This window comes from Streptomyces sp. NPDC021115, from assembly GCF_044333065.1.
GTDB lineage: Bacteria > Actinomycetota > Actinomycetes > Streptomycetales > Streptomycetaceae > Streptomyces.
In genome coordinates, this window is record NZ_JBIRQF010000026.1 from 1 (window position 1) to 55,489 (window position 55,489).

56 protein-coding genes and 1 pseudogene (1 of these 57 cut by a window edge) are annotated in these 55,489 nt (G+C 70.0%); 34 read left to right on the forward strand and 23 right to left on the reverse strand.

Annotated features, from left to right (window positions below; all coding sequences use genetic code 11):
* Window positions 1-255: 255 nt before the first annotated feature.
* Window positions 256-546, forward strand: a complete 291-nt coding sequence (locus ACH4TL_RS41625) for a heavy-metal-associated domain-containing protein (protein WP_398329225.1) — start codon at window positions 256-258, stop codon at window positions 544-546.
* A gap of 67 nt (window positions 547-613) precedes the next feature.
* Window positions 614-2,866 carry a heavy metal translocating P-type ATPase gene (locus ACH4TL_RS41630; RefSeq protein ID WP_398329228.1) on the forward strand — a complete coding sequence of 751 codons (2,253 nt, stop codon included), beginning with the start codon at window positions 614-616 and terminating at the stop codon, window positions 2,864-2,866.
* Window positions 2,867-3,336: 470 nt separating this feature from the next.
* On the opposite strand, the gene ACH4TL_RS41635 is transcribed toward ACH4TL_RS41630, so the two are convergent.
* Both ACH4TL_RS41635 and ACH4TL_RS41640 read right to left on the reverse strand, forming a co-directional pair.
* Window positions 3,337-3,774 carry a VOC family protein gene (locus ACH4TL_RS41635; RefSeq protein WP_398329231.1) on the reverse strand — a complete coding sequence of 146 codons (438 nt, stop codon included), beginning with the start codon at window positions 3,772-3,774 and terminating at the stop codon, window positions 3,337-3,339.
* A 110-nt stretch (window positions 3,775-3,884) separates the two neighbouring features.
* A complete protein-coding gene (locus tag ACH4TL_RS41640) occupies window positions 3,885-4,520 on the reverse strand; it encodes an RraA family protein (RefSeq protein ID WP_398329233.1) in 636 nt (211 codons plus the stop codon).
* Between the two features lie 469 nt (window positions 4,521-4,989).
* Between ACH4TL_RS41640 and ACH4TL_RS41645 the strand changes: the two genes are divergently transcribed.
* The 12 genes from ACH4TL_RS41645 to ACH4TL_RS41700 all read left to right on the forward strand — a co-directional run bounded on the left by ACH4TL_RS41645 (window position 4,990) and on the right by ACH4TL_RS41700 (window position 18,363).
* Window positions 4,990-6,366, forward strand: a complete 1,377-nt coding sequence (locus ACH4TL_RS41645; RefSeq protein WP_398329236.1) for an MFS transporter — start codon at window positions 4,990-4,992, stop codon at window positions 6,364-6,366.
* Window positions 6,367-6,392: 26 nt separating this feature from the next.
* Entirely contained in the window at window positions 6,393-7,199 is an 807-nt protein-coding gene (locus ACH4TL_RS41650; protein WP_398329239.1) for a LamB/YcsF family protein, read from the forward strand.
* A 19-nt stretch (window positions 7,200-7,218) separates the two neighbouring features.
* Entirely contained in the window at window positions 7,219-7,956 is a 738-nt protein-coding gene (locus ACH4TL_RS41655; RefSeq protein ID WP_398329242.1) for an allophanate hydrolase subunit 1, read from the forward strand.
* A complete protein-coding gene (locus tag ACH4TL_RS41660) occupies window positions 7,953-8,957 on the forward strand; it encodes a biotin-dependent carboxyltransferase family protein (protein ID WP_398329244.1) in 1,005 nt (334 codons plus the stop codon). The genes ACH4TL_RS41655 and ACH4TL_RS41660 overlap by 4 nt, the downstream gene beginning before the upstream one ends.
* A 67-nt stretch (window positions 8,958-9,024) precedes the next feature.
* Window positions 9,025-9,822, forward strand: a complete 798-nt coding sequence (locus tag ACH4TL_RS41665) for an SDR family oxidoreductase (RefSeq protein WP_398329247.1) — start codon at window positions 9,025-9,027, stop codon at window positions 9,820-9,822.
* Between the two features lie 24 nt (window positions 9,823-9,846).
* A complete protein-coding gene (locus tag ACH4TL_RS41670; RefSeq protein ID WP_398329250.1) occupies window positions 9,847-11,016 on the forward strand; it encodes a pyridoxal phosphate-dependent aminotransferase in 1,170 nt (389 codons plus the stop codon).
* A 32-nt stretch (window positions 11,017-11,048) separates the two neighbouring features.
* A complete protein-coding gene (locus tag ACH4TL_RS41675; RefSeq protein ID WP_398329253.1) occupies window positions 11,049-11,636 on the forward strand; it encodes a TetR/AcrR family transcriptional regulator in 588 nt (195 codons plus the stop codon).
* Window positions 11,637-11,800: 164 nt separating this feature from the next.
* Window positions 11,801-12,862: a LacI family DNA-binding transcriptional regulator gene (locus ACH4TL_RS41680; protein WP_398329256.1), complete on the forward strand. Its 1,062-nt coding sequence runs from the start codon at window positions 11,801-11,803 to the stop codon at window positions 12,860-12,862.
* A 215-nt stretch (window positions 12,863-13,077) separates the two neighbouring features.
* Entirely contained in the window at window positions 13,078-14,385 is a 1,308-nt protein-coding gene (locus tag ACH4TL_RS41685) for an ABC transporter substrate-binding protein (protein ID WP_398329260.1), read from the forward strand.
* A 9-nt stretch (window positions 14,386-14,394) separates the two neighbouring features.
* Window positions 14,395-15,342 (forward strand): carbohydrate ABC transporter permease, encoded by a 948-nt coding sequence (locus ACH4TL_RS41690; protein ID WP_398329264.1) that lies wholly within the window; start codon window positions 14,395-14,397, stop codon window positions 15,340-15,342.
* Window positions 15,339-16,193 carry a carbohydrate ABC transporter permease gene (locus ACH4TL_RS41695; protein WP_398329268.1) on the forward strand — a complete coding sequence of 285 codons (855 nt, stop codon included), beginning with the start codon at window positions 15,339-15,341 and terminating at the stop codon, window positions 16,191-16,193. Before ACH4TL_RS41690 ends, ACH4TL_RS41695 begins: the two co-directional genes overlap by 4 nt.
* Before the next feature lie 79 nt (window positions 16,194-16,272).
* Complete coding sequence (locus ACH4TL_RS41700; RefSeq protein ID WP_398329271.1) at window positions 16,273-18,363, forward strand: beta-galactosidase; 2,091 nt, start codon at window positions 16,273-16,275, stop codon at window positions 18,361-18,363.
* 119 nt (window positions 18,364-18,482) lie between these two features.
* Here ACH4TL_RS41700 and ACH4TL_RS41705 read toward each other — a convergent pair whose 3' ends face one another.
* The gene (locus ACH4TL_RS41705) at window positions 18,483-19,505 is read right to left on the reverse strand and encodes an alcohol dehydrogenase (RefSeq protein ID WP_398329274.1); all 1,023 of its coding nucleotides are present in this window, start codon (window positions 19,503-19,505) and stop codon (window positions 18,483-18,485) included.
* A gap of 167 nt (window positions 19,506-19,672) precedes the next feature.
* The gene (locus tag ACH4TL_RS41710) at window positions 19,673-20,071 is read right to left on the reverse strand and encodes a VOC family protein (protein WP_398329277.1); all 399 of its coding nucleotides are present in this window, start codon (window positions 20,069-20,071) and stop codon (window positions 19,673-19,675) included.
* Between the two features lie 92 nt (window positions 20,072-20,163).
* Between ACH4TL_RS41710 and ACH4TL_RS41715 the strand changes: the two genes are divergently transcribed.
* Window positions 20,164-21,153: a helix-turn-helix transcriptional regulator gene (locus ACH4TL_RS41715; RefSeq protein ID WP_398329280.1), complete on the forward strand. Its 990-nt coding sequence runs from the start codon at window positions 20,164-20,166 to the stop codon at window positions 21,151-21,153.
* A 3-nt stretch (window positions 21,154-21,156) separates the two neighbouring features.
* On the opposite strand, the gene ACH4TL_RS41720 is transcribed toward ACH4TL_RS41715, so the two are convergent.
* Complete coding sequence (locus tag ACH4TL_RS41720; protein ID WP_398329283.1) at window positions 21,157-22,605, reverse strand: MFS transporter; 1,449 nt, start codon at window positions 22,603-22,605, stop codon at window positions 21,157-21,159.
* Between the two features lie 179 nt (window positions 22,606-22,784).
* On the opposite strand from ACH4TL_RS41720, the gene ACH4TL_RS41725 reads away from it, so the two are divergent.
* The 3 genes from ACH4TL_RS41725 (at window position 22,785) to ACH4TL_RS41735 (ending at window position 25,360) form a co-directional block, all read left to right on the forward strand.
* Window positions 22,785-23,399 (forward strand): TetR/AcrR family transcriptional regulator, encoded by a 615-nt coding sequence (locus tag ACH4TL_RS41725; RefSeq protein WP_398329285.1) that lies wholly within the window; start codon window positions 22,785-22,787, stop codon window positions 23,397-23,399.
* Between the two features lie 282 nt (window positions 23,400-23,681).
* On the forward strand, window positions 23,682-24,773 hold the full coding sequence (locus tag ACH4TL_RS41730) for a cytochrome P450 (protein ID WP_398329288.1): 1,092 nt from the start codon (window positions 23,682-23,684) through the stop codon (window positions 24,771-24,773).
* Window positions 24,770-25,360, forward strand: a complete 591-nt coding sequence (locus tag ACH4TL_RS41735) for a TetR/AcrR family transcriptional regulator (protein ID WP_398329291.1) — start codon at window positions 24,770-24,772, stop codon at window positions 25,358-25,360. The genes ACH4TL_RS41730 and ACH4TL_RS41735 overlap by 4 nt, the downstream gene beginning before the upstream one ends.
* Window positions 25,361-25,401: 41 nt before the next feature.
* Here ACH4TL_RS41735 and ACH4TL_RS41740 read toward each other — a convergent pair whose 3' ends face one another.
* The 3 genes from ACH4TL_RS41740 to ACH4TL_RS41750 form a co-directional block, all read right to left on the reverse strand.
* Window positions 25,402-26,301 (reverse strand): LysR family transcriptional regulator, encoded by a 900-nt coding sequence (locus tag ACH4TL_RS41740; RefSeq protein ID WP_398329294.1) that lies wholly within the window; start codon window positions 26,299-26,301, stop codon window positions 25,402-25,404.
* A gap of 81 nt (window positions 26,302-26,382) precedes the next feature.
* Window positions 26,383-27,390, reverse strand: coding sequence for a threonine/serine dehydratase (locus ACH4TL_RS41745; RefSeq protein WP_398329297.1), 1,008 nt, complete (start codon window positions 27,388-27,390; stop codon window positions 26,383-26,385).
* Window positions 27,387-27,524 (reverse strand): hypothetical protein, encoded by a 138-nt coding sequence (locus ACH4TL_RS41750; RefSeq protein WP_398329300.1) that lies wholly within the window; start codon window positions 27,522-27,524, stop codon window positions 27,387-27,389. Before ACH4TL_RS41750 ends, ACH4TL_RS41745 begins: the two co-directional genes overlap by 4 nt.
* A 308-nt stretch (window positions 27,525-27,832) precedes the next feature.
* On the opposite strand from ACH4TL_RS41750, the gene ACH4TL_RS41755 reads away from it, so the two are divergent.
* Window positions 27,833-28,405 (forward strand): hypothetical protein, encoded by a 573-nt coding sequence (locus tag ACH4TL_RS41755; protein WP_398329303.1) that lies wholly within the window; start codon window positions 27,833-27,835, stop codon window positions 28,403-28,405.
* 32 nt (window positions 28,406-28,437) lie between these two features.
* On the opposite strand, the gene ACH4TL_RS41760 is transcribed toward ACH4TL_RS41755, so the two are convergent.
* From ACH4TL_RS41760 to ACH4TL_RS41770, 3 genes are all read right to left on the reverse strand, one after another.
* Window positions 28,438-28,698 (reverse strand): hypothetical protein, encoded by a 261-nt coding sequence (locus tag ACH4TL_RS41760; protein WP_398329306.1) that lies wholly within the window; start codon window positions 28,696-28,698, stop codon window positions 28,438-28,440.
* A 509-nt stretch (window positions 28,699-29,207) separates the two neighbouring features.
* Window positions 29,208-30,326, reverse strand: a complete 1,119-nt coding sequence (locus ACH4TL_RS41765) for a sensor histidine kinase (protein WP_398329309.1) — start codon at window positions 30,324-30,326, stop codon at window positions 29,208-29,210.
* Entirely contained in the window at window positions 30,323-30,994 is a 672-nt protein-coding gene (locus ACH4TL_RS41770) for a response regulator (RefSeq protein WP_398329312.1), read from the reverse strand. The genes ACH4TL_RS41765 and ACH4TL_RS41770 overlap by 4 nt, the downstream gene beginning before the upstream one ends.
* Before the next feature lie 350 nt (window positions 30,995-31,344).
* On the opposite strand from ACH4TL_RS41770, the gene ACH4TL_RS41775 reads away from it, so the two are divergent.
* From ACH4TL_RS41775 to ACH4TL_RS41810, 8 genes and pseudogenes are all read left to right on the forward strand, one after another.
* Complete coding sequence (locus ACH4TL_RS41775) at window positions 31,345-32,616, forward strand: DUF418 domain-containing protein (protein WP_398329315.1); 1,272 nt, start codon at window positions 31,345-31,347, stop codon at window positions 32,614-32,616.
* A gap of 191 nt (window positions 32,617-32,807) precedes the next feature.
* Window positions 32,808-33,611: pseudogene (locus ACH4TL_RS41780) on the forward strand (aldehyde dehydrogenase family protein); the annotation flags it as partial.
* Window positions 33,500-34,114, forward strand: coding sequence for an alpha/beta fold hydrolase (locus tag ACH4TL_RS41785; protein WP_398329499.1), 615 nt, complete (start codon window positions 33,500-33,502; stop codon window positions 34,112-34,114). The pseudogene ACH4TL_RS41780 and the gene ACH4TL_RS41785, both read left to right, overlap by 112 nt.
* Window positions 34,111-34,674 carry an FAD-dependent monooxygenase gene (locus ACH4TL_RS41790; RefSeq protein WP_398329318.1) on the forward strand — a complete coding sequence of 188 codons (564 nt, stop codon included), beginning with the start codon at window positions 34,111-34,113 and terminating at the stop codon, window positions 34,672-34,674. Before ACH4TL_RS41785 ends, ACH4TL_RS41790 begins: the two co-directional genes overlap by 4 nt.
* 167 nt (window positions 34,675-34,841) lie before the next feature.
* Window positions 34,842-35,828, forward strand: coding sequence for an alpha/beta hydrolase (locus ACH4TL_RS41795; RefSeq protein ID WP_398329321.1), 987 nt, complete (start codon window positions 34,842-34,844; stop codon window positions 35,826-35,828).
* 304 nt (window positions 35,829-36,132) lie between these two features.
* Window positions 36,133-36,408 carry a hypothetical protein gene (locus tag ACH4TL_RS41800; RefSeq protein ID WP_398329502.1) on the forward strand — a complete coding sequence of 92 codons (276 nt, stop codon included), beginning with the start codon at window positions 36,133-36,135 and terminating at the stop codon, window positions 36,406-36,408.
* Entirely contained in the window at window positions 36,348-37,025 is a 678-nt protein-coding gene (locus ACH4TL_RS41805) for a GAF domain-containing protein (RefSeq protein ID WP_398329324.1), read from the forward strand. Before ACH4TL_RS41800 ends, ACH4TL_RS41805 begins: the two co-directional genes overlap by 61 nt.
* A gap of 178 nt (window positions 37,026-37,203) precedes the next feature.
* Window positions 37,204-37,989, forward strand: coding sequence for an IclR family transcriptional regulator (locus ACH4TL_RS41810; protein WP_398329327.1), 786 nt, complete (start codon window positions 37,204-37,206; stop codon window positions 37,987-37,989).
* Between the two features lie 51 nt (window positions 37,990-38,040).
* On the opposite strand, the gene ACH4TL_RS41815 is transcribed toward ACH4TL_RS41810, so the two are convergent.
* Together ACH4TL_RS41815 and ACH4TL_RS41820 are read right to left on the reverse strand one after the other, a co-directional pair.
* Complete coding sequence (locus ACH4TL_RS41815; RefSeq protein WP_398329330.1) at window positions 38,041-39,024, reverse strand: triacylglycerol lipase; 984 nt, start codon at window positions 39,022-39,024, stop codon at window positions 38,041-38,043.
* A 296-nt stretch (window positions 39,025-39,320) separates the two neighbouring features.
* On the reverse strand, window positions 39,321-39,665 hold the full coding sequence (locus ACH4TL_RS41820) for an ester cyclase (RefSeq protein ID WP_398329333.1): 345 nt from the start codon (window positions 39,663-39,665) through the stop codon (window positions 39,321-39,323).
* Between the two features lie 380 nt (window positions 39,666-40,045).
* Here ACH4TL_RS41820 and ACH4TL_RS41825 point away from each other — a divergent pair, with 380 nt between their 5' ends.
* From ACH4TL_RS41825 to ACH4TL_RS41840, 4 genes are all read left to right on the forward strand, one after another.
* Window positions 40,046-41,704 (forward strand): GMC family oxidoreductase, encoded by a 1,659-nt coding sequence (locus tag ACH4TL_RS41825; protein ID WP_398329336.1) that lies wholly within the window; start codon window positions 40,046-40,048, stop codon window positions 41,702-41,704.
* Window positions 41,701-43,674: an NAD(P)-binding protein gene (locus tag ACH4TL_RS41830; RefSeq protein ID WP_398329339.1), complete on the forward strand. Its 1,974-nt coding sequence runs from the start codon at window positions 41,701-41,703 to the stop codon at window positions 43,672-43,674. The genes ACH4TL_RS41825 and ACH4TL_RS41830 overlap by 4 nt, the downstream gene beginning before the upstream one ends.
* Before the next feature lie 194 nt (window positions 43,675-43,868).
* Window positions 43,869-44,894 carry an NADP-dependent oxidoreductase gene (locus tag ACH4TL_RS41835; protein WP_398329342.1) on the forward strand — a complete coding sequence of 342 codons (1,026 nt, stop codon included), beginning with the start codon at window positions 43,869-43,871 and terminating at the stop codon, window positions 44,892-44,894.
* A 29-nt stretch (window positions 44,895-44,923) separates the two neighbouring features.
* On the forward strand, window positions 44,924-45,682 hold the full coding sequence (locus ACH4TL_RS41840) for an SDR family NAD(P)-dependent oxidoreductase (protein ID WP_398329345.1): 759 nt from the start codon (window positions 44,924-44,926) through the stop codon (window positions 45,680-45,682).
* Window positions 45,683-46,014: 332 nt separating this feature from the next.
* Here ACH4TL_RS41840 and ACH4TL_RS41845 read toward each other — a convergent pair whose 3' ends face one another.
* Window positions 46,015-46,518: a maleylpyruvate isomerase N-terminal domain-containing protein gene (locus ACH4TL_RS41845; RefSeq protein ID WP_398329348.1), complete on the reverse strand. Its 504-nt coding sequence runs from the start codon at window positions 46,516-46,518 to the stop codon at window positions 46,015-46,017.
* On the reverse strand, window positions 46,515-47,036 hold the full coding sequence (locus tag ACH4TL_RS41850; RefSeq protein ID WP_398329505.1) for a fumarylacetoacetate hydrolase family protein: 522 nt from the start codon (window positions 47,034-47,036) through the stop codon (window positions 46,515-46,517). Before ACH4TL_RS41850 ends, ACH4TL_RS41845 begins: the two co-directional genes overlap by 4 nt.
* A 635-nt stretch (window positions 47,037-47,671) precedes the next feature.
* Here ACH4TL_RS41850 and ACH4TL_RS41855 point away from each other — a divergent pair.
* Window positions 47,672-48,547, forward strand: coding sequence for an acyl-CoA thioester hydrolase/BAAT C-terminal domain-containing protein (locus ACH4TL_RS41855; RefSeq protein ID WP_398329351.1), 876 nt, complete (start codon window positions 47,672-47,674; stop codon window positions 48,545-48,547).
* Window positions 48,548-48,571: 24 nt separating this feature from the next.
* On the opposite strand, the gene ACH4TL_RS41860 is transcribed toward ACH4TL_RS41855, so the two are convergent.
* The 8 genes from ACH4TL_RS41860 to ACH4TL_RS41895 all read right to left on the reverse strand — a co-directional run bounded on the left by ACH4TL_RS41860 (window position 48,572) and on the right by ACH4TL_RS41895 (window position 53,804).
* Window positions 48,572-48,808 carry a hypothetical protein gene (locus ACH4TL_RS41860; RefSeq protein WP_398329354.1) on the reverse strand — a complete coding sequence of 79 codons (237 nt, stop codon included), beginning with the start codon at window positions 48,806-48,808 and terminating at the stop codon, window positions 48,572-48,574.
* 129 nt (window positions 48,809-48,937) lie between these two features.
* The gene (locus tag ACH4TL_RS41865) at window positions 48,938-50,110 is read right to left on the reverse strand and encodes a tyrosine-type recombinase/integrase (protein ID WP_398329357.1); all 1,173 of its coding nucleotides are present in this window, start codon (window positions 50,108-50,110) and stop codon (window positions 48,938-48,940) included.
* 171 nt (window positions 50,111-50,281) lie between these two features.
* The gene (locus ACH4TL_RS41870; RefSeq protein ID WP_398329360.1) at window positions 50,282-50,464 is read right to left on the reverse strand and encodes a DUF6262 family protein; all 183 of its coding nucleotides are present in this window, start codon (window positions 50,462-50,464) and stop codon (window positions 50,282-50,284) included.
* A complete protein-coding gene (locus ACH4TL_RS41875) occupies window positions 50,461-50,700 on the reverse strand; it encodes a hypothetical protein (RefSeq protein WP_398329363.1) in 240 nt (79 codons plus the stop codon). The genes ACH4TL_RS41870 and ACH4TL_RS41875 overlap by 4 nt, the downstream gene beginning before the upstream one ends.
* A 307-nt stretch (window positions 50,701-51,007) precedes the next feature.
* Window positions 51,008-51,364, reverse strand: coding sequence for a hypothetical protein (locus tag ACH4TL_RS41880; RefSeq protein WP_398329366.1), 357 nt, complete (start codon window positions 51,362-51,364; stop codon window positions 51,008-51,010).
* A 115-nt stretch (window positions 51,365-51,479) separates the two neighbouring features.
* Window positions 51,480-51,974: a DUF3291 domain-containing protein gene (locus ACH4TL_RS41885; RefSeq protein WP_398329369.1), complete on the reverse strand. Its 495-nt coding sequence runs from the start codon at window positions 51,972-51,974 to the stop codon at window positions 51,480-51,482.
* 32 nt (window positions 51,975-52,006) lie between these two features.
* On the reverse strand, window positions 52,007-52,696 hold the full coding sequence (locus tag ACH4TL_RS41890) for a helix-turn-helix transcriptional regulator (protein WP_398329373.1): 690 nt from the start codon (window positions 52,694-52,696) through the stop codon (window positions 52,007-52,009).
* Window positions 52,697-52,898: 202 nt separating this feature from the next.
* Window positions 52,899-53,804 carry a LysR family transcriptional regulator gene (locus ACH4TL_RS41895; RefSeq protein WP_398329376.1) on the reverse strand — a complete coding sequence of 302 codons (906 nt, stop codon included), beginning with the start codon at window positions 53,802-53,804 and terminating at the stop codon, window positions 52,899-52,901.
* A gap of 132 nt (window positions 53,805-53,936) precedes the next feature.
* Here ACH4TL_RS41895 and ACH4TL_RS41900 point away from each other — a divergent pair, with 132 nt between their 5' ends.
* Both ACH4TL_RS41900 and dctA read left to right on the forward strand, forming a co-directional pair.
* Window positions 53,937-55,055, forward strand: coding sequence for a PrpF domain-containing protein (locus ACH4TL_RS41900; RefSeq protein WP_398329379.1), 1,119 nt, complete (start codon window positions 53,937-53,939; stop codon window positions 55,053-55,055).
* Window positions 55,052-55,489, forward strand: partial view of a C4-dicarboxylate transporter DctA gene (dctA, locus tag ACH4TL_RS41905; protein WP_398329382.1) — the 5' portion only. The gene runs 996 nt beyond the window's last position; 438 of the gene's 1,434 nt are visible here — the first part of the coding sequence; it begins with the start codon at window positions 55,052-55,054; its stop codon lies off the right edge, out of view. The genes ACH4TL_RS41900 and dctA overlap by 4 nt, the downstream gene beginning before the upstream one ends.

Sequence of the window (55,489 nt, forward strand, 5' to 3'; positions counted from 1 at the left end):
AGCGTGCTGTGGGCGCTGCTGCGTGACGGGCGACTCTTCACCTCCGCCCCGCCGGTCACGCAGGCGGCTTGACTTCGTCATTGAGACTCCTTGGGCGTCAGGCGTCTGCCACGGACCGAGCATATACCCCACTAGGGTATGTACAAGAGTGGTCGGCTCACTTGCCAGCAGTAGGGGGAGGGGGTATACAGTCGAGCAGGTGGATACCCCCACGGGGTATCGGCCCCATGAAGTCTGTGATTCCCAGGAGGAAGCATGTCCGACTGCTGCACGCCCGATGGAAGCTGCTCGACCGGTGCCACGCGGAGCGCGACGGCCACAGCGGCCGACAGTGTCTCGACGGTCTACTCGGTGACGGGCATGACCTGTGGTCACTGCAAGTCCGCTGTCACCGACGCCGTCAGCGGCATCGACGGTGTGCTGGGCGTCGAGGTCGATGTCGATGCCGGCCGTGTCGCCGTGACCACCAGCGGGGAGCCTGACGACGCCGCGTTCGCGAAGGCCGTCGACGAGGCGGGCTACGCGCTCGCCGGCCGCGCCGTCTGATCCCCCTCCGTGCTGCTGGGCCCGCAAACCCCCGTGCGGGCCCAGCTTTCCCTCTTGAGGAGCATTGATGACGAATCTCACCGAAACCGGCGAGGTCGAACTCGCCATCGGTGGCATGACCTGCGCCTCGTGCGCGGCGCGGATCGAGAAGCGGCTCAACCGCATGGACGGGGTCGACGCGACCGTCAACTACGCGACCGAGAAGGCGAAGGTCAGCTACCGCGGCGAGAGCGTGTCCGTCAGTGACCTGATCGCCACGGTCGAGGCGACCGGCTACACCGCCGAACAGCCGGCCCCGCGGCGCAGCGAGCCTGCCGCCGAGGAAGCGGGGGCGGCGGAGGAGGAGAGCGGCGAACTGCGGTCCCTGCGCCAGCGGCTGGTGACCACGGTGGTCCTCGCGGTGCCGGTGATCGCGATGGCCATGGTTCCCGCGTTGCAGTTCGAGTACTGGCAGTGGCTCTCCCTGACCCTGGCCGCCCCCGTGGTCACCTATGCGGCCTGGCCCTTCCACCGTGCGGCCTGGATGAATGCCCGGCACGGTGCGGCGACGATGGACACCCTGATCTCGGTGGGGACTTCCGCCGCGTTCCTGTGGTCGCTGTGGGCACTGTTCTTCGGTACCGCGGGCACCCCCGGCATGACCCACGCCTTCGAGCTGACGATCGCCCGCAGCGACGGTGCGGGCAACATCTATCTGGAGGCTGCCGCCGGCGTCACCGCCTTCATCCTGGCGGGGCGTTACTTCGAGGCGCGATCCAAGCGGATGGCGGGCGCGGCGCTGAGGGCCCTGCTCGAACTCGGAGCCAAGGAGGTCACCGTCCTGCGCGACGGGGGAGAGCTCACCATCCCTGTCGCAGACCTGCACACCGGTGACCGCTTCCTGGTGCGTCCCGGCGAAAAGATCGCCACCGACGGGACGGTGGTCGAGGGCTCGTCGGCCGTCGACGTCTCGATGCTCACCGGGGAGTCCGTGCCGGTGGAGGTCGTCGTCGGGGACAGCGTCGCCGGTGCCACCTTGAACACCAGCGGACGGCTCGTCGTCGAGGCCACCCGGGTCGGTGCCGACACCCAGCTCGCCCGGATGGCGAAGCTGGTGGAGGACGCGCAGAACGGAAAGGCCGCGGCGCAGCGGCTCGCCGACCGGATCTCGGCCGTCTTCGTCCCCATCGTGATAGCCCTCGCGATCGGCACATTCGGCTTCTGGCTCGGCAACGGAGCCGGCCTGACGGCGGCGTTCACGGCCGCTGTCGCCGTGCTGATCATCGCCTGCCCGTGCGCCCTGGGCCTCGCCACCCCGACGGCCATCATGGTGGGCACCGGCCGCGGCGCCCAGGTGGGCATCCTCATCAAGGGCCCCGAGGCTCTGGAAACCGCCCGCAAGGTCGACACCGTCGTGCTGGACAAGACCGGCACCGTCACCACTGGCCAGATGACCCTGGTCGCGGTGCGGACCGAGGAGGACGAAGCCGAAGTCCTGCGTCTGGCGGGCGCTTTGGAGAACGCGTCCGAGCATCCGATCGCCCGTGCCGTGGCCGAGGGCGCGAAGCGGAAGGTCGGCGCGCTCCCGGTCCCCGAGGACTTCGCCAATGTCGCCGGTCTGGGCATTCAAGGGGTCGTCGAGGGGCACGCGGTGCTCGTGGGTCGGCAAAAGCTGCTGGACGAGTGGGAGATCCGCCTGCCGGCCGACATGGAACGGGTCAAAGCGGAGGCGGAGGCCGCGGGGCGGACCGCGATCGTGGTGGCCTGGGACGGCGAGGCACGGGCAGTGCTGGAGGTCGCGGACGCGATCAAGGAGACCAGTCCTGAGGCAATCGGCCGGCTGCGGGCTCTCGGGCTCACCCCGATCCTGCTCACCGGCGACAACAAGGCGGTGGCCGACACTGTCGCGGCGGAGGTCGGGATCGACCAGGTGATCGCCGAGGTCATGCCCGAGGACAAGGCGGATGTGGTCAAGCGTCTCCAGGGGGAGGGTCGCAGCGTCGCCATGGTGGGTGACGGCATCAACGACGCGGCCGCACTCGCCCAGGCCGACCTCGGTCTGGCCATGGGGACGGGGACGGACGCGGCCATCGAGGCGAGCGACCTCACCCTCGTTCGAGGGGATCTGCGCACGGCGGCGGATGCCATCCGTCTGTCACGCAAGACCCTCGGCACGATCCACTCGAACCTCTTCTGGGCTTTCCTCTACAACGTGACCGCGCTGCCGCTGGCCGCGGCGGGCCTGCTGAACCCGATGATCGCTGGTGCCGCGATGGCCTTCTCGTCGGTCTCCGTGGTGGGCAACTCGCTCCGGCTGCGGCGCTTTTCCGTCCGGTCATGAGGTCGGCTCCTCATCCTTCTCCGCGGCGCGCCATGTGGTGACGGGTGTCCTCCGGCGTCAGGAGCCGGAGGACACCCGTCGTTCGTGTGTGCTGCCTTGCCCATCACTCAGGGCATGACGCCGCGCCCCACGCGTCAGGGCTCATGTGCCGGCCGGGGTGCCACAGCAGTCGGCGCGCCCGGCGGTTGCCCGGCCGGGGTGCTCCAGTCTTGCGGCAGCTGCCTGGAGGAGCGCCACCGCCACCATGCGGACCAGCGGGTCGGATGCCGCACGCCGGGCAAGACGCATGGCGCGGGGAACGGGGCTTTTTCGGTCTTCGCGTGGCATGGGCGCTGTCACCTTCTCCGCCGTCGACAACACGCTTTCCTCGGTAGAGCTCATGGAGCACCATACCCCAGCAGGGTATGCTCCTCCATGAGTCGCGAGCCGACGCCGGGTGTAGGCGCGAGGCTGTTCGACCCGATCAGCCGTCAGTTCTTCTTCAGTTCCTCGGCGAGCATCACAATGATGCCGCTCGGACCGCGGACGTACGTGAGCTTGTAGACGTCCTCATAGGTCGCCACACCGCGAAGCGGATGGCATCCGTGCTTTGCGGCTGCCTCAAGGGCTTCGTCGATGTCGTCGACTGAGAAGGCGACGCGATGCATGCCGATGTCGTTGGGACGAGTGGGCTCCGACTCGATCGCTTCGGGGTGGATGTACTCGAAGAGCTCAAGGCGACCGTGACCGTCCGGCGTCTGGAGCATCGCAATCTTGGCGTGATTGCCATCAAGGCCGACGGCGGTGTCGGTCCACTCACCGCTGACCGTGTCACGGCCGACGACCGTGAGGCCGAGGTCGGTGAAGAAGGAGATCGTCGCCTCGAGGTCGCGAACGGCGATCCCGACGTTCTCAAGTTTGATGGCCATGCATCGCATGCTACTGAGCCGGGCCGATCAGGTGCTTCGGGCAAGGACGCGCCGAGCACCAGGGCGCCGTCGAGGTCGTGACCTGTCCGCCCTCTGGTTCCGGCGGTCGGTCATCGGGCGGCACTCCGAAGCGTTTCGACCTCGGCGTCGAGCGCGGCCTCGCGGGCGACGATCTCCTCTACGGCCTTGAGCGCTTCCTCCGCTCGGTGCGGCGGGATGACGATGACGCCGTCGCCGTCGGCGGCGACGATGTCGCCCGGGTGCACCACGACGCCACCGATGGCGACGGCTTCGCCGATCGTGCCCGGGCCGTTCTTGAAGGGGCCGGCGGGAGTCAGTCCGCGGGCGAACACCGGGACCCGGAGTTGTTCGATGATCGCGGCGTCGCGCACGTAGCCGTCGACGACCGCGCCGGCGGCCCCGTGCACGGCGAACCGCTGAGCGAGGTTGTCGCCTATGATCGCGCGGCCGTCGTAGCCGAAGGCGTTGATGACGAGGATGTCGTCGGGGCGGATGTGTTCGAGCGCCGCGATCACGGCCTTGTTGTCGCCCGCGACGGTGAGGACCGGGAGGGCTGTGCCGACGGCCTTGGCACCGCCCCAGATGGGGGCGATGCCTCCGTCGACGATGTTCAGCCGGTCGAGGGCGTCGCCGAGGTTGGCCACGGAGTGGGCGCGGAACTGCTCGAGTACATGGTCGTCGACGCGTTCCCACGCCGTGTTCACGCGCACGTTGTCCTGGGTCATCGCGGTTCCTTACCGAGAAAATGCGAAAGCTTTCGCGTTTTTGTGAGAGCCAGTGTGCATCGATCCGGGGTGTGGCACAAGGGGTGGTCCATAATGACCGAAACGGGTCGGGTCGGGCGTCGTGGGGCCGTGGAATCCAGCGTCAAGTGGGCGTGAGGGCCGCGCAATCCAAGGTGAGAGCGGGAAGGGAAGTGCAAGGTTAACGGAAGGCAACATGCATCCTTGACCACCCGAGAATGCGAACCTATTCTCATTCGCGATTCAAGTCGCAACTTGGCTCGGCGCTGTTCAGCTGCCCTCTCCGAAGCCGCCCCACTCCCCTGAGGTGCCGTCCACCGGCTTCCCCTCCTCACCACCAACCACGCATGGGTGCACCTCGACGCACGAGCGATCGCCGTCGGCGACCACGCTCAGCGCGCGATCCTCAGGACACCGTCCCCGGAGTCCGCGACACCGAAAGTGAACGCGTATGACAACGTCAGATCGGCTCGACGTCCCAGCAGACCGTCACGAGCCATCGCCGGAGACGCCCGGCGCGGCAGCGGCCGACGTCGTCACCGCCAACCGCAAGGTCGTCCGTAAGGCCACCGTCGCGGGCGCGGTGGGCTCCTTCGTCGAGTGGTACGACTACGGCATCTACGGCCTGCTCGTCACCTACCTCGCGATCAACATCATGGGGGAGGCCGACGCCGGGAATCTCTTCCTCACCAACGTCGGCTTCCTGGTCAGCTTCGTCGCCCGCCCGTTCGGCAGCGTGATCTGCGGGTACCTCGGGGACAAGCTCGGCCGCAAGGGGCTTCTCGCGACCCTCCTGGTACTGATCTCCGCGGCCACCGCGGGCATCGGCCTCATCCCCTCCCACGCCGCCATAGGCGTGGCCGCGCCCGTCCTCCTCGTTCTCCTCCGGGTGCTGCAGGGCTTCTCCGCGGGCGGCGAGGTGGCCGGCGCCATGTCCTTCGTCGGCGAGTACGCGCCGGACGCCCGCCGCAACTACATGATGAGCTTCATCGCGGTCGGCTCGTTCGTCGCCCTGATGTTCGGCAGCGCCTTCTCCGCCGTCCTCATCACGGCCCTCGGCGACGCCTCGATGACCTCCTGGGCGTGGCGGGTGCCGTTCCTGCTGGCGGTCCCGCTCGGCTACGTCGGCTTCTACATCCGCCGCCGGCTGGAGGAGACCCCGCACTTCAAGGCGCTGCGCGAGCAGAACACCGTCGCGCGCAACCCGCTCAGGGACGCCTTCACCTCCCCGCGCCACCTGAAGGCGATCGTCCTCACGATCTTCCTCCCCGCCCTCAACGGCCCCGGCTACTACCTGCTCTTCGTCTACATGCCGACGTACCTGAAGAGCTCGCTCGGCGAGCACAACTTCTCGATGCTGCGGGCGCTCACGGTCACCGCGTTCAGCCTGGTCGCCATCGTCATCTGTATTCCGCTCATGGCCCGTCTGTCGGACCGGATCGGCCGCAAGCCCGTACTCGCCGGCTCCGCCGTCGCCTCCGCCGCCGTCTCGTACCCGATGTTCCGGCTCATCGCCACAGGAGACTTCGGGCTCGCCTGCCTCGGCACCGTCGTCCTCGCGATCGCCTTCTCCGGGCATGCCGCCGTCGTGCACACCATGCTCGCCGAGATGTTCCCGACCACCGTGCGCTACTCCGCCTACAGCATCGGGTTCAGCGTCTCGACCATCATCTTCGGCGGCAGTGCCCCGCTGGTCATGACCGAGCTGATCAACTCGACCGGCTCCAACCTCATCCCGGCCTACGCCTCCATCATCACCGCCCTGATCACCCTGGCCACGGTCGCCTTCCTGCGAGAGACCAAGGGCCAGCCACTCGCCGCCCGCTGATCACCCCCCCCACCAGGAGACACACCATGGGAATCAACTCCGTAGCCGTCGTCGCCGACCTCGGCGAGAGCTTCGGCAACTACACGATCGGCGACGACGGTGCCCTGCTCGGCCTCGTCTCCTCGTCGAACATCGCCTGCGGCTTCCACGCCGGTGACCCGCGCATCATGGACCGGACCGTCGCCGACTGCGTCGAGCGCGGCATCGAACTGGGGGCCCACCCCGGCTACCCCGACCTGGTCGGCTTCGGGCGCCGGCTCATCGAGGCGACCGAGGAGGAGATCCGTACCGACGTCCTCTACCAGATCGGCGCCCTCGACGCCTTCGCGCGGGTGCACGGCGGCACCATCAGCCATGTCGCCCCGCACGGCCGGATGGGCTCGATCGCGCAGACCGACGCCAAGCACGCCCGCGCCATCACCGACGCGATCGCCGCGTACAACACCGACTACATCGTCATCTGCCAGCGTGGCCTGCTCGCGGAGGAGTCGCGCAAGCGCGGACTGGAGGTCGGCTACGTGTTCCTCGCCGACCGGGGCTACGGCGATGACGGCATGCCCGTCCCGCGCTCCCACGAGGGCGGTCTCATCCACGACCCGGAACTGATCGGCGAGCGCTCGGTCCAGGTCGTACGGGACGGCACCGTGCGCTCGGTCAACGGAAACGTGGTCCCGCTCGGCCACGACGCCGACGTCCTGCTCCTGCACGGCGACCACCCGTCCGTCCTCGCGAACGGCACGGCGCTGCGCACCGCGGTCGACGCCGCGGGCATCCGCGTCACCGGCCTGCGCGAGGTCCTGGCGCAGAAGGCGGAGGTCGCGCTCGCCGGCTGAGGGCGGGGCGCACCAGGCGATGACGACAGCACAGTACGGCGCCATCACCGTCGAGCCCTTCGGGGACTCGGCGGCGATGGTGACCATCCCTCATACCGACCAAGCCATCCGACGGGCCGGGATCGTGGCGTTCCGCGACCGGTTCCTGGCGCACCGCCCGCACGGTGTGCTCGACGTCGTCTCCGGACTCGAATCCCTGCTCATCGAGTTCGACCCGCTTCGGACCGCGTTCGAGCACGTGGAGTACGCGGCCCGTCTGGTGGCGCGGTGGGCGCCGTCGCCCGCGGACGGCCAGGACCGCCCGCGTCAGGTGCGGACGTTCGCCATCCCCGTGGTCTTCGACGACGACACCGGCCCCGATCTGGTGTCCGTCGCCGATGAACTCGGCCTGGCCGTCAGCGATGTCGTCGAGTCAATCGCCGGGTCCACCTTCACCATCTGCCTCCTGGGGGCGGCGATGGCCCCGATGATGGACGGGCTCAAGGTGGAGCGACCGGTACGCAGACGGGCCGAGCCACGCACGGACGTCGCCCCCGGCGCCGTCATGATCGCCGGGACCAACGCGATCATCCAGCCGTTCCCCGGTCCGACCGGCTGGCGGGTGGTCGGGCGTACGCCGCACACCATCGTCGACATCTCCCGACCGGACCCCGTGTCGTTCGGCACCGGCGACACCGTGCGCTTCGTCCCCGTCACGCGGGACGAGGCCGACGCGCTGGATGCCGGCTTCCTGCTGCCGACGGAGGTGGCCGTATGAGGACCGTGACGCTCGACGTCACCAGCACCGGGTGGATCACCACGTTCCAGGACCTCGGCCGGCGCGGTACGGAACAGCGCGGCGTTCCCACCGGGGGAGCGGCCGACCAGCATTCGGCGGCCGTGGCGAATCTCCTCGTGGGCAACCCCCGTGGCGCGACCCTGGTCGAGAACCTCGGCGGCGAACTGGCCGTCGTGCCCGACGCCGACGTCCTGCTCGCCGTGACCGGCGCGCCAGCCCGGGTCACCGTCGCGGGCGCACCCGCCGACACTTGGTCGCCGCTGGTCGTGCCCGCGGGCCACGAGGTGCGGATCGCCGTGGACATGAGCAGGGGAACCCGCACCTATCTGGCGGTGAACGGAGCGCTGAGCGCCGAAAACCTGCTGGGCAGCGCGGCGCCGGACGCCCGGATGGGATTCGGGCAGACCGTGGTCCGAGGCTCGTCCGTCCTGCTGGAGACGGCGTTCCGGGGGTTCAGGAACCGGCTGTTCGGGGCGCCGCTGTTCCGGCTTCCCGTCCCCGTCCCGCGCTACGGCGACGGCCCCTGGACCGTCGACGTCGTCCCCAGCCCCGGGATCGGGACGATCGCCGGGATCCGCGAGGTGATCGAGGAGGCGACCTACGTCGTCACCCCTCGCTCCGACCATGTCGGGCTCAGGCTGAACGGGCCGGTGCTCCACCCGGACACCGGGACCGAGATCGTGTCGCACGGCGTGCCCATCGGGGCGTTGCAGATCCCGCACGCGGACGAGCTCATCGTCCTCGGCCGCTATCGGAGCCTGACCGCGGGCTATCCCATCGTCGGTGTCGCGTCACGGGCGTCCCTGTCCCTGATCGGGCAGGCCGGGCCGGGGCGCGAACTGCGGTTCCGGTGGATCGACCGCGAGACCTCGCTGCGCCGCTTCGCGCGCCGTGAAGCCGAGGTCCGTGCGCTTGCCCATGCGGCCGCCGAGGCGTTCGGCGCACTCGGCTTCGCCGCGCCCTTGTCTCAAGCAAACTGAGAATCTATTCTCATATGAAGTGTGAATCTCATATCGCACGGCTCGTATCACGCATGGAGGAGGAACGGTGACGACATCGCCCCGCACGACCGCGCTCATCACGGGCGCCGGCAGCGGAATGGGGCTCGAAACCGCGCGGCTGCTCGCCCGGGACGGTGCCGCCGTCGTACTGCTCGGCCGCCGACAAGAAGCGCTCGACACGGTCGCCGCCACGATCCGCTCCGAAGGCGGGACCGCTCTCGCCCTCGCAGCGGACATCACCCGCGCGGACGACGTGACCCATGTCCTCGACCGGGTACGGAGCGAACTCGGCCCGGTCGACGTCCTCGTCAACAACGCGGGCAGCGCCTCGTCCGTGCTCAACCCGCAGTGGCTCCCGCACGACGAGTGGCGCCATGTCCTCGACGTGAACCTCACCGCGGTCTTCCAGCTCACCCAGGCCGTCCTGCCCGACATGCTCGACCGCGGCACCGGGACCATCGTCACCGTCTCCTCGCTCGCCGCCGTCAACCCCAACCTGCTCGGCGGAGCCGCCTACGGCGCGGCCAAGGCCGGGGTGCGCAACTTCATGACGTTCCTGCACAACACCTTCCGCAACCAAGGTCTGCGAGCGATCACCGTGCTGCCGGGCGAAGCGGACACCCCCATCCTCGACAACCGCGCCCGGCCCCCGGCACCGGAGGAGCGCGCCGGGATGGTGCAGCCCGAGGACGTGGCCGAGGCCATCCGCCTGGCCGTCGCCCTTCCCCAGCGCGTCGTCCTCCAGGAGATCGTCGTCGCCCCCACCCGGCAGCGCGACGTCTCCGCCGACCTCGAGATCAGCCGCTGGGCGGGCGCACCCGCCGACACCGCACCGCAGGCCTGACCACCCCGCCACCAGGAGGAACGCATGCCGCCCACCATCACCACGCAGCCGCCCCTGTACGACACCGCCGACGCCGTCGCCCGGATCGCGGCCGCCTCCCGCCGGACGCAGCAGCCGCAGTCCCGGGGCGACCTCGTCTCCCTCGCGATGGGCGAACCCGACTTCGACACACCTCAGAAGGTGACCGAGGCGGCCCACGCCTCGCTGCGCTCGGGACGCACCCACTACTCACCGCTGCTCGGCGAACCGGCCCTGCGCGAGGCCCTCGCCGCCAAGCTCACCGCCATCGCGGGGACACCGGCGTCCGCCGCCGACGTCCTGATCACCCAGGGCGGCACCGCCGGGCTCGCCGCGTCGATCCTCGGCATCGTCGACCCCGGTGACAAGGTGGTCGTCCCCGACCCCACCTACTCGCTCTACGCAGACCTCGTCGCGATGGCCGGAGGCACCGTCGTCCCCGTCCCGCTCGCGCCGGACCTGCACTGGGACCTCGACCGGCTCGCCGACGCCCTCCAGGGCGCCAAGCTCTTCGTCTTCTGCAACCCGGTCAATCCGACCGGCATCGTGCACGGTCGCGAGGAACTCGAAACGCTCGCCGAACTGCTCGACGGCACACCCACCATCGTCATCTCCGACGAGGCGTACTCCGATCTCGACTACACCGGGCGGCCCTTCACCTCGGCGATCTCGATCGGCGGTCTGCGCGAGCGGACGGTCTACTGCCAGACCTTCTCCAAGAGCTACGCGATGACCGGCTGGCGCGTCGGCTACCTCTGGGGGCCGCCGCAGCTCATCCAGGCGTCCGCGCGCGTCCACAACACCTTCAACGGCTCCGTCAACACCGTCATCCAGGACGCCGCGCTCGTCGCGGTGGAGAGCTGCGACGAGGACGTGGCCCGGATGCGCGCCGCGTACGAGGAGCGCCGCGAGATCATGCGCGCCGAACTGGCCGCGATTCCCGGCCTGACGCTCAGCACACCGGAAGGGGCCTTCTACCAGTTCCCGCGCTACGACCTGGACCTGCCCTCCGTGGAGGTCGTCGCGGCGCTGCGGGCACACGGCGTCGCTGTCCGGCCGGGGAGCGAGTTCGGGGCATACGGCGAGAACCACCTGCGGCTGTCGTACGCCGCCGGCCCGCAGGCCATCATGGAGGGTGTCCGCAGGCTGGCCGACGGCCTCGCGGCGCTGCGATGAACGCCGTCCCGAAGGCAACGAGGAGTCGCCCCATGCGCAGTGACACCGAGCGCAACCGCAGGCATCTCATCAAGGCGGCCGCGCGGCTGTTCGAGAACTCGCCGACGCCCGTCAGTCTCGCCGAGATCGCCAAGCATGCCGAGGTGTCCACCGCGACGGCCTACCGCCACTTCTCCTCCGTCGAAGAGGTCCTGCACGCCTTCCGGGCCCAAGTGGGCTCCCAGCTACGGGACTTCAGCGCACGGCAGACAAGCCGGGGCATGGCGAGGCTCGACGCGGTGTCGCGGCACTGGGTGTCCCTCGTCCTCGAACACGGCGGCGCGATGGCGCAGATGCGCTCGCACCGCGGCTACCTCGAGCGGCTGCGCGAGAACACCGGCTACCTCACCCCGCAGGCCGAAGCACTCGCCGAACCGCTGCGGCAGACCACACGGGAGCTGGGTCTCGGAGATCTCGGCGACGAAGCCCTCTACCTGTGGAACGCGTTGTTCGACCCGCGCGACATCCTCGACCTCATCAAGAGCGGACGCACCGAGGACGAAGCGGCCACGCGTCTGGTGGCAGCTCTGCGCGGTGCGCTGATCGGGTGGTCGGCGGTGGAGCAGCCACAACGGGCCTGACAGCGGATCCCGGTTCCGCGCGAACCATTGACGCCCCCGGAGGGTGGACGCATACTCGCCTGACTACGTAGTCAGAGCGGGCCGGGCCGCCGTGCTCGCCGCTTTGACTACGTAGTCATCGCTGCATCCCGGCACCGTCCTGGACATGCTCGAAGGAGAGCGCTGTGCCCACCACCGAACCGAAGACCCCGTCTTCCGGGGCCCGACAGGGACATCGGCCCCCTTCGATGCGGGAGGTCGCCCGGCTGGCCCAGGTGTCGCAGAAGACCGTCTCCCGGGTCGTCAACGGGGAGCCCCATGTGAGCGAGGAGGCCCGCGACCGCGTGCTGCGGGCGGCCCGCGAGCTGGGTTTCCGGCCCAACACCGCCGCCCGCGCACTGCTCCAGGGGCGATTTCGGCGGATCGGCGTGGTGTCGTTGGGGACCGCGCTCTACGGTCCTTCGTCGCTGCTGTTCGCGCTGGAGCGGGCGGCGAGCGCCGCCGGTTACTCGTTCAGCGTCGTGACCACGCTCAGTGGCGACCCGGCCGGTATCGCGGGTGCCGTCGATTCCCTGCTGAACCAGGGCGTGGACGGCATCGTGTTGTCCGAGCCGATCGACGAGGGCGAGGCCGCACCCCTCGACCCGGGGGTCCCGGTCCTCAGCTTCGGCCGGCTTCCGGCGCTGGGCCCGGGGACACCGGGCCTCGTCACGGGCGCGGACGGCGTCGGCGGGGGCCTGGCGGTCACACGGCACCTCCTCTCCCTGGGACATGCCACGGTGTGGCATGTGGCCGGGCCGTCCCGGTGGTGGGCGGCGCGTGACCGGATGGACGGCTGGCGGAAGGCGCTGGAGGAGGCGGGCGCACCGGAACCGGAGTGGATCGAAGGGGACTGGTCGCCCGCGTCCGGCTATGAGGCCGGCCGGCGACTGGCCCGTACTCCCGGGGTCACCGCGGTCTTCGCGGCCAACGACGACATGGCCATCGGTGTCATGCGCGGCCTGTCCGAGGCGGGTCTCTCGGTGCCGGAGCAGGTCAGCGTCGTCGGATACGACGACATCCCCTCCGCGGCCTATCTGTCGCCACCGCTCACCACCGTGAGCCAGGACTTCGACGCCGTGGCGGCATACGGACTCGAGCTGCTGGCCCATCAGATGGAGACCCCGGACGCCCCCCTGCCCGCACGGGGCGATCCACCCGCCAGGCTGGTCATCCGCCGTTCCAGCGAGCGGCCCGGGCGACCGTAGGACCGGCACCGTTCGAGCACGGCGCTCCGGCCGCCACGCCACACGGGCGTGGCGCGGGGGCGAGCCATGCCCGCATCACCCGGCAGGCAACACGCCTTGTTGAGGAGCCGCACATGAAAAACCTGCCCCGTTCCCCCGGCCCACGAGGGGCCCCGGGCCCACATCACCTACCAGCTCCCTCCAGCGCCGCCCCCGGCGCTGCGCCGCGCCGGACCATGCTGCGATGGGCCGCCGGAGCCGGTGTCCTCGCCGCGACCGGAACGGTCTCGGCCTGCGCGAACAGCGGACCGCCGAGCGTCGTCACGTCCGGTCCCGTGAATCTGTCGCTGTGGACCCATGACCAGGGATACCAGGACTTCTTCACCTCCGCCGTGCCCCGGGCCGACCGCGCCACCCGGTTCGCCTACCGGCTGCGGGTGACACGCGCGGGAGCCCAGGATCTGGTGACCAAACTCCTGGCCCAGGCCGTCGCGGGACGCGGCACACCCGACGTGATGGGCTTCGAGATCGGCAACTACGCGCGCATGCTGCGCGGCGACCTCTCGCCCCGGCTGCTGCGCGACTGGACCCAGGACGTCGCACCGCTCGGCGACGATCTGCTCGCGGCGCGGCGGGCCCCGTACACCGTCGACGGCAGGCTCTACGCGCTCGACTCGGACACACCCGTCACCGTCTACTACTACCGCGACGACCTCCTGTCCGCATACCGCATACCGGCGGACATCGGTACGTGGGAGGAGCTGGCCCAGGCCGGCGCGAAGCTGTACCGGAAACACCGCGTCTCCCTGGGCGCGGTGGCCACCGGCAGCGACCTGAACCAGGTGGTACAGGTCTTCGCCATCCTCCTCTACCAGCGAGGAGGCGCGCTCTTCGACGCCCGCCAGCGGATCACCCTGGACTCGCCCGAGGCCGAGGAGACACTCCGGTTCCTCTGCGACGGGCTGCGCAGCGGCTTCATCGTGGACGTCGCGGACTTCTACGGTCCCAGCATGCAGACGGCCCTCAAACGGGGGAGCGTCGCGGGACTGTGGATGGCCAGCTGGTACAAGACCTTCGGTCTTCAGCCGAACGTCCCCGAGCAGTCGGGCCGGTGGCGCATCCGGGAGCTCCCGGGGTTCTCGGCCGGGGGCGGCCGCACCTCCGTCGCCGGTGGCACGGGCTTCACCGCGATCACGGGCAAGGCGAACACCACGGCGGGTGCCGACTTCCTGCGCGCCACCTGGCTCACGAAGGAGGCCCAGGTCCGCCGCTACCGCGAGCTGGGCTATCTGCCGACCCGGCGCTCGGTCTTCCGCAGCCCTGAACTGCTGGCCCTGGAGGACAAGTTCTGCGGCGGGCAGCGCCTGTTCGAGGTGTACGCCCCGCTCGCTGACCATGTGCCCGCCTACTACCAGAGCCCGGACCAGTCCATCCTCACGGACGTTCTCAGCGGCTATCTGATCCGCGCGTACCGGGGCGACCTGTCCCCGCGCGAGGCGCTGCGACGCGCCACCTCCGACTTCCGCGCCCAGGCAAGCCGATAGGGGCCGCAGATGACCAGTATCCCCGCGGAACGGCTCCGCGAGTCCCGCCCCCTGACGCTCGCCTCCGGCCGCCGTGCGTCCCGGCCACCGCGCGGTCCTGCCCGCGCTCCGTACCTGTTCATCGCCCCCTTCTACGTGCTGTACGTCCTGTTCATGGTCGTGCCGGTCCTGGTGTCGGTCTATCTGAGCCTGTGCGAGTGGGTCGGGCTCGGATCCCCGCACTGGGTGGGGCTGCGCAACTACGCGCACCTGCTCTCCGACGTCAGTTTCCACCGCGCGCTGCAGAACACCGGCGTCTATGTCCTGATGAGCGTGCTCGTCATCGTGCCCATCGCGCTGATGATCGCCCAGGGGCTGAACGCCCGGGGCCTGCGGGCCCGGGACCTGTTCCGGGTGGCCTTCTTCATTCCCATGGTGGTCTCGCCCATCGTCGTCGCCCTCATCTTCAGCCTCGTCTTCGACCGGCAGTTCGGGCTCGCCAACGCGGTGCTCCGGGCGGTGTTCGGACTCGGCGGACTCGACTGGCTCGGCGATCCGAGCCTGGCCAGGGCGAGCATCAGCCTCATCATGCTCTGGCGCTGGGCGGGCTATCTGACCATCTTCTTCCTCGCCGGGCTGCAGAACGTCCCCCGTGAGCTGTACGAGGCGGCGGAGCTGGACGGGGCGGGGCGGTTCCGCACGTTCACCACCGTCACCCTGCCGGCGCTGAAGCCGGTGACCGGATTCGTCGCGGTGACCTCGTTCATCAGCGCCGCGCAGATCTTCGACGAACCGTTTCTGCTCACCCGTGGCGGACCGGGCGACGCGACGCTCTCGGTGGCGATGTTCATCTACCGGGCGGCCTTCGAACGCCAGCAGTTCGGCTATGCGGCGGCGGCCGGGGTCGTGCTGTTCGCCCTCGTCTTCACCACCAGCCAGATCTTCAACCGGCTGCTCGGCATCGGGAGGTCCTCATGAGCACCTCGTCCCCGGCGCGCACCCGCGGTTCCCGGGTCCCCTCACGCGCTCTGCTCTACCTCGCCCTGACCGTCCTGCTGCTGGCCTTCGTCGGGCCGCTGCTGTGGGCGCTGAGCGGATCGTTCAAGCCGCGTGGCGACATCTTCGCCTACCCGCCCCGGCTGCTGCCCAGCCCGGCGACCCTGGCCAACTACCAGCATCTGCTGGACAGCCAGCCGTATCTGAGCTGGTTCCTCATCAGCACCGTGGTGGCCCTGGTGGCGACCACCGTCTCGGTCTTCGTCTGCGCACTGGCCGGGTTCGGCTTCGCCAAGTACCGCTTCACCGGGCGGACGTTCCTGTTCGGGGTGATGTTCAGCTCGCTGTCGATCCCGTTCGCCGTCGTCCTCGTGCCGCTGTTCGTGATCCTGGTCAAGACGGGGCTGGGAAATCCCTGGTTCGCCCTGGTGGTGCCGTGGGTGGCACCCGCGTTCGGGATCTTCATGATGCAGCAGTACATCATCCAGAGCGTCCCGGACGAACTGCTGGAAGCGTCCCGGATCGACGGGTGCGGGGAGTTCCGCATCTTCTGCCAGGTCGTACTGCCACTGCTGCGGCCGTCGCTGGGCGCACTCGCGGTATGGACGTTCCTCCAGAGCTACAACAGCTTCCTGTGGCCCCTGGTCCTGATCTCCGATGTCAATCAGTTCACCCTCCCCCTGGGGCTTCAGACGCTCTTCCAGGCGGAGAACCGCCAATACGACCTCGTCCTGGCCGGATCGGTGCTCGCCACCGTGCCCACGGTCCTGGTCTTCCTGCTGCTGCGCAAGCAACTGCTCGAAGGGCTGTCGGCGGGCGCGGTCAAGGGCTGATCCCACCCCTCGGCCGCTTCCACCCTCCCGGCCTGTCCCGTAACCCTCGACGCCCGTAACCCTCGTTGGAGGAGAACCCTTGCCCGAGCTTCCCCCGCGCGTGCTGTTCGGCGCCGCCTACTACCACGAGTACCAGCCCTACGACCGGCTCAAGACCGACTTGGACCTGATGAAGCGTGCGGGATTCTCCGTCATCCGGGTCGGCGAGTCGGTGTGGTCCACCTGGGAGCCCGAAAACGGCCGGTTCGACCTCGACTGGCTGCAACCGGTGCTCGACGGGGCGCATGAGCGCGGCATCGGTGTCGTCCTCGGCACGCCGACGTACGCCGTGCCGCCGTGGCTCGCCCGGCTGTACCCCGAGATCGCGGGGGAGCGGCGCACCGGTGAGCGCATTCCCTGGGGCGCCCGCCAGGAGGTGGACTTCACCCACCCCGCCTTCCGTTTCCACGCCGAGCGCGTCATCCGCAAGATCGTCTCGCGTTACGCCGACCACCCCTCGCTGCTGGGTTTCCAGGTCGACAACGAGCCGGGCAACGAACTGTTCCACAACCACGGCGTGTTCCAGCGCTTCGTGGATCACCTGCGCGCGACCTACGGCGACGTGGAGACCCTCAACCGGGAATGGGGCCTCGTCTACTGGTCGCACCGGCTGTCCACCTGGGCCGACCTGTGGACCCCGGACGGCAACGCGCAGCCGCAGTACGACTTGGCCTGGCGGCGTTTCCAGGCCGAGCAGACCACGGAGTTCATCGGCTGGCAGGCGGACATCGTGCGCGAGTACGCCCGGCCGGAGCACTTCGTCACCACATGCATCGCCTACGACCGGCCCGCCCTGGACGACCAGGCCCTCGCAAGCCGGCTCGACATCACCGCGGGCAACCCGTACTACACCATGCAGGACGGCCTCGCCCTGCCCGACCGGGGAACCGGCGGCCAGGCATGGACGACCAACGGGACGTGGGCGCTGTACCTCAGCGCGGACCGGATGTTCTCCTCACGCCAGGAGCCGTTCCTGGTCACCGAGACGGACGCGCAGGCCATCGGACACTCCTGGAACAACCGGCCCGGCTACGACGGACAGTGGCGCCAGGCCGCCTGGGCGCTGGTCTCGCGCGGCGCCCGCATGATCGAGTACTGGCACTGGCACACCCTGCACTTCGGCACGGAGACCTATTGGGGCGGTGTGCTTCCGCACAGCGGCCGCCCCGGGCGCGTCTACCGGGAGATCGCCCGCCTCGGCAAGGAACTGGAGACGGCTGGCGATCTGGTCGCCGGGCTGGCACCGGACGCGGATGTGGCGATTGTCTACTCGTCCCCGAGCAAGTGGGCGCTGGCGTTCCAGCCGCCGCTGGCCGGGCCGGACGGCGGCCCGGACCGGCGTTCGTACCACGGCGTCTTCGACCCCTTCTACCGGGGCGCGTTCGACGCCGGGCTCCAGACCCGCCTCCTGCACGCCGACCGCCTCACCGACACCACCGCGCGGGAAGCCGCCGAGCTCCACCCCGTCCTCGTCGTGCCGGGCCTGTACAGCGCGGACGACGCGACGCTCGACTGGCTCGCCGACTACGCCGAAGCGGGCGGCCACCTCGTGCTCGGACCCCGTACCGGCTACGGGGACCCCCACGCCCGAGCCCGCACCGACGTCATGCCCGCACGCCTCACCCAGGCGGCGGGGGCCTGGTACGACGAGTTCAGCAACCTCTCCGAGGACGTGCCGGTCCACCCCGCCCCCGGCTCCCCCCTCGCCCTGCCGGCCGGCGCGGCGGCCACTCGCTGGGTGGACGGCCTCCAGACCGACGGCGCCCAGGTCCTGGCCGCGTACGACCACCCGCACTTCGGCCGCTGGCCCGCCGTCACCACGCGCTCCCACGGCGCCGGACGGGTGACGTACGTGGGCACCGTGCCGGATCCGGTCCTCGCCGCGTCACTGCTCCGGTGGACCCTCCCCGCGCGGGAAGGCGGCTGGAGGTTCGCGCAGGAGTCCGTCACCAGCACGGGTGCCACCGCTCCCGACGGCCGCAGGGTGCGCTTCGTACACAACTGGTCCTGGGACGAGGTCCCGGTCCGGCTCCCCGTCGCGGTCCGGGACGTGCTCGACGGTACGGATCACCAGGCGGGGGAGGAGCTGACGCTGAACGCCTGGGACGTCCGGGTGCTGCTGGAACGTTGAGGCCGGTCCCGGTGGGCGCCGACGGCCCTCCCGGGCCGTGTCGCATCGTCCCCTGCCGGTGAGTCGAGGCGTGCGCCCGCTCGGCGGCGTCGGCGAGGGGCCGGTAAGCCGGTGGTGCGTCAGCGGGTGGTGAGCACCATCCGGAAGCGGGCGGCGCCGGACATCATCCTCCGGTACGCCTCATCGGCCCGGTCCAGCGGCAGGGTTTCGACCATCGGGCGGATCCCGCGCAGCGCGCTGAACGCCATGGTGTCCTGGACGTCCTGCGCGGTGCCGGACGGGTGGCCACGGACGATCCGGCCGGCCATCAGCAACTGGGCCGGGTTGATTCCCAGCGGCGTGGCGTCCACGCCGATGACCACCAGCTCGCCGCGGGGGGCGAGCCCGTCCACGGTCGCCGTGATGGCGTCGGAGTTGGCGGCGGTGGCCAGGACGGTCTTGGCGCCGCCGAGCTCTCGCAGCTCGTCCGCGACGGTGGTGTCCGCCGTGCTGTCGATGTAGTGGTGCGCGCCGAGCTGCTTGGCGAGGTCGGCCTTGGCGGCCCCGCGGGCGATGGCCACGGTCTCGAAGCCCATCGCGGCCGCGTACTGCACCCCCAGGTGGCCGAGGCCGCCGATGCCGAGCACGGCGACCAGGTCCCCGGGCCGGGCGGAGCTGCGCCGCAGCCCGTTGTACGTGGTCACCCCCGCGCAGGCCAGAGGAGCCGCGTCGGTGGCGGCCAGCGCGTCGGGGATCCGGGCCAGGGCGTCCACCGGCGCGATCACCGCCTCGGCGTAGCCCCCGTCGTACGCCCACCCGGGGATCTTCAGGTTCTCGCAGACCATGAAGTCGCCGTGCCGGCAGGGCGGGCAGTGGCCGCAGCTGCCGCCGAACCAGCCGACCGTCACCCGGTCGCCCACCCGCCAGACGTCGTCCGTGCCCTCACCCAGCTCCTCGATGCGCCCGGCGATCTCATGTCCGGTCACGAGCGGAAACCGCACGCCCGGGACCTCGGCGTTCACGAAGATGCTGTCACTGTGGCAGACCCCGCAGGCGTCCACGGCGATCCGCACATGGCAGGGTCCTGGCCGCGGCACCTCCCGCTCGACGACCTCGAACGCACCACCGGCGGCAGCGACCTGCGCGACTCGAAACGTACTCATCTGGATCTCCGGGGTACGGGGACGAATCCCCTGGACCCAGCAGACCAGCTCCGCCACGATCGCGCGCGCCGAACGGAGCCGACGAGGTATCGGCGGCGCGGATCGCTACGCGGACGCCGACCTTGCCGGTGATCCCAGGGCTCCCGCCTGAGTGGCTGTGCGTGGCGTCAGCGGGAGAACTTCTCGATGGCCGCCGGGGTGACGGGGGTGAAGAAGTTGACGAGGTTGCCGTCGGGGTCACGGAACAGCAGTGACCGGTTGCCCCAGGGCATCGTGGTGGGCTCGGTGACGAAGTCGGTGACGAAGCCCGTCAGGTTCTGGTGAACGCGGTCCACGTCGTCGACGAGGAACTCGGTGATCACGCTGTGGTTGTCCGCCGGGCGGGCAGAGCCCGGGGCGAACATCGGGACGGTGCTGGTGCCGCCGATCGCGAGGGTGGCGCCCGCGGTCCTGAGTTCGGCGAAGTCTTCGGTGGCCCACGTCGCCCGCGCCCCTGTGGCTCGCTCATAGAACTCGACGAGGCGCGCTACGTCGCTGGTGATGATGCGGATCGAGACGAACTTCATGGGGATCTCCTTGGCTGTGCGGAGGCTTGCACGCCGCACCTTAGGAGAAATAGTGGACAGAATCGGTCCTCTATCCGCGTTAGGCTGCGGACATGCCCCGACCCGCTGCCCGCGTGCTGACACTCCTGGAGCTGCTGCAGTCGGGCGGCATCCGGACGGTGGCCGAACTGGCCGACCGGCTCGGCGTCGAAGGGCGCACCGTGCGGCGGTACGTGGACCAGCTGGTCGACCTGGACGTGCCCGTGGAATCGGTGCGCGGCCGCTACGGCGGGTACCGGCTCGCTCCCGGGTACCGCTTGCCTCCGCTCATGCTCAGCGACGACGAGGCGCTGGCCGTGCTGCTCGGCCTGGTCGCCGGCCGCCGAGCAGGGCTGACGACGACGCAGCACACGGCGAACGAGACGGCATCGGCGAAGATCCGGCGGGTGCTGCCCAAGCACATCGCCCGCCGGCTCGACACCCTCCTGGAATCCCTCGCCTTCACGGAACACCCCGGAGAGTTCGACACCCCGGACGCCGGGGTCCTGCTCACCATCGCCGATGCGGTGCGCCACCGCCGACCGGTCTCGATCCGCTACACCGACCGCGACGGACGGCGCAGCGAACGCACGCTGCACGCGTACGGGATCGTCGCCCATGCGGGCCGGTGGTACGTCACGGGCAAGGACGCCCGGATCGGCGAGGACCGAACCTTCCGGCTCGATCGCATCGCAGACGCGCGGACCCTGCCCGGCTCGTTCGAAGCGCCCGAGGGCCCCGGTCCGGCACAGCGCGTGTTGTCAGCGTTCGCCACGGCCAAGTACCGGCATGAGGTGACCTTGCGGATCCACGGAACGGTTGAGCAGATCCGCGCGCACCTCCCCGCCAGCATCGCGAACCTGGAGGAACACGAGCCCGCGGCAGGCCAGGACCGGGCGACCGAGCGCTGGCTGCGCGTCGAGCTGCGGGCGGAGCGGCTCGACTGGTTGCCTCCGGTACTCGCCGCACTCGACCGGCCGTTCGTCATCGAGCGCCCCGATGAGCTGCGCGGCCTCGTCACCGCGCTCGCCGATCGCCTCGCGTCCTGCGCTCGCCGAGCCTGACTCCTAGGGACGGGCGGTGAGTGAGGCGGGTTCGGCGTCTGCCGTCTCCTGGGCTTGTGCCGTACGGGAGTTGGGGATGAACGCGGCGATGGCGGCGGAGGCGAGGGCGAGCACGCAGCCGATGATCAGGGCGGTGCGGAAGCCGTTCTCGGAGGTGAAGGTGTAGCCGCCGACGGTGGTGGTCATCTGGGCGAGGACGGCGCCGACGACGGCGGAGCCGACAGATGTGCCCAGGGAACGCATGAGGGCGTTGAAACCGTTGGCCGCGCCGGTTTCGCTGAGCGGGACGGCGCTCATGATCAGGGCGGGCATGGCTCCGTAGGCGAGGGCGACACCGGTGTTCATGATGATCATGGCGATCATGAGGCCCCACGCGGTACCGGCCAGCAGGAGGGACGCGAGGTAGCCGGCGGCCAGCACGAGCGCGCCGCTGATGAGGGTCACCTTCGGGCCGCGGGCGTTGGTGAGCTTCGCTCCGAGCGGGGAGACGGCCATCATCATCAGGCCGCCGGGCAGCGTCCACAGGCCGGCGGCGAGCATGGACTGGCCCAAGCCGTAGCCGGTGGCTTCGGGGAACTGAAGGAGCTGCGGGATGACCAGCATGCTCGCGTACATGCCGAAGCCGACGAAGACGGACGCGACGTTGGTGAGCAGGACGCGGGGGCGTGCGGTGGTGCGCAGGTCGACCAGGGGCTCTCGGGTGCGCCACTCGAACAGGCCCCATGCGGCCAGCGTCACGGCCGCGGTGGCGAAGAGCGCGAGGGTGGTGACCGAACTCCAGCCCCAGTCGGCGCCCTTGGAGACGGCGAGCAGCAGGGACACCAGGCCGACGGCCAGACCCAGGGCTCCGACGGTGTCGAAGCGCTGCCCCTTGGTGGTGGCGGGGGTGTCGGGGACGAGGGTGAGGATCATGACGGCGACGACGGCGGCCAGCGCGGCGGCGCCCCAGAACAGCAGGCGCCAGTTGGCGTACTGCGCGACGGCCGCGGCCAGCGGCAGACCGATGCCGCCGCCGATGCCCATCGAGGCGCTGACGAGGGCGATGGAGGAGCTGAGCTTGTCGGCGGGGACGACATCGCGCAGCAGGGCTATGCCCAGGGGGATCATTCCCATGCCGACCCCCTGGAGGCCACGGCCGATGATCATCGGGGTGACGCTGCTGGAGAGCGCGCAGACGATCGATCCGACGATGAGGGGCACGGCACAGGCCAGGAGCATGCGCCGTTTGCCGACCATGTCTCCGAGGCGTCCGGTGATGGGGACGCACACCCCGGCGACGAGGAGGGTGGCGGTGACGACCCAGGTCGCGTTCGAGGCGGAGGTGTCCAGGATCTTGGGCAGATCGGCGAGCAGCGGTGTGACGAGGGTTTGCATCACCGCTGCGGTGACACCGGCGATCGCGAGTGTCGCGACCACTCCGCCGGGCCGATGGGCCGTGGATGGATGAGACATGGCGGGGTTCCTCAAGGCCTGAGAAGGGGCGCGGCACGTGCGCGGGGGCGGGTCCGGGTCGGCTTCGACACCGGATGGGCGTGGTGTACCGAAACGCAATCGGTAGCCAACTATCGGTTCGCGCTGGTAGGGGTGTCAAATCGAAACGATGGTTGACTATCACTTGATAGAGTGGGGGTGTGCCTTCAGATACCCCCAAGCCGTTGCGCGCCGACGCCGCGCGCAACTTCGAGAAGATCGTCAGGGCCGCCCGTGAGGTCTACGCGGAGCGGGGTCCGGACGCTCCTCTGGAGGAGGTGGCCCGGCGGGCCGGTGTGGGGATCGCGACCCTCTTCCGCCGGTTCCCCGACAAGGGGGTCTTGCTGCGCGCGGTGCTGGACCAGCAGTTCGCGGAGCAGGTGGCGCCCGCGGTCGACCGGGCCCTGGAGGACGAGGATCCGCGTCGCGGACTGGCCGCGGTGATGGAGGCCGCCCTGTCCTCCGCGGTGAATGACTACAACGCGCTGACCGCGGCCCGGAACGCGGGCGTGCTGACGGCCGAGGTCGGCGACCGGTTCTTCGACGCCCTGGACCCGCTCGTCCGGCGCGGCCAGCGGGCGGGCGTGATCCGCGGCGATCTCGTGCCGGAGGACGTGCGTCGGATCATGCTCATGCTCGTCAGTGTGCTGTGGACCATGGAGCCTGGTGAGAGCGGGTGGCGGCGCTATGTGACGCTCGTACTGGACGGGCTCTCGCCGCATGCCGCCAGCCCGCTGCCCCACCCCGCCCCCGCGATCCGGCGTCCGGAGCACTGAACGGGGGCCCGGCGGAGGCCGATCGCTCCGCTCGTCGACCTGAGGATCGCCACAGGACAGGGGCGTCGCTGCCCCCTCCGGCCGGCCGGTCGGTGAGTTGAGCGATAAGTGTTAGTCGCCTTTCAGTTACCTGTTAGCGTGGCAGTGGTCGCGAAGCATCGTCGAGGGGTGGGCAAGAAGATGACCGGGACAACGGAATTGCCACTGCAGATGCGGCGGAACGGGTTCGGCCCTGCCGAGGAGCTGACCCGGGCACGGGACGGAGAGGGTGTCGTGCGGGTCATGACACCGTTCGGTATGCCCGCGTATCTGGTCTGCCGGTACGAGGACGTTCGCCAAGTGCTCTCGGACCCGGTCCGGTTCAGCAACGTCCGCCCCCCGTTTCCCGGGGAGGACGAGCTGGACGAGGACGAGCTGGCCCGGATGCGAGCGGGGAATCTGATCGGGTTCGATCCGCCGGAGCACACCCGGTTGCGTCGGCTGCTCACCCCGGAGTTCACCATCCGCCGGATGCGCAGGCTCGAACCGCGGATCATAGAGATCGTCGAGGCGGCGCTGGACGATCTGGAGCGGGCGGGCAAGCCGGCCGATCTGGTGTCGCACTTCGCGCTGCCGGTGCCGTCACTGGTGATCTGCGAGTTGCTGGGCGTGCCCTATGCCGACCGGGCCGAGTTCCAGGACCGTTCCGCCCGCCTCCTGGACGTGTCGTTGCCGATGGAGGAGCGGATGGCGGCCCGGCGGGAAGACCGCGCCTACATGGCGGGCCTGGTCGCCCGCGCGCAGGCGCAGCCGGGTGAGGACATGCTAGGGATGCTGGTGCGCGAGCACGGCGACGACCTCAGCACCGACGAACTGACCGGTATCGCGAGCCTGCTCCTGCTGGCCGGGCACGAGACCACCTCGAACATGCTCGGCCTGGGCACCCTGGCCCTGCTCCGCCACCCGGACCAACTGGCCCTGCTCCGCGACGATCCGGAGCGGATCGGTCCCGCCATCGAGGAACTGCTGCGCTGGCTGTCCATCGTGCACTCGATGCCGCCGCGCACGACCACGACCGATGTGGAGATCGCCGGGCATACCATCCCCGAAGGCTCTCTCGTGCTTCCCTCGCTGCCCACCGCCAACCGCGACCACGCCTTCACCGAGAATCCCGACGCGCTCGACATCACCCGCGCGGCCGCCGGACACATCGCCTTCGGCCACGGTGTGCACCACTGCCTCGGGGCGCCGCTGGCCCGGATGGAGATGCGCATCGCCTTCCCGGCCCTGCTCCGCCGGTTCCCCGAGCTGGCGCCGGCCGACCCGGACGAGCAGGGCCAGTTCCGGGTCTTCAGCGTGGTCTACGGATTGAAGGAACTGCGGGTGACCTGGTGAGGGCCGACGCCGCCCGGAACTACGAGCGGATCGTCGCGGCCGCGGCTGAGGCATTCGAGGAGATCGGGCCGGAGGCGACCCTCGAGCAGATCGCCGAGCGCGCGGAGGTGAGCGTGGTGACGGTCTACCGCCGCTTCCGCGCGCGCGATCAGCTCGTCCGGGCGGTCTTCGACCACTTCCTCGCCACCGAACTCGAACCCATGACAGCGGTGCACACCGACGATCCCTGGCGGGACGTCGTCGGCGTGCTGGAGGCCGTCACCGAGGTGCTCGCCCGCCGACAGGTCATCATCTCGCTCGCCCGCGAGTTCACCGGATTCGACGTCGACAGCGCGCACCGTTTCCTGCGCTCCCTCGAACCCCTGCTCCGACGCGCCATCGACGGGGGAGTGGTACGGCCGGAGCTGCTGGTCCGCGATCTGACGGCGGTCATCGTCATGACCCTGGCCACGGTCCACCCCGGCGACCCGGACGGCGCGGACCGCAGGCGCTACCTGGCCCTGCTCGCCGATGGGCTGCGCACCTCGTCGACCACCCTGCCTCCTCCCTCACCCCACGGACCCGGACCCTCGGCCTGCGGGGCGTGAGCAAACGTGCGGCCCGTCACCAACGTGCCGGGACAGCACGCCTAGATCGTTTCCTGCCGGTGAGCCGAGGCGTGCTCCAGGAACTCCTCCACCAGCGGTTCGTGGGTGTCGGCCCGGGAAACGAGGGACAGTTCGACGAGGTCGGCGGCGTCGGTGAGCGGCCGGTAGGCGATGGGGCCTTGAATCGAACGGACCGTCACGTGGGGCACCAGGGTCACGCCGAGGCCGCAGGCCACCATCGACAGCTGGGTCAGGATGGAGTTGGCGATGTGGCGCGCGTCGGGGGTGAACCCGGCTCTGCGGCAGGTCGCCATGAGCTGGTCGTGATAGTCGGGGGAGGCCCCGCGCCGCAGCCACACCCAGGGCTCGTCCGCGAACTCCGCGAGTTCGACCGGCTCGGCGCCACCCCCGGACAGCGGATGACCGCTCGGCAGCGCGATCACGAACTGGTCGTGGCGCCAGGGCCGTACGCGCAGACCGCGCACCGGCGCGCTGGGCCGGATGACGGCGAGATCGATCTCGTGCCGGGCGACGGCCTCCTGGCCTTCCCCCGTGTCGACTTCCGTGAGGTGCAGGTCGACCCGGGGACGCGCGGACCGGAAGGCGGACAGCGTGCCCAGCAGGGGCTCGCTCAGCGCCGACGTCACGACGCCGATCCGCAACGTTCCCACCAGACCGGCCTCGGCCTGGGCCGCCACCTCGTGTGCGTGCTGGGCGGCCGCGATCAGTTTGCGGCACTCCTCGGCGAAGGCCCGGCCGGTCTCGGTCAGCCGCACCTTTCGTTCGCTGCGATCGAAGAGCTGCACGCCGAGCTGCCGCTCCAGTTGGAGGATGGCCTGGCTGAGTGGGGGCTGCGACATGCGCAGCTGTTCGGCGGCACGCCCGAAGTGGAGCGTTTCGGCGACGGCGAGGAAGTAGCGGGCCTGGCGAACCTCGATCATCAGTCGCTCCACATATCAGTAAGAGAGGGAAGCAGACCTCCAGTATATGAAGCGCGTAGTTTGACGCGTTCGGGTGTTGCCTCAGCCCGACAAGGCGCGGCGGTAGACCGCCGGATCGATGTTGCCGCCTGACGCCACCAGGGCCACGGCCTTTCCCCGGACGTCCACCTTCCCGGATAGCAGTGCCGCCAGGGACGCGGCGCCGCCCGGCTCAACCACGATCTTGAGGAAACGGTGGGCCACGGACACCGCGGCAAGCGCCTCCTCGTCGGTGACAGTCAGGCCGGTCACCTGGTGACCGCTGAGGACGGCCAGGGGACGCTCACCGGCCGCCGGGCCGGAGATCGCGTCCATCACGCCGCCCGGCGGGCGCGGATTCGCACACGCGCGGCCGGTCGCCAGGGACCGGGCCATCTTGTCGAAACCGGCGGGCTCGACGATGTGGTTCGACAGGCGGTCCGGGAACTCGTGGTCGAGTGCGGTGATCACGCCGGACGACAGTCCACCGCCGCTGCAGTTGACCAGGACCGTATCCGGGGTCAGGCCCAACTCGCGTGCCTGCTCGGCGATTTCCAGACCGACGGTGCCCTGTCCGGCCATGACGGAGGGGTCGTCGAACGGCGGGATCAGCGTCATGCCGCGGTCCTGGAGGATCTTCCGGGCGACCTCGTTCCGGTCCTCGGCCTCCGGGTCGTAGAAGACGGTTTCCGCGCCCCACCAGCGGCAGTTGTCGACCTTGATGACGGGGGCGTCACGCGGCATGACGACGACCGCGGGGCAGCCTGCGAGCCGTGCTGCCGCGGCCACGCCCTGGCCGTGGTTGCCCGCGGAGTAGGTCACGATCCCGGCGCGGCGCGCGTCTTCGTCCAGGGTGAGCAGTGCGTTGAGCGCGCCACGCACCTTGAAGGAGCCGGTCAGTTGCAGGCACTCGGCCTTGACCAGGACGCGGGCGCCGATCAGATCGTCCAGCATCGGAGAGTTCAGCAGGGGCGTGCGGACCACGTGGCCGGACAGGCGCCGAGCGGCTGCCCGGATCGCGTCCATGCCGAAGCCGGGCACGGTGCCGTTCGCGACGGACTCCGTGTTCATGGGGCCACCTCGAACAGGGTCTCGATCTCGACGGGCGCGCGACGCGGCAGGGCGGATGCGTAGTTGCCGTTCGGCCTCGGGGGCTTCGGGAGACGGAGCCCCCGTTCCTTCAGCCGGGTGTGGATGTCGGACAAGACGCGTGTCCTTTCGGGGATCGGGGCTGGAGCCCTCGCGGGCCCGCTCGCCGCGGGCGCTGTCGCCGCGCTCACTGCACCAGACGCCCGCCATAGAGGCAAAGTCTTTTTGGGTCTCTCACTGATATCCGCAGCGTCTTTCCGGCCATGCGCTTCTCAGGAACCGGTGGTCCAGGCGCAGACCGTGCGGCTTCGACCGGCCACGGATCGCCGGGTGGTCGTCCGGCAGTCACCGGGTGCTTGGATCGGGCATTCTGAGACGGTGAGCACCGGTCACTCGCGGGTGCACGGCACTGTGAGGAGGAGTCATGGGGTGGCAGAGCGAGGAGTTCGGGTCGTTCCACGAGGGCACGGCGGGGGCGGTGCTGGGTGACGGCAGCGAGCCGGGGCCCGTGTACGTGGATGCCGGGAGCGGCAGTCACATGCCCGCGATCACCGACTGGTGGGTGTACGACGGCACGCTGGGCGCCCCGCGGGCCACTCATCTGCGGGGCTCGTGCTCGTGCGGGTGGCGCGGGGAGCGCCGCTATGCGATCGATTGGGGCCTTGTGGCCGAGGATCCGTACGACGCCGACACTTCGGGCCCGCGCGATGACTGGGCGCAACACATTGAGCACGTCAAGGAGCGGTCGGTGCCGCTGCCCGTGGCGCTGGAGGGCCTGCTGGCCGAGGTGGATCAGCAGCTGACCGCGTTGGCCGCCGACGCGCCGCTGGCCGCGTTGCGGGCAGTGGCGGCGCTGGAGCGCACGACCAAGCGCATCGGCCGTGAGGCTGCCTACCACGCGGAGGCCGATGAGCTGTCGTGGGAGACGATCGGGAAGGCACTCGGCATCACCGAGAAGGACGCCCGTTCGCGCTTGGTCAACTACAGCCTCCGATAATGACCTGCCCGAGTCGTACGGGCCGGATCACGTCAGCCGTAGTCCTCGATCCGCCACTCGTCGTGCCAGTCCGCATAGGCCATCTCACCTTCGAAGCGGAGGGGCAGCCAGACGTAGTCCGCGGTCGAGGTGTCGGGGTCGAGCAGTTCCTGGGGGAAGGAGGCGGGCGTGTCGGCGACGGGCTCCGGCGTGCTGGAGTAGCGCCTGTGCATGCCCTCCTGAATCTGCTGGGAGCTTTCGGGCGGGAGCCCGGGCAGCCACCGGTCGGCGAGGGCGGTCTCGGGCGCGATCAAGGTCGTTGGTCATGGCTGCCGCGAGGATCCCGTGTACAGCCGGGCGCGCGCTGGTCACGGGGTCGACCTCGGATGAGAGCATCTGGAAGCCGCCGTTGCCGGGCAACGCTCGCTGCCTGAGCTGATCCGCGAGATCTACCGCCAACGGCAGCCGTACGTCCCGCTGGCCGACCTGTTGACTGCTGGTGATCCGGCCGCGGACCTGTGAGCGATACCCAGCCGACGGACTGGCCGCTGTTTCCGGCCACAGGGCGTCGGTCGTTGGTCACCGTCCCCGGGGGGCTGTTGGAGCTCGGACACGGCCCGGCGGTGCCCAGCGCCAGAGGATGACGGATCGTTCATCACCTTGGCGACGGCCTGCCTGCCGGCCCGGCTGGTTTCCGGTGTGCGACGGCCTGTGATCAGGACGACCGCGAAGCCCGCCAGGAAGCCGAACAACGCAGAGGACCTGCCATGCGCCGGCTCCATCAGCGATTCGACAACTCGTGCCGGGACCCGCCTGATCGGTCTCAGTCCGTGCTGAGGGGAATCCGCAGCCGTACCTGGTAGCCGCCCTCGGTGGTCGGTCCTGATTCCAGGGTGCCGTGCAGAATCTCGGCTCGTTCCCGCAGTCCGACCAAGCCCTGCTGGGAGCCGGGAAGGGACAGGGAGGGACGCGAGGGCGGGGTGTTGGTGACGATCACCCCGACGTCGTTGCCGTCCTGCCACAGCTCGACTGTGGCCGTGGCGCCGGGGGCGTGCTTGCGGACGTTGGTCAACGCTTCCTGGACCGTACGGTAGAGGGCCCGTTGGGCGGGTGTGCCCACGGTGGGCGGAAGCTCACCTGTCAGCTTCGCTTGAGTGCCGCTTGATTCCACCAGTTTGTGCAGGTCGGTCAGGGTGGGTTGGGGAGTGAGCTCGGTGGTGTGGCTGCCAGAGGCGCGCAGCAGAGTGACCATGGTGCGCAGTTCGTCGAGCGTGGTGACACTGAGCGAACGGATCGTGCGGGCGGCCTCTTTGGCGTCCGTGTCCTTGGTGGCGACCTGCAGGGCTCCGGCTCGTACGGCGATCAGGCTGACCTGGTGGGAGACCACGTCGTGCATCTCTCGGGCCAGCTGGGCGCGTTCGCGGGCGAGCACGGCCTGGGCGTGCAGGGCCCGCTCGTGCTCCCTGACCTCCTCCACCTCGGCCAGCCTCCGCGCCAAGTCCCCTTGTGCCTGTACGAGTTGACCGAGCAGAACCGGAACGACGGCGGTCGCCAGGTTGTACACGAAGATGATCAGCGTCATGGTCCGGCCGACCTCGGTGAGGCTGGCGAGGGGCCACGGAATGCTGCTCGCGCCGGCTGACAGGGCGACGCACATCGCCAGGAGACGGCGGTTGCGGGAGCGTTCGGCCAGGGTGAACAGCGCCAGGAGCGGAGCGAGGGCGATATCCTGCATGAGCGCGATCGGCAGCGTGAGCAGGAAGACGGCGAGCGGGAACCTGCGCCGGAGGGCCAACGCGGCGCAGCCGAGCGCGGGCAGCGCGCCACCGAGCCGCGCCGTGTCCCACAGGTTCAGCCGTAGGTCCGCGGCTGCTGCCGCCACGAGGACGAGGTCGACGACGGGAGCGGGCACACGCTTCCACAGGGCGCGTGCACGGCTCACCGCCCGGCCTCCGACCGCGGGCGCTCATCCAGCAGTCCGGCCCGTTGCGCCAGCAGCGCGGCCTGCACACGGCTGGTCACCCGTAGCTTGGTGAGGATCGCGCTGACGTGGTCCTTGACCGTGCCGGCGCCCAGGTGGATGCGCGCGCCGATCTCGGCGTTCGACAGCCCTTCCGCCACCAGGACGAGGACGTCCCGCTCGCGGGCGGTGAGCAGCCGGACGCGGCCCGCCGACTCGTCGACGGCCGCCTCGGTGCCGGGGTGGCTGCGCAGCAGGGTCCTGGAGGCCTTGGGGGACAGCACCACGCCGCCCGCGGCCAGGGTCCGTACCAGTTGGGCCAGCTGCTCCGGCTCGGTGTCCTTCAGCAGGAAACCGGCCGCGCCGGAGTGCAGCGCGGTCAGGATGTACTCGTCGGCGTCGAACGTCGTCAGCATCGCCACCACCGGAGCGTCCGGCGCAATCCGCAGCTCGCGAAGGACAGTGAGCCCGTCGACGTCCGGCATCCGGATGTCCAGCAGAACCACGTCGGGCCGCTCCCGGCGGACGGTCTCCACGGCGTCGCCCCCGCTCGCGGTCGCGACGACCTCGATGTCGTCGGACGCACCCAGGATGAGCCCGAATCCGGACCGGATCAGCGCCTCGTCGTCCACCACCACTACCCGGATCACGTGCGTTCCGCCTCATATTTGTCCGTGCCGTCCGGCTCTTGCCGTCTCGACCCTAGAGCCCCTGGTGGCCGTGGTGGCCCGCCGAGTGGCAGCTCCACCCACGTGGCGGGGTATCACCCTCCGGTCGGCAGGCCCGTTCTCTCAGCCTGAGAGCCATCGGCCAACAGCGCGGAGGCGAGGGTGGCCGCCGGCGCGATCAGCACGGCCACGCCACGGGAGGGGGACCTTGACCAGGACAGGGCCGGCCGAGGATACCCCGCCGGTCGGCGGGGTGGTCGGGGACGACCGGCAGGGCACCTCCCGAGGACTGTCGGATGGTCGACCGCGTCCGCCTCGGCGAGGTTGTCCGAGTGACCGAGATCGAAAGCGCGAAGAACGCGCCTCCGCCCCCCACGCCCGCACCCTTACCCGCCCTCGCACCCGAGTCCGCCACGGCGACCGAACGCGGTTCGCCGACTGCGCGGCTGGTCGGGGTGGACCTCGCCCGCGCACTGGCCGTGTTCGGAATGTTCACGGTGCACGTCGGCCCGTTACCGTCGCCCGAGAGCGGCGGCGTCGGGAACTGGATCATGAACCTGGCGAACGGCCGGGCGTCGGCGCTGTTCGCCACCCTCGCCGGGTTCTCGTTGATGCTGATCGCCGGCCGCTTCGAGCCGAAGACCGGCCTGGCCGGCCGGCAGGCGAAGGCCCGGATCGCGATCCGGGCCGTGGTCCTGCTGGCGCTCGGCACCGCGTTGGCGATGACCAACTTCGGAGGCGCCGGGATCCTCAACTTCTACGGGGTGTACTTCCTGCTGGCCCTGCCGCTGGTTCGGCTGCGGGCCAGGACGCTCGCGACCATCGCGGTCGCGCTCGCGGTGGTCGCGCCGCAGGTGGCGTTCGGCCTCAGGGCACTGCTCAACGAGTCGATCGTGAACAGCATCAACGCGTACGACCCGATCGCGCGACTCTGCGGCGTGGGCGTGCTCGATCTCCTGCTCACCGGCCTCTACCCGGTGATCACCTGGATGACGTTCGTGGTCACCGGCATGGCGTTGGGCCGGCTGGATCTGACCTCCGGCGCGGTGCAGCGGAGGCTGGCCGTGCTCGGCCCCGCGCTGATCGTGCTCGGATACGGTGACTCGTGGCTGGCGCTCCGGGTGTCCGGTGGCGCTCAGGAAATCATGTCCGGGCCGCCCGCCGCGAAGGACCCCGGCATGGGATCGGGATCCTTCGACATGGATATCGGTGGTGAGCTGGAGGGGCCCGACGCTTGGGGGCTGCTGGCGGCCGAGCCGCACACCGGTTCCACGTTCGACCTCGTCGGCAGCCTGGGCATCGCGATCACGGTGCTCCTGTGCGTGACGGTGGCGATGGCCCGGCTGCCGTGGCTGCGCCGGCTGGCAACTCCGATCATCGCCGTCGGCACCATGTCCCTGACCATCTACGTGGGCCACATCCTGGTGATCCTCGCCCTGCCCGGCGCGGCGGCCACCCCGCCGGAATCCGCCTCCGTCGCGCTGCTCACCTGGTTCATCGTCGGGGCCACCCTGTTCGCGGCGATCTGGTCTCGCTTCTTCCGCCGTGGACCGCTGGAGTACCTGCTCAACGGCGCCACCAAACTGGCGAATTCCGTCCGATGAACCTCGGGCGGGCACCCCGGGACGCTTAGCCCGAGGTCGCACCGACACCCTCCGTCAAGTCCGGCGCACCGCGCTTGACGGAGGGTGGCGACGGCCCGGCGATCCCATGCATTTCCTGGCGGCTCTCCGTGCACCCAGCGCCACCCCGCGGACGGACGGACCGGGCGAAGGTCGGGGGAGTCCCGTATCCGATGGCGGTGCCGGCGCAGGATCGCCAGGAGGGCACTGATGGACCATCACTTCGAACACCTCTACCTCGATGGGGAGTGGGTACGGCCTCCACCACCCGCGTGATCACTCCCGTCAACCCGCGCACGGAGGCGGTGCTCGGCAGTGTGCCCGAGGCGGTGGAGGCGGACGTCGACGTCGCGGTCGGCGCGGCGCGACGGGCCTTCGATGAGCAGGGTGGATGGGCGAACGCCGAACTGGACCCGGTGAAGATCGGCCAGGAGCTGGTCGCCGCGACCCTGACCAACAACGGTCAGACGTGTTTCCTCAGCACCCGCGTCCTCGCCCCGCGCGCCCGCTACGCGGAGGTCGTCGACCTCGTCACCGAGCTGGTCCGCGCCCTGCCCGTGGGGGACGCGCTGGACGAGGGCACGCTGGTCGGTCCGATGGCCACCGCCTCGCAGCGGGAGCGGGTGGAGGGTTACATCGCGAAGGGGCGCGGCGAGGGAGCCCGCGTCACCACCGGAGGTGGCCGCCCGGCCGGGCTGGACAAGGGCTGGTTCGTGGAACCCATGGTCTTCGCGGACGTCGACAACAGATTCGTGGTCGCGCAGGAGGAGATCTTCGGGCCGGTGCTCTGCGTGCTGCCGTACGACGGCGTCGACGACGCGGTCCGGATCGCCAATGACTCCGACTACGGTATCGGCGGCACCGTGTGGACCTCGAATCCCGAACGCGGAGCGGCCGTGGCCCGTCACGTACGCACCGGCACCATCGGGGTGAACCGCTACCTGCCCGATCCGGTGGCTCCCTTCGGCGGTGTCAAGGCCAGCGGGCTGGGCAGCGAACTCGGGCCCGAGGGCCTGGAGCCGTACCTGGCATTCCAGTCGTCAAACGGGAGGTCGCCGAGACGCCCGCCGAGTTCCCCTCGCTGGACGCGGCCCGCGCGTACTGGCGCGGCATCCGGCCCGGCATCACCACCGAGGCGCTGGAGTCCCGGATCCGCCACACGCTGCGGCCCGGCGTCTGCGGCCGGTGGTCCTGGAAGTTCGACCTGGCCGGCATCGCCGCGGCCCGCCTCGACACCGACCCGGCCCGCCAGGTCGACCTCTGGCCCAGCGTCGAGGCCCTGCGCTGCCCGACCCTGGTCGTCCGCGGCGGCGCCTCCGACTTCCTGCCCGCGGCCACCGCCGCCGAGATGACCGCGCGCAACCCACGGGTACGGACAGTCGAGATGCCCGGCGCCGGCCACTACGTCCACGATGACGCACCCGACGCCTTCCACCACCACCTCGAACTCTTTCTGTCCCGCCCGGAGGCCGCCACATGAGCACACCCACCGAGCTGCGCACGCAGGTGGCGATCGTCGGCGCCGGCCCCGTCGGGACCACCGTCGCCAATTACCTCGGCCTGTACGGCGTTCACACCCTGCTGATCGACCGCACCACGGACATCGTCGACCACCCCCGCGCGGTCCTCCTGGACGACACGCTCGGCACGTGGTTCACCCTGCTCGGGTACGGCACCGACCCGCTGGTCCACCTCGATCCCGAGTCCCGCACCTTCTGGGGCCGCATCGGCACCCGCTGCGTCACCGTGGTCGAATCCCGTTCCGGCCGCTCCCGCACCGAACGCCACGTCTCCGGCACCGACGCGGCCGTGGTGGAGGACTGCGACGGCTCCCTGCGTGACTGGTTCGCCAACCACCCCGGCACGGTGGCCGTGATCCGTCCCGACCGCTACGTGGCGGCAATGGCCGCGCCCCTCGAACTCGGCTGGCTCAGTGCTGAGTTCGAGCGGCTCCTGTCCCCATGGGAGCGCCGGGCGCAGCGGCCCGATCGCTTGACCGCGCGAGACGACACTCGTATCTTTCGCTATGAATTGAAGTAACTTCAATTATGTGCTCGCTTGCGATTCTGCGGGCACGCCCCTCGGGTTTGCCGTCGGATTGAAGCGACTTCACCCGTTGCGCGTCATATGAGGGAGGCCATGAGTTGGCGACACTCGATCGGAGGCGTTTCTTCGGGGTCGCTTCGGCGGGAGGAGCCGTTGCGGCGATGTCGCAGGGTGTCGCTCTGGCGAGCGGCCGCGACGGGCGAGGGCCGAACCTCGTCGGAGTCCAGGCCGAAAACGGCGCGAGTGTGATCGCGCAGAACTATCTCGATCCGCGCACGGTGGACATCGCGATCAAGTCGATCGCACTTGGCCACACCGCGTCGGTGCGCATCATTCTTCCGCGCCGGTTCGGGTCGCGGTCCCATGCCTCGTGGCCGGTCCTCTACCTTCTCCACGGCGGTTACGGCGACTATCTGGACTGGACGCGGCACAGTGACATCGCGCGCCTCACCCGTGAGCGTGACGTGCTGGTCGTCATGCCGGACGGCGGGGAACTGGGTTTCTACACGGACTGGTGGGCCCGTGGCGCGGGAAACAAGCCGGGTTGGGAGACGTTCCACCTGGTGGAGCTCGCGCAGATCCTCGTGCGGGGACTCCACGCCACCGGCCGGCGCGCGATCGCCGGTCTGTCGATGGGGGGCTTCGGCGCGATGGCGTACGCCGCTCGTCATCCCGGTTTCTTCCGGGCGGCGGCATCCTTCAGCGGTACGCTCGATACGTTCCACCCGACCGTCGAGCCAGTCTCCTCCGACCGGTACGCGACGTGGCTTCTGCGGACACACATCACGCCGAACGGGTACGACGCGCTCGGCCTCTTCGGCGATCCGAAGGACCAGCGCGCCGTGTGGGCGGCGCACAACCCGGCGGATCTCGTCGAGGGGCTGCGCGGCACGAAGCTGTTCGTGTCCTGCGGCGACGGGAGCATCGGCCCGTTGGATCCACCGGGGGCCGATCCTTCTGACATCTCCGTCCGCTTCGAGGCCTCCCAATTGCGGCAGAACCGGGAGTTCGTCAAGCGGGCGTCCGGCTTCGAACTCGACGTGACCTTCGAGACCTATGCCGGCTCCCACACGTGGCCCTACTGGACGCGCGAGTTCGGCAGGGCGTTCCCGCTCCTCATGCGGGCGATCGAAGCAGCGGTTCACTGATCGCCGCGGCCGAGCGGCTCCTTGGTTGATTGGGCATGGCCCTGGGGGCACTCTGGAGTCATGAAGGACCGCGTCACGCCGTCTGACGAGGTCCTGTGCTACTCGCAGGCACGGGAACGCCACTGGCCGTGATGGACGCGCTGGGCCATGTCGTGGCGTGGAGCGCCGATGCGGCCCGGTTGGTCGGTTGGTCCAGGAGCCGGGGAAGGCGTCCCGGGCTCGCCGGGTGGCCCCCACGGGCGAGGCGCTGGGGGACTGGGTCCTGACCGGCTCTCCTGTCGCCGTGACCGTCTACGACACCGGGATGCGTCGCGTACGGCAGAACGAAGCGATGCGCCGTCTGACGGGCATACCCGATGAGGAGCGGATAGGTCAGGGCCTGTCCGCGGCTGTGGCCGGGGCCGATGTCGGGGAGTGGGAGGCGCGGATGCGCCGGGTGCTGGACACGGGTCGGGCTGAGGAGGGTTTTCTCCTCAGCGGGCGAACCCTGCGCGACCCTGACCACGACCGGCGTTCACCGTGTCCGCTTCCCCGCTGCGCGATCGGGCCGACCACGTGGTCGGTGTCTGCGCCACGATGATCGACTCGACCGAGCAGTACAGAGCCCGGGAACGGCTGGCCTTGCTGAACGAAGCCAGCACGTGCATCGGCAGCACCCTCGATGTGACGCACACCGGACAGGAGCTGATCGACCTGGTGGTTCCCCGCCTCGCCGACTTCGTCTGCGTCGACCTGGTGGAAGCGCTGCTGACCGGCGAGGAGCCGCCGCCGGGCCCGGTCCACGGGGTGATCCTGCGCCGGGTGGCGCACCGGTCCGTCCGGGAGGGCACGCCGGAGGCCGTGGTCAGAGCAGGGGACGTGGACTGGTACACGCCGAACTCGGCACAGGCCCGCTCCTTGGCCACGGGGCGGTCCGCGCTGTACCGGACCCCGCGCGAGGCGATCTCCTGGATCGCGGAGGATCCCGCGCGCCTGGCCAAGGTAAAGGAGTACGGTATCCACTCCTGGATGATCGTGCCCGTGAGCGCCCGGGGCACGACGCTGGGTGTGGCGATGTTTCTCCGGTCTCGACATTGTGAGCCCTTCGAAGCCGAGGATGTGTCCCTCGCCGAGGAACTGGTCGCGCGGGCCGCCGTCTGCCTGGACATCGCCCGGCGCTTCACGCGCGAACACATGGCGGCCCTGACACTGCAGTGATGGGCTGCTGGCCGGCGTCGGGCGGCGCTTGTGGATGGCTCTTATGCGCAATCGGCGGCTTCATATCCGGGGGCGAGGGGTGGCCCTGCCGTCGCACGCGTCCGAAGCTCTTGTTGTATTCATGCCAGTGTGACCTGCTCGTGCGGTATACCGACCTATTCGCCGGAAGGATCGCCAGATGCGTTCAGGGTCGCCTCCGCCTCCGCCCAGCGGTGCTCCCGCCGAGAAGGAGCCCGCTCCCCGCTCGGTGACCGGCCGGGTTCTCAGTGTGCTGGACGTGTTCACCGGAGAACGCCGTCGGCTGACTCTCTCGGACATCAGTCGGCGAACCGGGATGCCGCTGGCCACCACTCACCGGCTTGTCGGCGAACTGTTGTCCTGGGGTGCGCTCGAGCGGAACCGGGACGGCCGTTACGAGATCGGCCTGCACTTGTGGGCGGTCGCGGCTACGGCTCCACGATGGCTGGAGCTGAGGGACGTGGCGACGCCCTTCCTCCGGGGCCTGTACCGGAAGACCGGACGGCAGCGGGTTCGGCTGGCGGTGCTGGACGGCATGGAGGCGGTGCTCGTCGAGCAGATCGGTGCCCCGGACACTGACGGAGCGGGTGAACAGGTCGGCGCCCGGCGCCCGGCGCACGCCACCGGTGACGGCCTGGTGCTCCTCGCGTACGCGGGGGCGGCCGTCCAGGAACGCTATCTGGCCCGCCACGCCCTGGCGACCGGCCTGCGTCGCGTGCTTGCCGAGGTGGAGGGAACGGGCTTCGCGGTGACCGGTCCGTGGCCCGGTCCGGGAGGCCTGGTGTCGGCCGCGGCTCCCGTGCGGGACGCGACGGGCGAGGTCGTGGCCGCGGTGTCCGTCGTTCCGGGAGCCTCCGCCGCCGGACAGAGCGCGCTCGCGCCCGTGGTCGTGGCCACCGGCCGGCTCATCTCCCGGGCGTTGTCCCATCGGCCGCACAGTGCGTAGCTCGTGAGGAGGGCTCCTGCGCCGGACCGCAGGAGCCCTGCGAGGATCCGCTCAGAACGGGCAGGTGTCCTGCCAGCGCGTGACCAGAGAGGGATTGTTCTTGTCCGCTTCCCGCGCGGCACCGCACAGGAACGGGCTGAAGCGGGTGTCGCCGTACAGCCAGCGGCTGAAGAACGACACCATCCACTTGCCCTGCTTGGCCTTGTTGCCGTAGCCGGTCATCGGGCAGAGATGGTCGCCGGGAACCTCGATGTAGAGCTTCTCGGCTTGGGACATGGAGTTGTACCAGGGCAGAGCGTAGGTGTTGCCGTGGGCGACGGGGTCGCTCTGGCAGGTCATGAAGAAGGTGGGGTCGGTGACTTTGGAGAAGTCCTGGTTCGGGTTGTACGGGGCCAGGGGCACGCCCGCCTTGAAGCGGGAGTCGTCCCGGAGGGCCACCATCACGCCTCCGCCGCCCATCGAGTGACCGGCCGCACCGAGCGTGCCGTTCACCTTCCCGTAGATCGGGTTGCCGGAGGCGGAACCGAAGGAGAGCAGCTGGGTGCCGGCGGCGCTGATCTGGCGGCCGCGCGAAGCGGGATCGTCGCCCAGTGTGTAGGTGCCGACATTGATGACGACGAAGCCCCAGGAGGCCAGGCGGGGCGCGAGCCACTGCAAGTTCTGCTGGGTGCCCTGATAGCCCGGCATCAGTACGACGCTCGGGTAGGAGCCGCCGGCCGTCGGGTAGGTGATCGTGCCGGATCCGTACCCGCTCGGTCGGGGAACGGTGTAGGTGGCGGTGGCCAGCGGGCCGTTCGTGGCCTCGAGCGAAGCGGTGGTCGGGTCCGGGATCGTCGGACGGACGGAGCCGTTCCCGGTGGACGAGGCGGCCGAAGGCTTGCTCGGGGACTGCCGCTCGGCGGCCGCGGTGGGTGTGACGGAGACGGTCAGCAGCGCGGAGACGAGGGTGGTCGCCAGCACGATCAGCACGGCCAGTGCACGGGGCCGGGATCGTAACGGCGAGGCCACTCCGGACGGACGGCGGATGGGACGCATCGACGGACCTCCAGGATGCGGCGCGGGTGCGGCTGCCGGAGTGCAGCGCGACCGCACCGTAAGGTGCGCGGGAGACATCTGGAAGCCGGGTTTCTGTCCAGCGGAAGGAAAAGGCGTCGGCCACGGCGCTGTTCACCAGTCCAGCTGAGCCCGCAACGACCGCAAGGCATGGGAGCCCTCGGGAGCGGGGGCCGCCGTCGGCCGGCGTTCGATCCGACTGCCCCAGGGTGCGACCGACCGGCCCCGGGAACCGGCCGTCAGTTGCCGCTGCACCTCGGCAGAGTCGTGCAGATTCGTCATCTGGACGAAGCGGCCATCCTTGACTTGTAGATGGCGTACTCGACGATCTCGAACGACGCACCGGACGGCGGAACACCGAGCCACTCCTTGACGGGTGTTCCGGTGTTGATCGCACGGAGGGCGATCCCGTCGCGGTCGAACAGCAGCTCCTCGACCTCCCAGTGGATGTCGGGAACGGCGTCGACGATCCTCTTCAAGGTGTTGACGACGTCGTCACGGGTCCCGGGCACGCCGCAGAGCAGGACCTCGTCGTTGATGAACTCGTCCATAACGTCGAACTCGTGGGCGTTCAGTGCTTCCACGTATCGCATGTACCAGCCGCGCAGGCCGTTGTCCGCCATGGGATCGTCCTCTCTCTCCGGGTGTCTGTCTGCGGAGCCGGCTGGCCGTGCCCGCCGACTTCGGACCGCTCAGTTGCGTCGCCGGGGAGCTTCACGTGGTCCTGGAGGAGGGTGGCGGGCAGTCGGCCGGCGGGGGCCACGACGTCAAGGCCCGGCACGAGTCTTGCCGCTGTTCCGTTCGGGCCAGTACGCTCCCCGCAGAATTGAAGTTAGTTCAATCTATGTCGTCCGCGCGCGATGCGGCGTGGGGGTCGTCGTTGGGCGACGCCCCCACGGCGGAGCAGACCGGCCGACCACGCGCACAGCGCTGTGCGAAGGGGAGCCGCCTCCCTGGAGGAGCTGTCCGTGAGGAAGAGCGTGTGGAGGAAGGTGGGGGCACCATGAAGCCGGTACTGGAAGCGGACTGGGTGGTCGTCGGCGGCGGTAGCGCCGGGTGCGTGCTGGCGGCGCGTCTGAGCGAGGACCCGGCCAGCGAGGTCGTGTTGCTGGAGGCCGGGCGCGACTGGCGGTCCGCCGACGCCCCACCGCAGTTGCGCAGTATGAACGGCTGGCGGGCGCTGGACGAGACGGCCTGCGCGGAGTTCCAGTGGCCGGGTCTCACGTCACGGCGCAGCCGCGCGCAAGCGCCGCGGCCGCACGTGCGCGGACGGGGCCTCGGCGGTTCGTCGTCGGTCAACGGCATGATCGCCTTCCGGGCCATGCCGGACGACTACGACCGGTGGGCGGCGCACGGCTGTCCCGGCTGGTCGTACGCGGACATGGTGCCGTACCTGCGGCGCATGGAGAGCGACGCGGACTTCGGCGACCGCCCTCACCACGGCGGTCACGGACCCATGCCGGTGCAGCGGCTCGGCCGCGAGGACTGGGGCCCCGCCGACCACGCGCTCGCCGAGGCCGCGCTGGGGCGGGGCCACGCCTGGTGCGACGACCACAACGGGCCGACGGGGACCGGCGTTTCGCCGTACGCCATCAGCTCCCGCGACGGTGCGCGGGTCACGGCCAACGACGCCTACCTCGAGCCGGTCCGGGAGCGCCCCAACCTGCGGGTGCTCGGCGGCGCGACCGTGGACACGGTGCTCATCGAGGGCGGCCGGGCCGTGGGAGTGCGAGTGCGCAGGGGCAACGACTGGTCGGAAGTCCGCGCCCAGCACGTTGTCCTGTGCGCCGGAGCGGTGCACTCCCCGGCGATCCTGCTGCGGTCCGGTATCGGGCCGGACGGCCCGGTGGCGGCGCTCCCGGTCGGTGAGGGGATGCAGGAACATCCTCTGGCGCTGTTCTGGCTGTACGCCCGGCCCGGAAAGCAGCCCGACGTCGATGCCCGGCAGACCAACTGCTGTCTGCGCTACTCCTCCGGACTGGCGGGAGCGGGTGAGAACGACATGTTGATCGCCTCGATCAATCAGACGCTCGCCCTGCCGGACCCCGGTGACTCCCATCTCGTCGCGGAAGGCTCCGGCGGAACCTGGGGCGGCGCTGGTGGCGGCCACACCGCGGGCGGTCCTGGCCTGCTCTGTCTGTGGGCGAACCAGCAGTTCTCGCGCGGCGTGCTGCGCCTGGCCTCCGCGGACCCCGACGTGCATCCGGTGATGGACCAGGATCTGCTGAGCGACCCCTCGGACCTGGTCCGGATGCGTGACGGCGTCAAGCGCTGCGTGGAGTTGCTGCGCAGCGGACCGTTCGACGCCGCCTTCGAGCACATCGCCATCGACATCGCCGGCCGGAGTCTCGGCGCGCTGTCCGACGACGCGACGGTCGACCGCTGGCTGATGGAGACCGTCGGCGACACCGGCCACATCTGCGGAACCTGCCGCATGGGCGCGCCCGATGACCCCCGTGCGGTGGTCGATCCGTCCGGCCGCGTCCTCGGGATCGAAGGGCTCTGGGTCGCCGACGCCTCCGTGTTCCCGGAGGTGCCGCGGGCCAACACGAACCTGCCGGCCATCGCCGCCGCTGAACGGCTGTCGGACCTCATCCGCGGACGCAGCGCCGGCCCCGTCGCGGGCGAGGGAGCCGTCACCCCGGTGGAGTCACGATCATGACCGATGCCGGAGCGCTCATGGCCGAATCCCGGCTTCGGATGGCCGCCGCGCCGCTGGCCGTCGGTTCGTCGACGCTGCGGAACCGGCTGGTCGCCACGGCCCACGCCAGCGGATTCGTACGGGACGGACTGCCGATCGCCGGCGACGCCGAGTACTGGGGTCGTCTGGCGGCCGGTGGCGCCGCGATGCTGGTCTGCGGCGGTACGACGGTGGCGCCGGAGTCCGCGCCGCGGCAGGGGAACATCCTTCAGCTCCATCGTCCGGAGGCGGTGGGTCCGCTGCGGAAGCGGGTGAGGGCCATCCACGCCGAGGGCGCGGTCGGCGTCTGCCAGCTCGTCCATCTCGGCCGGGAGACGCTCGGTGCGCAGTCGTACTACGCGCCGGTCGCCCCTTCGGCCGTGCGCTCTCCCCGTGAGCCGACGGCGCCGCGTGCTCTGCGCGGCAGCGACATCGACGAGGTGGTGGAGGCGTTCCGCGTATCGTCCGCCCACGCCCTGGAGGCGGGGTTCGACGGCATTGAGTTGCACGCCGCGCACGCCTATCTGCTGGAGCAGTTCCTCTCGCCGCGCACGAACCCGCGCCGGGACGGGTTCGAGGTACTGGAGCGGGTGACCGCCGCGATTCGCGGGCTGTCGGCCGACGCGTTGCTGGGCATCCGTTTCAGCGTCGACGCCTCGGAGGACGTGGCGCTGACGCCGGACGAGCTGGCCGCGCTGCTGCCGGCCGTGGATCCGCTGGTCGACTACGTCAACGTGACCGTCGGGGTGCGGAGCACGTACGTCCGTGACATGGCCACCGAACGCCCGCCGGTGCTGGATGATCTGGCGCGTCTGCGGCCGCTCGTCACCCGCCCGCTCGTGGCGTCCCACGCCTTTCGTACGGCGGCCGCGATCGGCGAGGCCTTGGCGGCCGGAGCCGACCTGGTCGGGATGGCGCGCGCACTCGTCGCCGACCCGGACCTGCCGCGCAAGGTGCTCACCGGACGTGCGGCGGAAGTCCGGCCCTGTGTGGCCTGCAACGAGGACTGCCGGACGTTCGACCCGGTGCTGCTGTGCGCGGTCAACCCGGACCTCGCGCCGCCCGGCGAACCGCGCCGGCCCGCCGCACCACTGGTGCGCGCGTGGGACCCGGCACGCGCCACCGGACAGCGCGTCGCCGTCGTGGGGGCGGGACCCGCGGGCCTGGAGTGCGCGCTGAGTCTCGCTCACGCCGGGGTGGCGGACGTCGTCCTCTTCGAGGCCACGGACCGGCTGGGCGGACAGATGTCCACGGCGGCACTGGCGCCCCACCGCACCGGTTGGGCCGCGCTGCTCGGCTTCTACGAACGGGGGCTCTCCGCCGCGAGTGTCGACGTACGCCTGGGGCAGACCGCGGAACCGGGCGCTGAACTCGAAGGATTCGACGCCGTGGTGCTGGCCACGGGCGCGGTGGAGACCTCGCCCCTGCTGGAGACGGGTGCCATGGCCTCGTCGGCCGCGCTGGCGCGGGGAGTTCCGTCGCTGGCCGGTGCCGCGCATGTGCTCGTGGCCGACGACGGGTTCGGCTGGTGGCCAGGGTGCGACGTCGTGGAACTGGCCGTAGCCGCGGGGGTTCCCCGCGTCACGTTCGTCACCCCGGGAACGGCCTTCGCCGGGGCGATCCCGCCCGAGAGCCGCGTTCAGCTGCTGGAACGTCTGTCGGGCACCTGCGAACTCGAGATCCTGCCGCTGTGCACGGCGACCGGCATCGGGCCCGGGGGCGTCACCATCGCTCACCGCGCCTCCGGAGGGACCACCACCGTGCCCGCGGACCGAGTTGTCGTGGTGGGGGAGCGCCGCCCGCACGGCGCCCTGGACTGCGCCGCCCCCCTGGTACTGACGGTCGGCGACGCCGTGGTGCCGCGACGCGTGGCGCACGCGATCGCCGAGGGACGGGAGGCCGCCGTCAGGATCGCCACCGGCGTACGACACCGCATGACGCCGGCGCGGTGAGAAACCGGATCCACCACGCGGCCGTAAAGACACGCGTCACCATTGCGTCCGGCCAAACCAAACTGATATTGGTTCAATATGCTCCTCGCTGCCGATGCACAGTCCCTCGCCTCCGGCGTGCTGATCCACTCCGGAGAGCACGCCATGCACCTCGACCGGGGCGCCCGAGCGCGTCACGCGGTGGTACCGGCGTGATGCGGACCGGACGGGAGATCCGGGTCAGGACATACCCGGTCGGCAGCGTCAGCCCGGACGACTTCGAGGTGGTCGAGGTCCCTGTGCCCGGGCCGGGGCCGGGACAGGTGCTCGTGCGCAACACGTGGACATCGGTGGACCCCGGCCTTCGGCTGCGGCTACGTCCCGACGCGCCCTCCGGGTATTTCGCCGCATTCCCACTCGGCCGCGCCATGGACGGCATCATGACCGTGGGGGAGGTGGTGGAGTCCCGGGCCGAGGGCTTCGCCCCCGGCGATGCCGTGTGGCACGCCCGGGGCTGGCGTGAGTACGCCGTCGTGGACGCGGAGGCCGAGCAGCTCAGCGGACTCGGCACCCTGACACGCCTGGACGTCGGCGCATGCGAGCCGCAGTGGTATCTCGGCCCGCTGGGCGGTATGGGATTGACGGCTTACGCCGGTCTGCACGTCGTCGACGCGCTACGAGGTGGGGAAACCGTCTGGATCTCGGCCGCCGCGGGGGCGGTGGGCAGCTTGGCCGTGCAGATCGCACGGCTCATGGGCAACCGGGTCGTGGCCAGCGCGGGCACCGACGACAAGGTCGAGTGGCTGCGCGATCGCTTCGGCGTCGACGCCTTCAACTACCGGGTGGGGGACCTCGAGGCGAGGCTGGGCGACATCGCGCCCGACGGAATCGACGTCTACTTCGACTCCGTCGGGGGGACCCACCTCGAGGCCGCCCTGTCGCACCTGAGGAGGGGCGGGCGCGTAGCGATGTGTGGCTCGATCTCGGAGTACGAATCCGGCTCGGCCGGACCACGGAATCTGTTCCTCGCGGTGTCCAAGGACCTGACCCTTCGTGGGTTTCGCGGGAGCAGCAACCTGCGTCTCCTGGGGCAGATGCAGCGCCGGATGGCGGCATGGCTTCGCAGCGGCGAGCTGCATTGTCGCGAGACCGTGTTCGCGGGCTTGGAGTCGGCTCCGCACGCGCTGACAGAGATGATCGCCGGCCGAACGACCGGGAAGACGCTCGTCAGCCTCGGCTGACTCGATGAATGGGGTGTGCTGTGCCAGCGGTGGATGAACGCATCAGGGGCAAGGTCGTGTGCGTGACCGGCGCCACCGGAGGACTGGGCGCGGCCGCGGCCGCCAGACTCGCGGAGGAGGGCGCCCACCTCGTGCTCACCGACCTCGACGAGCAGGCGTGCGCCGCCCTCGCCACCGAGTTGGACGGCACGCCGGGACGGCATGTGACGGCGCGGCTCGACGTGGCCGAGGAGTCGCAGTGGGCTGATGTGGCCGCGTTCATCCGGAGTGAGTACGGCCGACTGGACGGACTGGTCAACAACGCTGCCATCGGCAGCATCGCCACGGTCGAGGACGAGACGATCGAGCGCTGGGAGGCGGTCATGTCGATCGGTTCCACCGGGGTCTGGCTCGGCATGAAGCACCTCGGCCCGCTCATCGCCTCCTCGGGGGGTGGATCGATCGTCAACGTCTCCTCGATTCTCGGCACGGTGGGCGGCATGGGGAACAGCGCGGCGTATCACGCGGCGAAGGGGGCGGTTCGCACGCTCTCCAAGAACGCGGCGCTGCATTGGGCGGGCTCCGGAGTTCGCGTCAACTCCCTGCACCCGGGCTTCATCGGGACCCGGCAGTTGCTCGAGAGGTACGAGGGTACGGCCCGCCACGAAGCCATGCTGGCCGGCACTCCGATCGGAAGGCTGGGCCGCGGGGAGGAGATCGCAGCCGTCGTCGCGTTCCTGATCAGCGACGATTCAACCTTCATGACCGGCTCGGAGGTCTACGCGGACGGCGGATACACCGCGCGGTGAGCATGAGGCTGGGGACGGACAGACCCGGGCTTGTTCGGGCCCTGCCGTGTGGCTGCCCGATCGATAGGTGGTGCCGGGGCAAGCGGCCGGCACCACCCGCGGATTTCGCGGTGACGATCCTTACAGCCAGGCCGGCAGGCTCGGTAGGTGTTCTCCTGCCGCCGTACGAAGCTTCGGCGATGCGACGCCTCGGGCGAGCCATCGGGCCAGATCGGCTGCTGGGCCTTCCACGAGCGTGCCGACGCCATCGTCGGGGCTGGTCTTGCGGTCGGTTGCCCGGACGGTGGCGCTGATGGACTGCGCGGTGCGGCGGTGGGTGAGTACATCCTGGATCAGCGCGTCCGTGAAGTCGTCGGGAAGGCGCCGAAGTCTCCACCGCCCGGCAGGTCGCAGGCGTGGATCCACACCTCCCGACTGCGTAGCCACGGGATCGTCGTGGCCGGAACCGTACGGCCCTGCGCGGTGACGACCGACGCCTTCCACCGCCGTCCGCCGACGCGCTCAAGGGCAGCTGACAGCTGCTCCTGTTCTTCGGCCACGAAGCCGCGCAGCCGGGCCATCGGCCAGGCGGCTCCGGCCTCGATCTCCTCGACCCTGGCGGCGGAGTTCGCGTACATCGGCGTTTCCTCACCGGTTTCCGCCCAGCGCGCCAGGCGTGCCAGAGCCCGGGCGTTGTGGCCGACGTGGGACAACAGATGCCTGCCGGTCCAGCCGGGCAGGGCGGTCGGCCCGTTGAGTTCCTCGTCGTCGACCGTCTTCAGACACATCATGAAGTACTCGTGGCCTTCGGCCATCCAGCGCAGGTACGCCGTCGGTGGAGCCTCTGCCTCTGTCATGACGCGCCGCCCCTGCGCACCTGGGTGACCAGCTCGCCGATACCGTCGATGCGGGTGACGACGGTCTGCCCGTCCCTGAGGTAACGCGGAGGAGTGCGGGCGTGCCCCACGCCCCCGGTGGTACCGGTGGCGATCAGGTCGCCGGGGTTCAGCGTGATCATCGTCGAGATGTAGCTGACGAGATCCGCCGCGTCGAAGAGCAGGTCACCGATGTGGGACTTCTGCACGACTTCGTTGTCGACCGTGCAGCTGATCTCCGCGTCGGGCGCGAGTTCGTCCGGGGTGACCAGGCAGGGGCCGAGCGGGGTCGTGGCCTCCCAGGTCTTGCCCTGCAGCCATTCCTTGGTCCGGTACTGCCAGTCGCGCAGTGTGACAGCACGACGGTGGCGACGAACGTTTTGGTGGTGCTGCCCAGGCGCAGGTAGCCGTCGTTCGGAACCGGGCGATGAGTGACCAGGTCTCCCACCCCGGAGCGGGCCGTGATTGTCCCGCGCGGGGTCTCCATGCGGACCGCTAATCCGGTGATCCCGGTATCCCGCAGAGCGTCGGCGTCACGCTGCACAGACCAACCCGTGCGGAAGGGTGTAGCGCGGCCGCAGCAGCAACGGACGGCAGAGACGACACGGCCAGCGCCAGCAGGGCAGCTGATAACCGCACACGACGAAAGATCATGATCTGAGGCCAGGAACAACAAGGGTCACCAGCCATCCGGGATACGCCCCTTGTGAACGGGGGTCAGCCGGATGGACAAGCGCACCAGGCATCCGGCCTCACCACTGAGCTTCCACATCTGATCACGCCCTCTGAACAGCGGAAAGGGCGCTGGACCTGACTCAGCCGCGTTGGTTCAGTGCTCTGGTCAGATCCCGATTGTCCTCCCTCGCGGCAGCTCCAGCCTCGTGATCTTCCGCTGGAGCTCGTCGATGTCCGCTGGGGCTCCGAGCCCTGACTCCTGCCATGCCTGGGGGGTTCTGAGCTTCCGGTTCGCGTTCGGCGGCGTGGACAGGTTTTCCCGGACTAACTCAGGTGGCGTGTGGGGCGTCATGATGGAGACCTCCATGCGAGTGGAGGCGGGGCGCGGTGACTTTGGTAGGCGGCCGCGCCTCGCGTGCTGGACAGGGTGTTGTGAGAGTTGTGGAGGCAGGAAGCGCGCGTGGACATCACTGAGCACGAGCTGGCCGATCCGTGGGAAGGACTTCTCGTCGCTCCTGCTCAAGGCAGTGACGTCGGGGTGCTGGTTCTGGCAGGATCCAGCGGACGCATTGACCGCGAGCGAGCGCGCATCCTGGCTCAGCAAGGAGTCACTGCCCTGGCGATCCGCTGGTTCGGTGGGCCAGCGCAGAGCCCGGGAGTTTGCGAAGTCCCCTTGGAGACCTTCACCGCCGCCGTCGACGTCCTTCAACGTGAGGGAGCGCGACGCATCGGAATTCTTGGCGTCTCCAAGGGAGCTGAAGCAGCATTGCTCACGGCGGTGCACGACTCACGCGTGGACATGGTTGTCGCGTTGTCGCCCACCTCGCGGGTCTGGTGCAACGTCGGTCCAGGCCGTGACGGAGCGCATCACCCGTATCGCTCGTCCTGGACGTGGCAGGGGCGGCCTCTGCCTTTTGTCCCGATGGACGATTCGTGGTCTTCCCCGGAGCCGGACAGCGGGCCCGTCGCCATCCGCGGATGGTACGAACTCAGCGAACGGACCTTCGCTCACCTCCTTCCGCCAGCCGAGATTCCCGTGGAGGCCGCCAGAGCCGACCTGCTGTTGATCGCAGGCGGCGACGACGCGATGTGGCCGTCGCTGCCCTTCGCCGAGCAACTGGTGCAACGCCGGCGCTCAGCCGGAGCCACCGTGCGTCTGATCGCGCGCGATGATGCGGGACACCGTCCGTGCCTTCCTGGCGAGAGCCGCCAATCAGCGTCCCCGCACTTTCAGTACGGCGGCACGGCTGAAGCTGACGCACTCCTCGGCAAGGCTGCATGGCCTCATATCCTTGACGGACTCGCCGGCGGGAGCCCATCCGTGCTTACCGGCTGAGGACGAGAGGCCGACGCGTCTTGGTCACGAGGTCCCCTTTCGGTTCCTGATCTGCGGGATCCCGAGATCAGCGGTGTGGGTTGAGCCGCGCGTAGCAGCTCGATCCAGGGCGGCCAACTTCTTGCCTGCGGCTTGGAGACTGACCTGGAGTCCCTCCGCTTCGCCGAGCCAGCCGTTCGACTTGGCCTCTTTGATGCGGTCGTTGAGGCTGTGGATGATCTCGATCAGTCGCTGTCGTTGCCTTGGGTCGATCCGCAGCATCGGGCAGCGAACACAGGCGTGTTCGTGTGTGCAGGGAGCCCGTAGGGGCGCCCGCAGGTGCCCAACTCGACTTTGCGAAGCGCGAAATGCTGCTGGAACTCGCGCCCTTCCTCACGACGGTCGTGTCCGTCATCGCGGAACACCTCCCAGCAGCACCGCCAGGTCGTCGGCGGAATAGCCGACCGCGGCCTGCTCCACTGCCGCCTCCGGAGCCGGGTCTGCCTGGTCGGCAAGATATTGATGGACCCGGCTCAGCACCTCGTGGTCGTCTTCCACCAAGTAGATCTGTGTGGTGGTCAAGTGAGCACGCCCGAGGATCACTTGGACATCTCGCAGGGACAGCCGCTTGGAGCGGACCATGCGCAAGGCACTGGTGTGCCGCAGGTCGTGCATCGTCCAGTTCGTGCCCGGCGCATCGTTCGCCCGCCGCAGCACCGCCCGCAACGCCTCATAGGTCAATGGCCGACGCTCCAGCACATCCCCCGAACGCTGTCGGCGTCGCAGCGTCCACCAGACCGGGTCATCCGGGCCCAGTGGGCCGAGTTCCTCCAGGTGGAGCCTCAGCCAGACGAACGACTCGGCGCTGGCTGGCAGCCATTGCTGCACTCCGCTGCCCTTGCGACGGACCTGGGCCAGCTGATCACCCCAGTCCAGATCGGCGCCCCGCAGCCCCAGCACTTCACTTGCCCGGGCTGCCGTGCTGACCGCGAGTGCAAGGATCGCGCGATCCCGGTTCGAGCGCATCGCCGCGAACAACTCGTTCCACCGCGCATCCGGCATCGCCCGGGGCCGCTGCCTGGGTAGCTTCGGGTTGTAGCGGAGCCGCCCCTCCGCCCGAAACGGCTCCAAGGGGTTGTGATGCGCGTTCGCCCGCCGCCCCCGGCTTCGGTCGCGACGAACCGGATTGACCAGCGGGCCCTCGCCCGCGTCGATGACGAACTCGTAGAAGCACCGCAACACCGCATTGCTGTGCCGGATGGTCCGTGCGCTGTAGCGATCCCCCGGATACTGCTTCCGCGTCACCGCGTTGACCTGCCCCACATCCGCGGCCGACTTCGTCCTCGGCAAACGCCGCTGCTTCTCCGCCTGTCCCATCCACAGCACGAAATCGCGGACCTCAGCAGACGTCACTTTGTCCCAGGGCACGTCGATGGCCTGCAGAAACCGCCACCAACGGTGCAGGTCAAAGGCATAGCTACGAATGCTGCCCGACGAATGACCGCGGGCCAGGAAGTCACGCAGGAACCGGCGGATCGGCTCCACCGGATGGCCCATCTCATCCAGGACCATGTACGGGATCACGTCACCAGTCGGTACGACGCGACCCCACCGTGGAAGTCGAATCGCCCGTAGATCACGGTGATCGTCAGTGGACAAAGACACACAACCTCTCCTCCAGATGGCTGTATGACTCGTATCGGTCATCGCATCGACACGTCCCCCGACACACCGACTTGTCCTGCGGTAGTCCGGTCAACATGGTTCGAGCAGGTCACGGTGACGATAGAGGAACGTGCGGTCCACTCCGGCTTGCCGGGCGATGGCGGAAACGCTGATCGGGGTACCGTTCTTGGCAGCGTTCTTGATCGCGGTGGCCACTCGCTGGCGGCGGCGCTCGGAGTCGGCCTGCCGGCCGTCTCGCATGGTGGGGCTCATGGGAGTCTCCAGGGACGGACGTCGGGCATGGGCTGGGCGATGCGCGGCATGCCGAGCATGACGGTGCGGCTGCGGCGTACCACGGCGACGGCTTCCTCGATCTGGGAGCGTTCCTCGGGTGACAGGTCGTCGAGGTCGGCCTTGGCCCGGTTGATCAGGCGGCGGACGCGGCGGATCTCCTCCTCGGAGGGCACCGCCTCGCTGCGGGCCCAGTCGTCGGCCTCGAAGGCTGGCATCAGCCGTTCTCGGCTGCGGAGAAGGTCATCGAGGTATCGCTCCAGGTCGGGAAGGTAGGAGATGTCGGTGCGGAAGTGGTCGCAGCCGACACAGCGGAAGCGGAGCGGGCAGCTCTGTCCGCCGGCCGCGACGTTGTGCGGCTCCAGGCATATGCCGTATGCCGTGGCGACCTCTCCGATGGCCCGTCGTACGTGCTCGGAGTCGAGCAGGCCCTGGGCCTTGCGCCAGACCCGGGTGCCGTGCCGGTCGAACTGCAGGGCGGTGACGCGGTCGACGGCTGTGTGGTGGAGAGTTCGCGATGATCCATCAAATCCTTGAGGACATCGTGACGTGCTTCCCGTCGAGCTCGACGACGACCGGGATCATGATGTCGGGCAGTGCGTCGGCCCACGCCCGGTGCCGGTCCCCGATCGTGCCGATGGACTTCTTCCCTTCGGGGTTTGCGACGGGGCTCGGCAGGAGTTTGAGCGTGCTGGTCGGGGTGTCGGGGAACCGTTCACGGACGCGTTTCCGCTGTTCGGTGATGATGGCGGCGGTCGCCTTGGCGATCGGCAGCCGTCGGCCGAGCCGGTAGTTCTTGTGGTTGTCGTAGAGCAGGATGAGGGAGCCGTCGGGGTCCGTGGTCAGGCAGTCCCATGGCAGTCTGGCGATCTCGTCGGTCACCGCTGCGTCGGCGGTGGCGTTCGCTGCGGCACGCCGCCCTGAAAGGACACACGAGGTTGTCCGACACCCACGCCCGACTAGCCGAGCGAGGGCTTCGTCTGGCGGGCTGTTCGGGCTACGTCGGCGGCACGGGCTGTAGGTGCTGTGCGGCCTCGGCTGCGGTGTAGGAGGAGGCGAAGGTGAATGCGTGGGGGGACGGCCCGTGTGCCCGCAGGTCCGCCAGCCGCTCCAGGGCCTCGTCGACGGTCGGGAGGTGACCGGCGGGGATCCACCAGAGCACCAGGTGTGCCTCGACGTGCCGCTCGAACCATTCGCGGCGCCGCTGCATCGCTTCCAGGTGCCCGCTGCGGTAGGTGAAGTCCCACAGGGCCTCCTGGGTCTCCCACACCGACAGGGTGACGATGACGTTCTCGCCCGCCGGGCGCAGGCCGGTGGCGTCGGCCGCCCCCTCCTCCACGAGCCGCCACACAAAGCCGGGTGAGCCGTCGGCGGCGGCGTTGACCGGGTCGAGCATCTCGACGAACGGCGCCGTGCGCGGGTCGTCGAGGGGGTGGCGGAGCGTGGCGACGTTGAGGTGGGCGAGGTGGGCGGCATGCGTGGGTGCGGTCATGGCGTCATCCCAGCACGGCCCACTTTTCTATGTCAATCACCATTGTCTTTAGAAGGCTCGACCACCACGCAGCACTGCCCCGGCCGGGCGTCCATGCGGGCGCGGACGGGACCGTCCGTGCCGAGCAGCCCCTCCAGCAGTGCGAGATTCATGCCGCAGACCAGTGGGGGGAAGCGTTCGGCGACGGCGTGGAAGGGGCAGTTGCGCATCCGGACGACGCGCGCGGCTGTCCCGGGCGCTTCCTTGGCGCCTTCGGTGTCTTCCAGTTGTGGTTCGTAGCCGCGGGCGGCCAGCATCTCCATGGCTTCTTCGAGGTCGCCGCAGGGTGCCGCCGAGTCGCGCAGGGCCTCGCCCCGGCGGCGCGCGGCCACGCAGAGCCCGGCGTCCAGCCCGGCCTGCTCGGCGGCCTCGGCGAGCAGCTCGGCGGCGGTGCGGTAGTCGCGGGCGGGCAGCGACACCGCCCGCTCGGCCCGTGCCCGCGTGTACACCTTGGCGGGTCGGCCCGCCCCCGGCCCCGAGCGGCCCGTCAGGCGGCGGCTGCCGCTTTCCAGCAGCCCGGCCTCGGCCAGTCTGTCCAGATGGTGCGCGGCGAGCGTGCGCGCCACCCCCGCCGCCTCGGCGGCCTCGTTGCGGCCGACCTCGCGGCCCTGCGCCACCACGTACTCGTACAGGCGGCGCCGCACCGGATCCTGCAATGCCGCGATCGCTTCAATGTCCTTCACCCGGCCATTCTAGGAACGACGCAGATTGGAGATAGAAGGGCGGGACGCAGCCCGGCCGGTGCGCCCTGAAGAACCCCGGTCCCGGACGGCCGGTACCGGCTTGACTGCTCTTGACCAGCTACGCGAGCATCCGGACGCCGCTCCCGAGGGGGCGCCGGGGCTCCTGGAACGCCGAAGCCCCGGGAAGCGGCCCAGGGAGAGCTCATCGCGTGGCGGCCGTGGCGCTGTCGCGCAGGAAACGTGCGAAGGACTGGGCGGCCGGGGTGAGGACGTGGTCGCTCATGCGGACGAGGAGGATGCGGCGTACCGGGGCGGGGGGTTGCAGGGGCAGGACGCTGACGCCGCTTCGGATGCCTTCCAGCGCGAGGGTGGGCGCGAGGGCGACGCCGATGCCCGCGGCGACCATGGCCTGGGCCTCCTGGTAGTCATGGGCCTCGTAGGCGATCTGCGGCTCGAAACCGGCGGCGTGGCAACTGCGGGCGAGGGCTTCGGCGACCGGGTGGTGGTCGGCGCGGGTGATCCAGGGGTCGTTCGCGCAGTCCGCGAGGGCGGCCATGGGGCGGTCGGCGAGGGGGTGGTCCTCGCTGACGAGGAGGGCTGGGGGGTCGTCGGCGAGTGAGGTGACGACGATGTCCTCGCGGTCGATGCGGTTCCAGTCGTAGTCCCACATCAAGGACATCTCGACTTCCCGGTTCTCCAGCATCGCCCACAGGCCCGCGATGCGGGCGCTGCGCACCGTCAGCGTGACGTCGGGGTGTGCTTCCCGGAAGGCGATCACGGCCCGGGGGAGGAGGGAAGCGCCGACGGTGGGGAAGGTCCCGATGCGGAGGGTGCCCGCGCGCAGTCCCGCGAAGTCGGCGAGTTCGTTCTCCGCGGCCGTCAGTTCGCGCTCGATCCGCTGCCCGCGCATCGCCAGCGCGCGTCCCGCGTCGGTGAGTGTGACGCCCCGGGCGTGGCGCTCGAGCAGGGGCTGCCCGGCCTCCGCCTCCAGGCGGCTGACCTGCTGGGACACCGCCGACGGTGTGTAGTTCAGAGCCCGCGCGGTCGCGGTGACCGAGCCTCGGCGGGCGACCTCGGTGAAGAGCAGGATGCGCCGGACATCGAGCATCGCCCTACCTCCAGGGTTAATTTCAACTTAATAGCCATGCAGATTTCCGAGATTGTACTTCACGCTATCCGCGCCCACTGTGGATCACACCCCACACGGAAGAGCCGTCGGGGTTTCCACGAGGAGTCTGTTGTGTTGCGTCTGCCGGGCGAGATGATCCGCGGAGGAACCAGCAAGTGCTGGATCTTCGACCGCCGCGATGTGGTGGCGACGGGCGTGGATGCCGACACCTTGCTGCTCGCCGCCTACAACGCCGCCGACCCCCGCCAGATCGACGGTGTCGGCGGCGCCTCCTCCACCACCTCCAAGGCCGCCATCGTGCAGGCGTCGGCCGAACCGGACATCGACGTCGAGTACGCCTTCGCGCAAGTCGGCATCGGTGACGAGCACGTGGAGTGGACCAGCAACTGCGGCAACTGCGCCACCGCCGTCGCCCTGTACGCCGTCCACAACGGCCTGGTGGCGATCGCGTCGGACTCCACCACGGTGCGGATGCTCAACGTCAACACCGGGGCCCGCCTCAGCGGCACCATCCCCACCCCGGGCGGGACGGCCCCCGACGAGGGCGTGGCCGCGGTGCCGGGCACCGCGGCGCTCGGGGTGCCTGTCCTGCTCGGCTTCGAGGACCCGGCGGGGACGACCACGGGCCGCGCCCTGCCGACCGGCCGCGCCCTGGACACCCTGACCGGATCCACCGGCCCGGTCGAGGCCTCCCTGGTCGACGCCGGTGCTCCGGCCGCGTTGTTCGAGGCCAAGGCATTCGGCCTGCACGGCACCGAGTCCCCGGCCGAGTTCGCCGCGGCGGTACCCGCGCTCACCCTGCTGCGCCGCCGGGCCGCCCTGGCCATGGGCCTGGCCGAGGAGAGCGATCCCGTCGGCCACGCCGTGCCGAAAGTCGGTGTCGTGGCACGATCTGCCGCGTACCGCACCACCCATGGCACCCTGATCGGACAGGACGAGTACGACCTGGCCGTGCGCATGGTCTCCATGCACGCACCCCACCCGGCGATCGGCCTCACCTCGGCCGTCGCCCTGGCCACCGCGGCCGCCATCCCCGGCACCCTCGCCCACCGCGTCGCCCGGCAGACCGCCGACGGCACGCTGCGCCTGGGCACCCCGGCAGGTGTCATCACCGCCCAAGCCGTCCCCGCAGCGGACGGCGCATCCCCCACGGTGCTGCTGCATCGCGCCGCCCGCCGTATCGCCCGAGCCGAACTTCTCGTTCCCGTCCTGGAAGGACGCCCCGCATGAGCCGCAACGACGCCGCCCCGGGTACCGGCACCGCTCCACCGCGCCGCATCCGCCGGCTGCTGTCCCTGCTGTACGTCCAGTGCCTGATCGGTGTCCTCGCCGGGGCCGCCGTCGGCTGGCTGTGGCCGTCCTTCGGAGCTGACCTGAAACCTCTGGGCGACGGTTTCATCGCCCTGGTACGCATGATGATCGCGCCGATCATCTTCTGTACCGTCGTCCACGGCATCGCCTCCATGGGCAACGCGCGTGCCGTCGGCCGGGTCAGCCTCAAGGCGCTGATCTACTTCGAGGTGCTGACCACGATCGCCATGGTGATCGGCCTGGTCGTCGTCAACGTCGTCCAGCCTGGCAGCGGACTGCACGTCGACGTCTCCACCCTGTCCACCGAGGGCCTGCCGCCGGAGGCGACCGCGAGCCACGAGAGCTTCGCCGCG

Excerpts from the sequence above, each read along its gene's own strand:
- ACH4TL_RS41625 (WP_398329225.1), top strand. The coding sequence starts at position 256 with ATGTCCGACTGCTGCACGCCCGATGGAAGCTGCTCGACCGGTGCCACG.
- ACH4TL_RS41630 (WP_398329228.1), top strand. The coding sequence starts at position 614 with ATGACGAATCTCACCGAAACCGGCGAGGTCGAACTCGCCATCGGTGGC.
- ACH4TL_RS41635 (WP_398329231.1), bottom strand. The coding sequence starts at position 3,774 with ATGGCCATCAAACTTGAGAACGTCGGGATCGCCGTTCGCGACCTCGAG.
- ACH4TL_RS41640 (WP_398329233.1), bottom strand. The coding sequence starts at position 4,520 with ATGACCCAGGACAACGTGCGCGTGAACACGGCGTGGGAACGCGTCGAC.
- ACH4TL_RS41645 (WP_398329236.1), top strand. The coding sequence starts at position 4,990 with ATGACAACGTCAGATCGGCTCGACGTCCCAGCAGACCGTCACGAGCCA.
- ACH4TL_RS41650 (WP_398329239.1), top strand. The coding sequence starts at position 6,393 with ATGGGAATCAACTCCGTAGCCGTCGTCGCCGACCTCGGCGAGAGCTTC.
- ACH4TL_RS41655 (WP_398329242.1), top strand. The coding sequence starts at position 7,219 with ATGACGACAGCACAGTACGGCGCCATCACCGTCGAGCCCTTCGGGGAC.
- ACH4TL_RS41660 (WP_398329244.1), top strand. The coding sequence starts at position 7,953 with ATGAGGACCGTGACGCTCGACGTCACCAGCACCGGGTGGATCACCACG.
- ACH4TL_RS41670 (WP_398329250.1), top strand. The coding sequence starts at position 9,847 with ATGCCGCCCACCATCACCACGCAGCCGCCCCTGTACGACACCGCCGAC.
- ACH4TL_RS41675 (WP_398329253.1), top strand. The coding sequence starts at position 11,049 with ATGCGCAGTGACACCGAGCGCAACCGCAGGCATCTCATCAAGGCGGCC.
- ACH4TL_RS41685 (WP_398329260.1), top strand. The coding sequence starts at position 13,078 with ATGCTGCGATGGGCCGCCGGAGCCGGTGTCCTCGCCGCGACCGGAACG.
- ACH4TL_RS41690 (WP_398329264.1), top strand. The coding sequence starts at position 14,395 with ATGACCAGTATCCCCGCGGAACGGCTCCGCGAGTCCCGCCCCCTGACG.
- ACH4TL_RS41695 (WP_398329268.1), top strand. The coding sequence starts at position 15,339 with ATGAGCACCTCGTCCCCGGCGCGCACCCGCGGTTCCCGGGTCCCCTCA.
- ACH4TL_RS41705 (WP_398329274.1), bottom strand. The coding sequence starts at position 19,505 with ATGAGTACGTTTCGAGTCGCGCAGGTCGCTGCCGCCGGTGGTGCGTTC.
- ACH4TL_RS41710 (WP_398329277.1), bottom strand. The coding sequence starts at position 20,071 with ATGAAGTTCGTCTCGATCCGCATCATCACCAGCGACGTAGCGCGCCTC.
- ACH4TL_RS41715 (WP_398329280.1), top strand. The coding sequence starts at position 20,164 with ATGCCCCGACCCGCTGCCCGCGTGCTGACACTCCTGGAGCTGCTGCAG.
- ACH4TL_RS41720 (WP_398329283.1), bottom strand. The coding sequence starts at position 22,605 with ATGTCTCATCCATCCACGGCCCATCGGCCCGGCGGAGTGGTCGCGACA.
- ACH4TL_RS41730 (WP_398329288.1), top strand. The coding sequence starts at position 23,682 with ATGACACCGTTCGGTATGCCCGCGTATCTGGTCTGCCGGTACGAGGAC.
- ACH4TL_RS41740 (WP_398329294.1), bottom strand. The coding sequence starts at position 26,301 with ATGATCGAGGTTCGCCAGGCCCGCTACTTCCTCGCCGTCGCCGAAACG.
- ACH4TL_RS41745 (WP_398329297.1), bottom strand. The coding sequence starts at position 27,390 with ATGAACACGGAGTCCGTCGCGAACGGCACCGTGCCCGGCTTCGGCATG.
- ACH4TL_RS41755 (WP_398329303.1), top strand. The coding sequence starts at position 27,833 with ATGGGGTGGCAGAGCGAGGAGTTCGGGTCGTTCCACGAGGGCACGGCG.
- ACH4TL_RS41790 (WP_398329318.1), top strand. The coding sequence starts at position 34,111 with ATGAGCACACCCACCGAGCTGCGCACGCAGGTGGCGATCGTCGGCGCC.
- ACH4TL_RS41795 (WP_398329321.1), top strand. The coding sequence starts at position 34,842 with ATGTCGCAGGGTGTCGCTCTGGCGAGCGGCCGCGACGGGCGAGGGCCG.
- ACH4TL_RS41800 (WP_398329502.1), top strand. The coding sequence starts at position 36,133 with ATGCGTCGCGTACGGCAGAACGAAGCGATGCGCCGTCTGACGGGCATA.
- ACH4TL_RS41810 (WP_398329327.1), top strand. The coding sequence starts at position 37,204 with ATGCGTTCAGGGTCGCCTCCGCCTCCGCCCAGCGGTGCTCCCGCCGAG.
- ACH4TL_RS41815 (WP_398329330.1), bottom strand. The coding sequence starts at position 39,024 with ATGCGTCCCATCCGCCGTCCGTCCGGAGTGGCCTCGCCGTTACGATCC.
- ACH4TL_RS41820 (WP_398329333.1), bottom strand. The coding sequence starts at position 39,665 with ATGGCGGACAACGGCCTGCGCGGCTGGTACATGCGATACGTGGAAGCA.
- ACH4TL_RS41825 (WP_398329336.1), top strand. The coding sequence starts at position 40,046 with ATGAAGCCGGTACTGGAAGCGGACTGGGTGGTCGTCGGCGGCGGTAGC.
- ACH4TL_RS41830 (WP_398329339.1), top strand. The coding sequence starts at position 41,701 with ATGACCGATGCCGGAGCGCTCATGGCCGAATCCCGGCTTCGGATGGCC.
- ACH4TL_RS41835 (WP_398329342.1), top strand. The coding sequence starts at position 43,869 with ATGCGGACCGGACGGGAGATCCGGGTCAGGACATACCCGGTCGGCAGC.
- ACH4TL_RS41845 (WP_398329348.1), bottom strand. The coding sequence starts at position 46,518 with ATGACAGAGGCAGAGGCTCCACCGACGGCGTACCTGCGCTGGATGGCC.
- ACH4TL_RS41860 (WP_398329354.1), bottom strand. The coding sequence starts at position 48,808 with ATGCTGCGGATCGACCCAAGGCAACGACAGCGACTGATCGAGATCATC.
- ACH4TL_RS41870 (WP_398329360.1), bottom strand. The coding sequence starts at position 50,464 with ATGAGCCCCACCATGCGAGACGGCCGGCAGGCCGACTCCGAGCGCCGC.
- ACH4TL_RS41875 (WP_398329363.1), bottom strand. The coding sequence starts at position 50,700 with ATGCCAGCCTTCGAGGCCGACGACTGGGCCCGCAGCGAGGCGGTGCCC.
- ACH4TL_RS41885 (WP_398329369.1), bottom strand. The coding sequence starts at position 51,974 with ATGACCGCACCCACGCATGCCGCCCACCTCGCCCACCTCAACGTCGCC.
- ACH4TL_RS41895 (WP_398329376.1), bottom strand. The coding sequence starts at position 53,804 with ATGCTCGATGTCCGGCGCATCCTGCTCTTCACCGAGGTCGCCCGCCGA.